Raw genomic sequence first — 57671 nt, forward strand, 5'->3', positions numbered from 1 at the left:
AAGGATCCCTTCGGGGAAAATCGTAACGCGCGGATTCAATCCCAGCCGCACCCCCGCCAATTTCGGTGCGAACAAGTTTTTCGAACATCATCATATGGAATTTTTGCACCGAAATTGGAACCCTTCGATTGAATCCTTCCCTCTGCTCGCACCCGACGATTTCGAAACGCAATCAAAAAGCTGGTGAAATTTCAAGCGAGGAATCGGCGGGTATGTGCGTTGGGCGCGATGCGCGCGTTAAGAAAACGGCAAGCTGTGAGTTGACATGAGGGGCCGTTTTCTTGGGCATGTGCGAAGGAAAGCATCGCGAGGGTTCCGATTCCGAGAGGCTCTTCCCGCTTTCCAAAACTATGAAAGGCGGGATCCCGTAAAGCGGGACTTTGCTTCTTTCTCTGGCTACAGAGAAAGAAGACGGGTCTGGCAAAATTCAAACTGAGACACTACACAGAATCCTGCAGTGTTGCAGTTTGAGCAATTCCCTTCTCGCTCCGGCAACTCGTTTTTCGGCTGAAGCGTTCACTCCGTTCCCAATCCGAGATTGGGAACGAGAGAACTCTTGCCAAAACGCTTCGAACGAGGAACTGTAACATGCCAGAGTCCCGGGGAGCTCTGACATTCGCCATGGGGCGCTTGTCATTCGTCATTTGACGAGCAGCATTTTTTTCACTTCAACAAATCTGTTTCCCGGATCGTCGACGCTCTCGGCATTGATGCGGTAGAAATAGATGCCGGACGCAACGTTCGCGCGCCACTCAACCTGGTGATCCCCCGGATCTTCTTCGTCATTATCGAGCACGGCAATCTGCTGGCCGATCGCATTTGTGATGTCGATCCTCACCTTGCTTTTGCCGGGAATGCTGTAGCGAATTGTCGTCGATGGGTTGAACGGATTGGGGTAATTCTGATACAGTGCAAACGTTGACGGGGCCGAGGCAATCGTTGCGTCCACCGCCTCAGAATATTGAAATGTACCGTCCCGGTTTATTTGTTTGAGGCGGTACGAATATTTTCCGGCGGGAACGTTGGCATCGGTAAACGAATACTCAATCGGGGCGGAACTTGTCCCTGCTCCCTGAACAAATCCGAGGCGCGTCCACTGACCGGGGCTCGGGCTCGCCGTCTGGCTTTGAAGAGTGGAAACGGAAGAACGCTCGACGTCGAAGCCGTAATTATTGAACTCGGTTTCCGTCCTCCATTTTAAGACGGCAGAGGATTGCTGCGGCGATACGTTAAAGGCAGAGAGTTCCACCGGAAGCTCTCCCCCGGAACCGATCCAGGCACTGCGTCCGTGGGTGAAGGCAAACAGGGTGTTCGTGCTCTTCTGCAACACCAGCTCGTCCGTGGGAACGTACGACGCCATCCCGGAATTGAACGACGACCAGGTACTCCCCCCGTTCGTCGTCGAATAGACTCCGGTTTCGGTCCCTACATAAAGCGTCGTCGAAGAGACAGGGTTGATAACGAGAGAATGGACCGGAACGTTCGGCAGGTTTCCGGAAATGTCGGTCCAGGTCGAGCCCTGATTGGTCGAGGACCAGACATGCCGCGATGCCAGTGTTCCGCTCGTATTGTAGCCGCCGTACGTAACATAGAGTTGGTTCGTATTGTTTGTATCAACAACAATGCGTCGTACGAAACCGCCGTTATTTCCGGAAGGAGTAATTTCCGTCCACGTATCGATCCCGGACGACGGGTCGAGGCTTGTGCACTTAAAGACCCGTCCGTCCGTCGTTCCGGCGAACCCGAGATAATTCGCCGACGAGCCGGCAATCGTCACAGCGCTTACTTCATAGCCGGACGAAAGAACGTTGCTCGATTGGGTCCAGCTCCCCGCTGAATTCGATGTTACCCACACGCAATTTGATCCGGCGATCAGAACGGCGGAGTTCTGCCCGTCCAATGCGAACGGAGCGATGAAGAGGCACTTCGAACTGCTGTTAGCGTCCGATAGCCCGCTCACGCAGCTGTTCCATGTCCCCCCTCCGTCCGTGGTTTTGCTGATCGAAAGATAAACGTACTCCTCGTACGCGACGGAGCTGTTCGTTTGATCCTGCGCGGCATAGCCGCCGTCGCCGCCGTAAACTTCTGTCCATGATGTTCCCGATCCGCCATACTTCATGTGGCCGTTGTCCTGGGCACCGCCGTAGTAGGTCGAGCCCGATCTGTAAGTTGCACCGCCGTAAAACTGCGTGATCTCCAGACCGTTGTTGATGTCGGTCCACGCTCCCCCGCTGTTGGTGGTTTTGTAGATGCCGCCGTCGTCTCCGTCATAAATGGTCCCCGAATGGCTTTTGTCGAACACGATCGCATGATGGTCCGCGTGAACGACCGGCGTTCCATAATAGGAATTCCAAAAGGTCAGCTGCGACCAGGTCGCCCCTCCGTTCGTCGATTTCATCATGTCGACTCCGGCGACATAGATATTGCTGGTGTTGTTCGGGTCGACGGCAATAACGTTGTCGTACCATCCCTGGGTGCTGAGATACGACCTGCCGCTGGTCGAGTTGATTTTCGGAGGCGTTCCGAGCTGATTCCAAGTTGCTCCAGCGTCGGTGGATTTATAGATCCCTTTCAACCCTCCGTCGCCGGAGGACGATTCATCGAGAGATTCAAAAACCGCGAACACGATGTTTGCGGTATCGGGGTTCTGAGCGAGAGCGATCCTTCCGTAGTTCGACGTCGGCAGGTTCGAGGCAACAAGGCTCCAGTTTGTGCCGCCGTTGGTGGTGCGGTAAATCCCGCCCAATGTGGAACCGTTCGCGTTGACCGCATACAAAATGATTGACGACGAAATCGGAAGGACGTCGGTCGGATTGAAATAATTCGTTGAAAAAGTGGCCGAGCTGATCTCCGTCCACGACGTGCCGCCATTGGTGGTCTTATACAGTCCGCCGTTCGCAGTATATGTCGTTGGACCGTAACCGTAGCGGTAGTTCTTCGTTGCGGCATAAATATTTCCGGACGAATCGGCGGCCAGCTTCATCACGTCGCCGAAGCTTGCAGACGAACTCGTGCTTGAAAGCAGCGTCCATGTCTCCCCGAAATCGGTCGACTTGAAGATCCCTCCGCCGTAAACAGCGTCCACGTTGGACCATCCCTCACCGGTGCCAGCGTAGACCACGCTGTCGTTTGTCGGGTCGACGACCATCGAGCTTATTGCAAGATTATCCTGTCCGTCGGTCTTTGGCGACCATGATGCGCCCCCGTCGGTCGTTTTCCAGATCCCGCCCGAAACCGACCCTGCAAGAATGATGCTGCTGTTGAGCGGATCGATGACGATCGACCTGACTCTGCCGCCGATATTCCCGGGACCGAGAGCCGACCAAAATGGCGTCGTTACTTTCATCAGGTTCTTCGCCGGAACTGAATGCTGCTTTGAGTAGACCACGGCATCCTTGCGAAATCCCCGCAGATCGATATCCCGTTCTTTGCCGGCCAGGATCGCGTAACGAAACTGGTAGGCCGCATCCGGATTGTCCCCGACGCCGACAACCGATTCCAGTAGTTCCTCATCCTCCCGCGGGTTCTTTTTTCCCTGAGAAGAATTGAGGATGAAGATAAATGCGCATACGGCGGCAATGACTGAGAGGACGGGTGTAAAGCGTTTCATGGTCTCCTCATAGAGTAGTGAACGATGGCGCAAGCATTCTTAACGTCCACGGCGCCGAACTGCAAACGGCGGAATGTCGGCGCAGAAACTTTTGGTCTCTTGAGAAAAGAAGGGAAACAAAGGCGGTTCCTACAAACCGGCGGCCGTCATCGGCGCGCTCCGGTCTCCCGCCCAAAGAGCGATCGAATGCTCTTATGGAGAAATGTAGCGGGATTCGGTGTGAGAGTCAAGGAAAGGGGGGAGTGGCACGGTTAGGCATTCGAAGCGTGGGGGCAAGGGCTCTCTCATTCCCGATCTCCTCAGCCTAAAGGCAAGTTGACGAAGCTGCTCCAATTCTGAGTTTGGGAGCCAGAGTGGAAATTCTCAGACCGCAACATTACCCGGCGGAGTATCCGTCGATCTTCAGAATTTTCGCAACGGTGCCAAGAAACTGGCTCGGTTTATAGGGCTTTTGCACAAATGCGCGGGGACGAACGCCGTCAAACGTCGACCGTATCTCTTCTTCGGTGTAACCGGAACAAAGTATCACTACGACGTCCTTGTTGATTCTTACCAGCTCCTCAAATGCAGCTTTTCCGTCCATGCCTGGCATTGAATAGTCGAGCACGACCAGATCGACGGCGTGCTCATTGCGACGGTAAAGATCGATACCTTCAACGGGATTCGATGCTTCCATCACTTTAAAACTGGCATCGCTGAAGACATCGTTCAACAACTCCAGCACCGAGGGTTCATCGTCGATGATGAGAACGGTTTTTCCCGTTCCATTGACAACGGCAGCGGCTTTCATAGGCTTTTGCCCAATCGACGGTGTGGCTTGAATCAGGGGAAAGACCACTTCAAACTCCGTTCCTTTTCCCTCCTTACTTTCGATGCGCAGCCCTCCATTATGTCCCCGCACAATTCCCAGAACAGCGGCAAGGCCGAGGCCTCTCCCCGTAAACTTCGTCGTAAAGAATGGGTCGAAAATGCGCGCCAACACCTCCGGCTTCATGCCTTGCCCAGTATCGATGACTTGAAGAGAAGCGTATGTGCCGGCGACTAACGGGGTGTTCGTATACTTCCAATAGGCGATATCATTTTCGGAAAGTCCGATGCATCTTGAACGGACGGTGATGATACCGGGGTTGGGGGTTATCGCCTCTCCGGCGTTGATGATAAGGTTCATAATGACCTGCTGGATCTGCGCTACATCGCCCTTAATGTGCGGGGAAGGAACGCAAAGGTCATACCGCAGCCGAACGCTTTTAGGGACCGAGATTTCAAGAATCTGAACGTTCTCATTGACGAGCCGATTGACATCGATCTCTTCCGTGATGAACTTCCCTTTGCCCGAGTATGCAAGAAGATGCCGCGTAAGGTCGGCCGCCCGCTCCGCCGCCTTGATCGTTTTTTCAATGTGACTCTTTGCCGGGTTTTCCTTCGGCAGCTTGTTGATGGCGAGAGTCGATTGCCCAAGAATTGCGTTGAGGAGGTTGTTGAAGTCGTGCGCAATCCCCCCGGCGAGCGTTCCAATGCTCTCAAGTTTTTGCGCATTGCGCAGCGCCTCATCCACTTGTTTCCGTTCGGTAATGTCTTCTTTGACGGCTACAAAATTGATGATCAGGTTGTCCTGGTCCTTGACGGGCGAGATCGACGCCATTTCCCAGAAAAGCTCCCCGTTCTTTTTCCTGTTGTGGAACTCCCCCCTCCACGCTTTGCCCGCAGAGATCGTTTCCCACATTTTCCTGTATTGTTCGTCCGACGTTTCACCCGACTTGAGAATCCGCGGATTCTTCCCCAAGACATCTTCCAGCGTGTAGCCGGTGACCTGAGTAAACTTGGGATTCACGTACTCGATGGTTCCCCGGATATCGGTGATGATGACAGAAGCCTGACTCTGTTCTATGGCAAGCGAGAGCTTTCGAAGCTGGTCCTCGGCACGCCGATGTTCGGTATTGTCATGTCCTATTCCGGCCAGTCCGATGATCCGCCCTTCCACGTCCTTCAGCGGCAGCTTGGAGGTCAACAGCCATCGCTTCTCCCCCTTTTCATCCAGAATAAATTCTTCCCTGTTCAACACCGCCTGCCCCGTGAGGAGCACCCGTTGATCATCGGCAGTAAATCCGTCGGCGAGTTCTTTCGGGTAAAAGTCGTAGTCGGTCTTCCCAATGATGTCCGCTTCCGAATTCATCCGAAGGTTCCGCACCTCGGCATCATTGGCCAGTGTCTTTCGGCCGAGAATATCTTTGGAATAAATCGAGTCGGGAATATTATCGATGAGCGTGCGGAGAAGCATGCGTTCGAATCGCAGTTTCTCTTCCGTTTTCGTTCGTTCGCTGATGTCGACGACGAAGGCAATGTACACTTCTCCATCCCGGAGTTGGTGTTTCGCAACGGACACCTGGACGGGAAACTGCGTACCGTCGGTTCTGAGGCCGATGGACTCGAACTCCGAGGAAACGGGATGACCAATCAGACGCTGGCGTGTCCGCTCTTCTCGTTCCTTTCTCCGCTGCGGCGCGTAATATTCGATGATAGGGCGACCGACGGCCTCCTCAACGCTTTTCAATCCCATCATCTCCGCGAATTTTTTGTTGACATACACACCTTTTCCCCCTCTCGAAACGATAATCGCAACCGGTGCTTGTTCGATGAAGCCCTGGAATCGCGATTCGCTTTCTTTCCATGCCTCTTCAGCTTTCGTGCGGCGGCTGACTTCTTCTTTTGCTTCGCTGAGAGTTTTGTTGAGATTTCCCACGATGAGGTATTGAAGCAGAACAAGAAGAGCAACTTGCAGGACCGAATTCACCAGAACGCTTGTCGAAGTCGGTACAACCGCAGCGGGGGGTAAATACCCGGCGCGCTCAGCGAGCACCAGACCTGCGCTCGCCGCAGCAGCCGCGGCAGCGTAGTAGGCCCCTTTCTTCCAGCCAAGCATGAGACCGGCGCCGAGAACGATGACCGGTACCTCCTGAATCGCCGGAGCTCTGATGCCGCCTGCAGACCATGCCAGAACAAAGATCATCGTTAGGATGAACCCCGCGAACAGGTGGGATGCCAATACGATGAATCCTTTTCTATTTAAGGCGATCAGCACGATGGCTACAAGGTCTACGGCAACGGCAATATAGACCCACCTCATGAAATTCTCCGGCAGAACGAAAAGCTCAACGGCAAGGATCAAAGTCACGATCAGCGCAGTTCCGCTGACCAGCTTAAAAAATATTTGCGCCTTCGCCGTCGATTCTTTGTCGCCAAGTTCGGGAAGTGAAAAGAAATTTCTCATCCATTTCTCAATGATGTTTCTTTGGTGTACCGTTCGATTCCGCACGAACAACACCCGTCCAGGACAAAAAAGCCTCCGTCATCAGTTTCGAATCTGGAGGTCTTCACGTGTGCTTTTCCCCCGCCCGCTTCACTTCATCGACCGCACAATTCGGAGGAAACTATATATAGAGAGAACAAATTACAAAAATCGTGCCTTTTGAATCGGTTCATTTTGTTGAAATTTACGCTCAGGCTTACCAAAAATAGGAAGATTTGGCCTGCAATTCGCCCTCATGATAAGATAAATTAGCCAGGTGGCTCGGAGTACGCAGCCCGCTTTCCCCACTTCCGCGAATTCCTGATGATGAAATCCATCTATCGGAGCCACCACTCCATCGACTTTGCGGCGGATGTCAGCTCCTTGTCAAGGCGCCGGGATCCCGTGCAATGTCTCTCCACAAGCTCCCAAAATTTTTTGGAATGATTCATTTCCACCGTGTGGCACAATTCGTGGATCATCAGGTAGCCCACAAGCTCGGGGGAGAGGAAAAGAAGGGCGCTGTTCAGGCTGATATTCTTTTTCGCGGAACAACTCCCCCATCGCGTTCGCTGGGATCGAATAGCGCAACTATTATAGGGCAACCCGTGGTCTCTGCTCACCCGCTCCAGCCATGGAATAAGGATCTCCTTAGATTTCTTTCGCACCCATTTCCTCAAAAGGGCAAAGGGAAATCTTTTATTGTGCGGGTTGACAAACAGCTTCAGGACATCGTTTTCTTCGACGAGCAAGCTCCTTCCGCGAGGGCTCGCGTGAACTTCCAGAGCAAAGCTGCGTCCGATGCTCCGAAGGTCCACGCGCGCAGGAATCTGTCGCGCCGGCGCAGACGACCTGATCTTTTCGATCGACCTCTTGATCCATTCTTCCTTGCGGAGAATGATCCCGGGGACTTCGGACGTATCGAACCCCGAAGGGACGGTGACAACGACGCCGGAATAATGAGAAACCGAAAGCCGAACGGAGCGCGACCGGCGGCTGACGCGAATTCTGTACTCAATCATGCAAACCTATGACCAGTTCATTCTGAAATTAGAGAAATTTATTCTGCGGAGCAAAAGAATTTGTCGACGAAATCCCCCCTTGCAACTGTTCAAAATATTTCTTAAGGTGCATGCGCCGCCCCAGCAATGTTGCCGACAGCCATCGACGAGCCGCCCAAGAATTGAGATGCCGACATCGAACATCATCGACAAACAAGTTGTGATTGTCCGAACCACCGCGGCCGGCGCGTTGACCGAAAAAGATCAGCTCGAGCATAAGCGGAAAGTGATGAACCACCATCCGTTCGAAGCCGGCATGTGCGGGCTGTCCGACGTCCGCGGAGTCAAGGACATCCAGGTCTCTCCGAAGGGAGCTTGTCCGATGATTCAGATAGATGAAAAACATGCGTTAAAGCTCGTGTCGTTCAAGCTCGCAATTCTTGTTTCCAGGCATCTCGTGTTCGGCAAGGCGCGCATGTACCGATCGCTGACGGAAAAGAACGTGCCGTCTGTCGGCGTCTTCAGGGACCACCCCGAAGCCCTGCAATGGCTCGGCATTCACTTGTGTGACTAAAACGAACCATGAAAACATTTCTTGCAGCCCTCCTCCTCTTTTCTTTTTCCTATGGTCTGGGGCAGACCGTTGAGAACACGTCATACGTTACCCAGACCGGCGAACGGGTGCTTCAGCTTGAAATCGTCGCTCCCATTTCACGGCCGGAAGCGTGGAAGCTGTTCAGCACAGAAGAGGGGTTACGGAAGTGGATCGCGCCGGTCGTTGTTCTTGACCTGAGAACCGGCGGCGTGATCCTCACAAATTACGATTCATCTAAAACGGTCAAAGACTCGGGAACAATTCATCTCCCCGTCATCAATTACCTCGAGGGTGAAATGATCACGCTGAAGGTCATCCTCAACAATAATTTTGCCGAGAGCGTTCGGCGGGAAGATGGTAACTTGCAGGAGATCATCCGGCTGAAAAGCGAGGGGAACGGAAGGACCCGCATCATTTCCACGATGGTCGGTTGGGGAAAGGGCCCCGACTGGGACAAGACGTACGAGTTCTTTCGACGCGGGAACACGTGGACCTATCAACAGATGATAAAGGCAATTCTCGCGATGAATCATCAATAATGGCGACGACCCTTATCCTCCCGGGAATTTCAAATTCCGGCCCTGAACACTGGCAAACTCGTTGGGAAAAACTCGATCCTTCTTTTATAAGAGTTCAGCAGGATGAGTGGGAAGCCCCCCGGTGCGCCGATTGGGTCAAACGGCTGGACGAGACAATCTCTTCGACGCCGGGGCCGATCGTTTTGGTGGGACACAGCTCCGCCTGCGCTCTCGTTGCTCACTGGGTTCAGCGCGCGGCGCCGGCGAACCTCCGCCGTATACAAGGAGCGCTCCTTGTCGGGCCGAGCGACCCGGACGGACCTAACTACCCCGCGGGACCCACGGGTTTTAGTCCGATGCCGCTGGTCCCCCTCCCTTTTCGATCGATCGTTGCCGCCAGTACCGATGATAGATTCGTCGCACTCGAGCGGGCGCGGGAATATGCTCATGCATGGAACAGCCGTCTGGTGATCATCCAAAATGCCGGACACATCAATTCCGCCAGCGGGCTCGGCGATTGGCCGGAAGGATTCGCCTTGCTCAAAGAGCTGCAAAAACTGTAACGATCCTCCATCGCTTGAATCAATGCGCCGAGAACGATGACGACTCAGCAGATTAAACCGCCGGAAGGGACAAAGATCGTTGAAGGGGAAATAGCCGATTATTGGATGGATGAAGCGGGGATTCTCTACTCTCTCTCAAAAAGTCCGAGGCGTACGATAAGGAACATCACGGAGAATGTCGCGCTGGTCAAACGGATCACCGGCGGAAAGAAGGCGCCGCTGTTGATCTATCTGAGCAATTCTCCGGTCCCCGACAAAGAGACGCAGCGATTTTCTACCGAGCAGCTGCCGAACGTTTATACCGCCATGGCCATGGTATCCAAACCGGGGCTGGCACAATTCATCATGAAACTCCTTTTCAAGCTCAAGCCGCCGCCGATACCGATGAGATCGTTTTCAAACGATATCGAAGCGAGAGCGTGGCTGCTGCAATTTTGTCGACCGCCTGCCCGCTAATCGAAAAGAGCGAACCGGATGAAACGTTCGAGGTTTTTCCTGATCATTGAGACGGCGCGAGCATCCTTCCCTTCAGCAACGTCATCCCGTGGTTTATCGCTCATCTCTTCGTCGGAGAAGATCAATACTCCCCCGAAATAATTTTCAGGAAGCCGGTTCTACGCTCCTCCCTGTTTCACGTTCTGCTCCCCGCCCGGAAAAAATCGGATATCAAGCGACCATGCGCCGGCACCGACGATAAGGAGATAGGTCACGCTCAGCAGCATTGCATAGTCGGTTTTGGCATCGCTGACCATGAACCAGAAGCCCTGCTCCGGCCGAAACAACTCGGGAATTTTTGTCGTCGCAATGGCCATCAGCATGATAATGAGGAGCGGAATGCTTGCAAGCCGGGTGAAGAGGCCGAGTATCACCGCCGCTCCGCAGATGATCTCGAAGGTTCCGACAAAGTGGGCCATGAATTCGGGAGAAGGAAATCCTATTTTCGTAAACCGAAGGACGCCGAGTTTGGGGTCGATGAATTTCAAGATGCCCTGCGTGAAAAAAATCAGTCCTACGGCAAAGCGGATCAATATTGCCGCGCTGGAAGCCCGGGTCGAAGCGGCGCGTTGAAACAGGTTCATGACTTATCCTTTCACGAGATTGATTGATAGCCTGACTATCTGCAAAGCTGCGACAACCAGAATAACAACAACCGAAAAACAAAAGTTCGGATGTGAATGGCCGTCAATTCAGAACATCTGCAAACTGCTGAGAGGATCCCTGACAAGAAAAATCGCCGACATTCAACATGATAGTCTCCGTGTCTGCAGAAAGCTTTTTGATGTAATCCCAAAATTCCCTATCTTAGGGCGAGTCCCCTATCGAAGGGGAAGAATCATTGTACGGCCGGAGTGGAGGAGTGCCAATGCGGACCTCCTGCGATCGATTTGCGGGTCTGAGAAAATGCAGCTGGATATTCGCGGCGGCCATTTTCATCTTTACGGGGAGTTCAACCCTTTTTGCGCAAGTCCTTCCTTCGGAACACTGGGACCTCACCGGCGAATTCAAATCGTACATCCACGAATCGTGGACAACAGAGCACGGGCTCCCGCAGAATATCATCACTGCCATCGCTCAGACGCCGGACGGTTATCTCTGGCTTGGAACACAACTGGGCCTTGTTCGTTTCGACGGGGTCTCCTTCAAGACATTCGACCGCTACAACACTCCGCAAATGGTGAACGAATTCGTCCGGCGGCTTGCCGTTGCCGGCGACAGCTCGCTGTGGGTCGGAACCGACCACGGCGGCTTGATCTCTTATCGCGACGGAATCATCGCTGCAAGCAAACTCACGGACAGTCTGAGCGTCGGGGGGGTGCGCGTCCTTTGCGCGGGAACCGGCCGCACCCTTTGGGCCGCCATCCCAGGCCTCGGCGTCTGGAAGAACGACGGGAACCAATGGAGCCCGGTCGTTTCCTCGAGGCCGCTGACTTCGTCGCGCGCGGCATTTGCGGACCTGGACGGAACGCTCTGGCTCGGTGAACAAGGCGCCCTGGTCCACATCATAGGCGATTCAACGGTATGGTACGATTCACGGCAGGGAATGCCCGGATCCCAGGTCCTCTCGATCGACCGGGCGCCGAACGGCGCTCTTCTTATCGGGACGCTCCAGGACGGACTTTATCGTCTCTTGAAAAACAAGTTCGTTCCGCTCCCCGAGGGGGCTGAATTACAGCATGCCGATGTCACCGCGATGTGCAATGACCCGCACGGGGGCGTCTGGGTCGGCTGTTTCGACAAGGGGCTGTACTTTTATGACGGCGCTTCAGTGAAGCAATGCATTGCGAATGTTTCCAGTCCTCCCCTTCGCATCCTCTCGATCGCATACGACAACGAAGGGAGTCTCTGGTTCGGAACCTCGGGGGACGGGCTGCATCGCTTCCGGCGCAGCGCGGTCCGGTATCTGCAGCCGATCAGCAATGAGATTTCCTCGCAGGTCTGGGCTGTCTTGCTGCGCGGCGGCGAAATGTGGCTGGGAACAAGGGAACACGGGCTGCGCTGCATCGTCGGGGGAAAAATTGTCGTTCCCCCGATGCCGAAAAAACTGGCATCGGCAACCATCAGTTCCCTGTTGGACACCCATGACGGGAGCTTATGGGTCGGCTGCGAGGATGGATTGTTCAGGAGATCAGCCGGCACAACAACCGAAATAATGATGCCTGACGGCCGGCCGTTCTCGAACGTGTACGCGCTTTTGCAGGATCACACCGGGACGATCTGGATCGGAGGAGAAGGCCTCTTCACGCTGAAGAACAATTCCCCCAAAAAGATCGAAGGAATGCCGTCAAGCTTTTCCGTCAATTATCTGCTCGAGGACAGAGACCACAACCTCTGGATCGGCTCGGACGCTAACGGCGTCGGCCTTCTCTCGAACAACAAGATCTCCTTTTTCACAAAAGACAGCGGCGTCACGAGCAATACGATCCTCTGTTTGTACGAGGGGACGGGGGGAGAGATTTGGGCGGGAACTGAAGGAGGGGGGCTTAGCATCTACAAGAACGGGCGCTGGGGATCGTTCACCACCGACAACGGATTGATCGACAATTACGTCAACACGATCATTCCGGCGGATGACACCACGATCTGGATGTCGACCAACCGTGGATTGTTCGGCGCTCCGGCGCATTCGATCATCGATGTTGCCGAAGGGCGTGCGGCACGGTGCGAGGGGACGTCGATCGAGTCGCACGACGGGCTGCAAACGATCGAATTCGGCGGAGGGCTGCAGACGTGTTCCGCCAAAACTGCCGATGGAACTCTCTGGTTCGTCAGCTTAAAAGGACTGGTCGGATACAATCCGCGGGAACGAAAACAGAAGTTGCCTGCGCCCCAGGTGCACATCGAATCCATCGTTGTGAACGGTCAGCGTCAGCAGGCATCCAACGGCGCCGAATTTGACCCCGGTGTCGCATCCATCCAGTTCGAATACGCGGGCCTCAGTTATATTAATCCCCCCGCCATGCGGTACCGGTATTCTTTGGAAGGGTTCGATAAAAAATGGATCGACGGGGGAAGCCGGCACGAGGTCATGTACACGAACCTCGCCCCCGGAACGTATATCTTCCGTGTCCTCGCTGCGAACAGCGACGGGGTCTGGAGCACGCGCGACGCATCGCTCCGGTTCACGATCCTTCCTCACTTCTGGCAAACGGGGCTGTTCAATTTTTTCGCCTTCGTTGTTCTGATCTCGGTCATCCTCGGGATCTTTCGGATTCGTGTCAGGCAGATCTTAAAGAGAGAAGAAGATCTGAAGCGGCGGATCGATGAAGCGCTGGTGAACATCAAAATGCTTCACGGCCTGATCCCAATTTGTGCGAACTGCAAAAAGATCCGCGACGACAAGGGATTCTGGAACGACGTCGCGCAATACATCAGTGAACACTCCGAGGCCGTCATGACCCACGGGTTGTGCCCCGAGTGTTCCGAAAAATTATATGGAGAGGAATTGAGAAGGATACGGGCAAAGAAAGAAAGCGGAGGGTCCGCGGCATCCTCGTAACGCCGGGACGAACAAGAACAAAACAGCCCTCGCAACTTCCCGAGGGCTGTTTTGTTTTGAGGATCGCCTGCGTCTATTTCATCAACAGCAACTTCTTCGTTTCCGAATAACTTCCTGCCTGGAGCCTGTAGAGGTACACACCGCTCGGCAAACTCGATGCATCGAAACGGACAGAGTATGTTCCCGCATCTTTGGTCTCGTTGACGAGCGTGGCAACTTTCCTGCCCAGCACATCATACACCTGCAACGAAACAAACTGGTGCGAGGGGACGGTGTACGAAATGTTCGTCGAAGGGTTGAACGGGTTCGGGTAATTTTGCGCAAGCGAGAACGTGCTGACAACGCCCGCCGGCTTTTCCGCTACGAACACGGCCGTGTTCACGACCTCGGTAAAATTGATGTTTTTCACCGGTATCGACCCCGAGGTCTGGTTGTTGAATTTTGCGCTGACGTTCGCTTGATGTCCCTCTCCCGTGTACCAGGTGAACGATATCAACGTATCGTTGGGGATGGATCCTCCGGACCCGACAAACTGGATGACGAGCACGTTCGTCTCTCGCAGGCATGAGAAGGTTCCGCCGGGAATCGTAATGCTGCCGTAGGCATCGAAGGTAGAAGTTGTCGTCTGGATCTCGGAGGAACTTGCTCCGGTCGATATCGTGTCCGCCGATTTCGTGACTGTTCCCAGAACGATAGGAAGGAGCGCAATCAGCGTGTTGGTCTTCTTCACAAACGTGGTATCGAATGCCCCTTCATGCACAGATTCCGTCCCGCCGAGGGTGAGGAAGGAATCGGGAACAATGCGGAAGTAGGAGGTAACGCTTATCGTGCCGCTGGAATCGGAGACGCTCGACACCGTCGCGTTCGTGGCCGACGGAAAGTCTCCGCCAAACGGCGTCGAGGAAGGCGCCTGGTTCACCGAGACCGAGGTGTCGACGAACGTTACAGACGGCAATGTCCAGGATTGGGCGGACGAAGTCTCGGCGGTCCCGACGTTCATCGTTCCGGAAGTGGTGTCCCCCGCGCTGATACTTTTCTGCGACTTTCCTGCACCGAAGAGATTGAGCAGGGTAGACGAGGTGAGGGTGATGGGCGTTTGTGCCCACGACGGCGCAATGCTGAAAGCGAGGAGGGCCAAAAAAAGAAAAAATGTTTTCATCGAACAAACTTCCTTTCGATACATTAAAAAATACGTTTGGTTAGCCAAACATTATGCAACAAGAAATTCCGCGAACATCGGCAAAGGCGATCAAGGAATGGCCCCGAAGATACAACACGGCGCTGGAGCCCCGGAAATAATTGTAAACGTTGAGATGGATGGCAAACGGCTTACGTTATATTGTACTTTCTTTGACGCATAATGTCAAGAAAATGAATCGTTATGAAAACATTTTCGTGTTCCGGGTCACGAACAGTGTTGAAAAGTTTTACACTTCTTCAAAAAAAGGAATAAATGCTCCGCTGCAGTTGTCTAATTCATCTAGCAGCCATAAAAAAAATATAAAATTGGAGCCAGCGGAGGGAGATCGGGTGATTTCATTGAAGGCACGGCTTGCCGAATCTATCACCTCGGATTTGATCGGCACGCAGCGATGGACGAAGCCAGTCCCGAAACAACATCCTCGGCCAAGGCATTCGAGCGCGTTTTCATCCGCTTTAACGCTGAAAAACGTTTCACCGCTGGTGCTTCATTCGGCGGGGTGAATTCACTATATTCCTAACAACCACGGAGGCCTCATCGATCTCTAGCGACGATTTTCTCACAACTCTTGTGTTCACCCGTGAACGGTTTTTCCCACAGGATCTTTGTCTTCTTTCTTTTTATCTCAGCCATCAGCGCAGCGATTGCGATCTGGCTCCGCAATAACGACTACTACCTTTCTTCGCTCGACCAGCGCCCGTTTCATCCGCGTTACGAGCTCTTGAAGCCCAGTGGCAGGGAAAGCCACGGCTACGGGGTCGTAGGAACGGCGATGATCATCGTCGGCGTGGCGACCTATTCATCGCGCAAACGGATGAGGACGTTAGTCAACCTCGGAAAGATCAAATACTTCCTCGAGTTCCATATTTTTCTCTGCCTGCTTGGGCCGGTGCTTGTCGTTTACCACACCACATTCAAATTCGGCGGCCTGGTGGCGGTCGCGTTCTGGAGCATGACCGCTGTCGTATTCAGCGGGTTCATCGGAAGGTACCTCTATCAGCACATCCCGAAAAACATCGAGGGACATGAGCTATCGATGAAAGAGCTCGATGCAGAACGCGTCCGGCTGACGGAATCACTCCGGACGCAATTCCACGTGCCGGAGGAATTCCTTCATTCGATTGACACCATCGGCATTCATGATTCCGAAGTGGAGAAGGCCGGTTTGATGAAGTTTCTCTGGATGATGCTTCGGTCGGATTTTTCGCGTTTCGGGCGAATGCAACGGATTCGCGGCATCGTTCATCATTACTCGATCGACATGCATTCGTCCAGGGATCTCCTCCATGTCGTCAACGAGCGCATTCTCCTCCGCCAGCGCATCCTTCTGCTGGAAAAGGTCCAGCGTCTATTTCATTATTGGCACGTCGTCCATCTCCCCTTTTCGCTCGTGATGTTTGCCATCCTCGTCATTCATATCGGCGTTGCTGTCGCATTCGGTTATACCTGGGTCTGGCAATGAACAACATCAATCTCGCAGAAAATTATCGTTGCGTTTGTTTGTCGATGCGTCATCAGGCAGCGCCGGGAAGACCGGAATGAACCGGGCTCTCTTTTTTCTTTTCCTGAGCACAAGCATTCCGTTGAGTTTAGCCGCCGCGCAAATTTCCCCCGGCGAGTTGATCGCGGGCCACGCACGCTGGGAAGGGGTGGAAAACTGCACCGCCTGCCATACGGTTGGAAAATCGCTCTCCAATGACAGATGTTTGAGCTGTCACGCGGAGATCGATTCGAGGGTGAAAGCAAAGGAGGGTTTTCACGCAACGGTCAGCGCGAAGCTGTGCGAGGAATGTCACAAAGAGCATCATGGAAGGAAATTCCAGATCATCCGGTTCGATACCACGGCGTTCGATCACGCGACGGTGGGATTCACTCTCGACGGGAAACATCGGACCATCGGATGCCGGCAGTGCCATACGAAAAAAACGCTTGCAGCCGAGGATATCCTCACGCTATCGGACGGGCGAAAGAACCGTACTTATTTGGGATTGTCGCCGCGCTGCAGTACGTGCCATGAGGACAAGCACCGCGGTCAGTTTGAAGGAAAAGAATGCTCGGCGTGCCACGATACCGAAAAGTGGAAGCCCGCGCCGAAGTTCTCGCACGATCAGTCCAGCTATCCGCTGACGGGAAAACACAAATCCGTCGATTGCCAGCGCTGCCACAAACCCGGGACCGACGAGTTCAAAACCGTCCGGTATGTTCATATGGAATTCGCTTCCTGCCGGTCGTGTCATGCCGACCCGCACAAAGGAAAGTTCAAACAGGAATGCGCCTCATGCCACTCAACCGAAGACTTTCACACGGTAACGAAAAAAGTGTTCGACCACGACACGACGAGGTTTCCGTTGAAAGGAAAACACGCTCTCATGAAATGCGAAGGGTGCCATGAGAAGAACAACAACAAGAAGAATGCCAGCGGCGAGCTCGGGTTCCATATCACCAAATTTCAGCGCTGTGCCGACTGCCATGCCGATGCGCACGCCGGGCAGTTCGCGAACCGCATAGACGGCGGCCGATGCGAATCGTGCCATACGGAAGATGATTTTCTCCGGGTGACCTACTCGGTCGCCGACCACCGGAAAGCCCGGTTCTTATTGACCGGGGCACACGTTGCCGTTCCCTGTGCTGCATGTCATGCCGCTCAAAAAGTTAATGCGAAAAGTACCAGGCAATTCATTTGGGAAAAGTCGCCTCAGTGCACCACGTGCCATGAGGATATTCACAAGGGACAATTCGAGAAGAAAATGCCCAAGGGGTGCGAGACGTGTCACAGCGTTGAATCGTGGAATTCGCTTCTCTTTTCTCATGAGCAAACTCGTTTTCCTCTAAAAGGAAAACATGCGGCGGTAGCGTGCGAAAAATGCCACACACGGCCGAACAACTCGGCGACGCTCCCCGTGCAGTACACGGGGGTGGGGCTCGAGTGCATCGCGTGCCACAAGGACGAGCATGAAGGGCAGTTTGCAAAACGGGGAACGACCGACTGCAGCCCGTGTCACAATGCGGAAGCATGGAAGTCACTGGTCTTCAACCATAACCGGCAATCGCGGTATGAGCTCACGGGAAAGCATCTTGCAGTCGCGTGTGAAAAATGCCATCCGAAAGTCGAAATGAATGAGCGGAAGGTTGTGAGATACAAGCCGCTGGGAATGGAGTGTGCGGACTGTCATGCGGGGAAAATGTAGGAAGCAGGAATACAGAAGACAGAATACAGAATAAAGAGAATGATCGTCCTTGGTCCACCAGATGAAATGAGGAAGACTGTGAGATCTTTGATCGTTATACTGCTGCTTTTCTGTGCGCCAGCGCTTGCGCAGGACTCCCCGCACGGCAAATTGACGCACGAGTGTACCGACTGCCACACAACGAACGGCTGGACAACGATGGCCGATCCGATGAGATTCAATCACTCGGAAACCGGGTATCTCCTGGTGGGCCAGCACCGGACAACCGCGTGCAAAAGCTGTCACATCGATCTGCATTTTTCCGGCACGCCGAGAACATGCTATGCCTGTCATGCACGTGACTATGACGATGCAGTCGCGGTCAATCACCGCGCCGCAGGGTTTACGACAGATTGCTCTCTTTGCCACTCGACTGCGTCGGCATCGTGGCAGGCGAGCTTTGATCACGACAGGACACAATTCCCGACGCGCGGGGCACATTATGCCGTCCCGTGCCTCCAGTGCCATATGAACAACCGTTTCCGCGGCACGCCGATCCAATGCGACGCATGTCATCATAACGTCTATCTGACGGCGACGAATCCGCCGCACACCAACCTCAGCACCGACTGTGCAACGTGCCATCCGGCCCTGAGCTGGCAGCTTCCCTCGTTCATCCCGCACTCATATTTTCCGATCGGGTCGGGAGCGCGGCACTCTCCCCTTTCGACATGGAGAAGCTGCACGGATTGCCATCAGAACTCCCAGAATTATCCCTCATCGTATTCGTCGTACGTCTGCTACAACTGCCACACGCATGCGCTGGCGACGATGAAAACAAGGCACGAAGGCGTCCCGGCGTACGACCCGAACAAATGCTACAACTGTCATCCTTCGCCGTAACGCATGAAAAAAATCTCTTTCACGCTAATTGTTTTCGCCGCGTCCGGACTTTTCTCACAGGAGAAAAAAGAATACCGTTTTGAAGTTTCCTACGTTGCGGCTTCAACCGTCTATATCGCGGCCGGCTCCGACCAGGAGATCGGCGTCGGCGATACGCTGGCGATCGTCCATGATTCGGCAAGCATCGGGAGGGTTGCTGTCACCGCTGTGGCGAGAAGGACGAGCATCGCACAAATTCTTGTCCAGCAGCGTCCGTTCGCCGTCGGGGATAACGCTGTGATCGACAAAGCGGTTATTCAACCATCGAACGGCACCGCGGCGGCGATAAAGAAGGACACGGCCCGCAGCCAGGAGCCGGCGGCTTCGGCATCCATCCAAAAAATATTTCCCGCCGAGAATATCGTTTCGGGACGAATCGCCTTGCAGCTGAACGAGCTCGTTGCCGCCGACAGCAAATACAATCTTACCCAGCCTGCGGTCCTTTTCCGTTTTGGCATCCACAATCTTTTCGGCGCGGGGCTGCAGTTCTCCGTCGACGACCGAAGCTATTACGATCCGACCAACAGCTACACCCAATACGGTAACTCGGCGGGAAGCGAGCACAGGCTGACCGAATTCGCGTTGCAGCAGGACCGGCCGGATGCGCCGGTCGGCTTCGGCATCGGACGCATGTCCTCCCGCTTTGTCGGAGGTATGGGAACGTTCGACGGTTTCCAGTTTTTCTACCGGCAGAGCGGCTTCACCGCCGGCGCGCTCGGCGGCGCACAGATCAACGATCCGGTGTCGGTCCTGAGCAACACCGGGACAAAAGGAGCGCTGTTCGTCAACTACCGAACAAGCGATGACCTGTTCCACTACTATGACGGGACGTTGGCGTACGGCCGGCAAATGGTGAACAATAAATTGGACAGAGAATTCGTGTACCTTCAGAACTCTTTCGCCGCGAGCTCCGACCTTTCGTTCTATCAAAATTCCGACATCGAGCTTGACAAATTGACAACCGGCCGGATCGCTCCGGCAGTGAATCTCTCGAACATGAATGTTTCGGCGACTTATTTTCCCGTGGAATGGTTCTCGGGCGAAGTTGGATACGATGCAGCACGCCCCGTCTATTTATTCCAGACGATGAAGTCGATCCCCGATTCTCTTTTTCAGATGGACCTTTCGGAGGGATACCGTGCGATGGCGACATTCCATCTCCCACTTTCGGTCACGTTGTCGGAGTATGCGACGTACCGGCCCAAACTGAGCGCGGTCCGGGACGCCCACACCCTGACGACGTCGCTCCGCGTCGTCGACATTTTCGGTTCAGGCATCGAGCCGGGTGTCCGTTACAGCAGCCTGATCGGAGAATTCTCTTCCGGCGACGACATCGCCGTCGACGTGTACAGCAACTTCTTCTCGAACCTCGAGGGGACGCTCCGGTATGAGTATGCACGCGCCAGCATCGGACTTCTTCAGCAGACGTACATCACAAAAACGATATCGGCGTCGATGTATTGGGTCATTTCGCAAACATGGTATGCGTCGGCGACCCTCGACGACGTTATCGACACGACCCTGGGAGATTATCAGGGATTGCTGGAACTCGGCATCCGGTTCTAGCGCAACGGCAGCATTTTCAGCGTCAGGCAAAGGCATTCGTTCATGCAAGACATCGTATTGACAACGATCATCAGCGTTCTCCTCTTTTCAGCTGCGCTCATCCCGTACATCCGGCGGATGAGAACGAAAGAGAAGAAAGCCAAGAAAAAGTTCGATGAGATGAGGATCACCGGCCTTCACGAGTCGAGGACGATGCATCCCCACATCGACGTCACCAATTGCATCGGCTGCGGCGGCTGCGCGAAGGTCTGTCCCGAAGGGGACGTGATCGGCGTGATCGAGGGGAAGGCCACGCTCATCCACGGCGCAAAATGCGTCGGACACGGCCTCTGCGTCGAGGCCTGTCCGGTCGGTGCGATCGAACTGCTGTTGGCGAAGCCGGGGCGCAGCGCCGATGTTCCCATGGTGGACGGGCATTATGAGACGAACGTGAAGGGCATTTTCATCATCGGCGAACTCGGCGGCATCGGGCTGATCAAGAACGCCGTCCGTCAGGGGAAGGCGGCGCTGGAATATATTGCCGCAGCTCAAGCGCCCCACAGCGCCGAATATGACGTTGCGATCATCGGCGCCGGCCCGTCCGGGCTCGCCGCCGGACTGACGGCTGCCAGCAAAAATTTGAAATACATCGTCCTCGAGCAGAGCGACGTCGGCGGGGCGATCCTCCATTACCCGCGGGCAAAAGTCGTGATGACTGCGCCGGTGGAACTCCCCCTCTGGGGAAAACTGAAATTGACCGAGGTCACCAAAGAGACGATGCTCGACACATGGCAAAAGATCATCGCGAAGACGTCGCTGAACGTTTCGGTCAATGAAAAGGTGGTCGAGGTACAGAACAACAGGGGGCATTTTTCGGTCACCACGTCGAAGCGAACGCTGACCGCGGCCCGGATCGTGCTGGCGCTCGGCAGGCGCGGAACGCCGCGGAAGCTCGGCGTTGAAGGAGAAGAGCTCTCGAAGGTGATGTACCGACTGATCGACGCGTCGACCTTCAACGGCAGTCATGCGCTCATTGTCGGAGGGGGGGACTCAGCAGTCGAAGCGGCAATCGGGCTGGCAATTCAAAACGGAAATGATGTGATCCTCTCATACCGCGGAAAAGAATTCACACGCATCAAAGAGCGGAACCGAACCCATCTTATGGAACAGGTCGCGAGGAAAAAGATCACGGTCATCTTTGATTCCCATCTGAGGCAAATTCTGGAGGACGAGGTTGTCCTCTCGACCCCCGGCGGAGAAATTCGACGCAAAAACGATTTCGTTTTCATTTTCGCCGGAGGAGAATTGCCGTTTGAATTCCTGAAAAAGCTCGGCATCTCGATGCACCAGCAGTCGATCGATTGACAATACGCAGCACGGTTCACGCCGCTAAACCTTCCTCTGCACACAGGCCATACTTCACCGGAAGAGAAAACGAAGAGAAGACAACCAACCATTTTCAGGCAGTTGAATGCCACTGGTACGGCGTTGAACTGTCAGGATGAGTGCGGACAATGAAGAGGCGGTCAGAGTTGAACGAAGTATGTTGTCAGCAGCGATTCCAGGCCGGGGTTGGTGTTTGAAAGGCTGCCGTTTGAAACGTGGTAGATGGAAATTCCGATGCACGAGTTTCGGGTGCACTGCCAGGCAATTTCGAGGTAGGACCTGAACTCGACAAAATAGCCGAGCTCGATCCCCTTTCCGTGTTTGTACAGCCCTGCATTGAAACTCGGCATAAGAAAAACCCGGCTGGACAAATCGATCGGCAGCGCAACCCCCCCTCCCGCAAAAATGTCGTCCGTTCTCGTTGCCGAAATGCTCGCCTTCGTACGGAAAATTCCCAGCGTGTACGCCGGATAAATTTCCGCCTGGTATTCGACGGTGGCACTTTGGCGCCGGACATCGTACATCCCCGCGCTGAACTGAACAAGCTGTGCGCTGTCATCGCGAGCGATCGTCTGGGCGTCACTCATCGACATGGCGCCGGGAAGCAGCCCTGCAATGAGCAAAAGAGCCGCACGAAAATAACTTCTCACGGATGCTCTCGCTGAGACTTACCTGGAAGGTTTGGCAAGTGGTTCTGTTGAAGATAAGAAATTTTTATATGAAGGCAAATTGCGGCGGGGGCTGAAAAAACACCCTTTTTCGCCACACGGTCAAATAGAGACTCTCGTTCTCGGCCGCACTTGTTCGGGGGGAAACTTCGCCTCCCGGACGACGAAAGAGAGAGTTCTTCACCGTTGAAGCCGTACCCGTTAACCGGAAAGAGATGAAGGAACAACTTTGCCGCGGCGGGGAGAGCAAGGACGAGGAACTCCGGCTGAAATATTCGCAAGACATGGTGAGCGATAGGAGGCGTTTGATCGTGAGTCCTGTTCATCGCGGGTGTCGAGAGGTTTTAGGCGATAAGCGATCGTTTCACAGACTGAGCAGGACGCGGTCTCCTACAGCATACGCGTCAATAAACAAAGAGTCGGAGTACGACGACCGCCAGGAAACCCCCGGTTGCTTTGGCTTCCCTTTTTTTCCGGACCGGTTACAGAGGGCGCCTGAGCGGGGATATTTCTATTTCATAAGGACAACTTTTTTTACGTCCGAGAACTTCCCTGCCTGCAGCCGATAGAAGTAGACTCCGCTTGCCAGACGCGTGCCGTCGAAAAGTACTTCATGCGGCCCGGCCGCTTGTTGTCCGGTGACGAGCGTCGCCACCTCCCTGCCGACAATATCGTACATCTTCAGCGTCACCTGACTGTTCACCGGCAATTGATAGCTGATCACTGTCGAAGGATTGAACGGGTTCGGATAATTCTGGTTCAGGACGAATGACCCGGGGGATGTGAGATTCTTGTCCGGCACGGCCGTGCTGCCGGTCTTCGAGAGAAGGAACATCCCGCTATTGTAGGTCACCGCGACTATTGAATCGCCGTAAGAAAAGAGCCCCCGCACGGCTAATCCATCGAGGCCGATTTTTGTCCATGAGCCGCCCCCGTCGGTGGTGCAATAGACTCCCTGCCACGCATAGTTGAAGCCGTTCTGGTATGCAAACCCTGCGAAGAGCGCGCCGGAATTGTCGACCGCGGTGACGAACGCATCGTTTCCGGAAAGCCCGGCTGGGGATGAAAGCGAAGCCCACGTACTTCCGGTTCTTTTATACACCCCGTTGCCGAACGTACCTGCATAGAGATTGCCGCTCTGGTCCGCGCTAATACTGTAGACAATCGCCCCCTGAAGTCCGGCAGTATCGTACGTCCATGCCCCTCCGCCGATCGGACGTTTCAGCAGCAGTCCGGTGAACGAATCGGTTGCCGTAAGGGCAAGATAGATGTTCCCGTGCTGGTCGCTGGCGATGATGTTAGGATAATTTGCCGGGAGCTTCGACAGTCCGGCCGTGTCGGGTGTCCAGGACGAACCCGAACTCTTTTTGTAACACTCCGCCGGTACGCCGGCAGCGGAATAATGCTGGACTCCTGATTCATCGGCAAAATATTTTGCGATAGATCCTCCCGCCATTGCCCCAAGTCCGGCTGTATCGGGATTCCACGTCGCACCGTTGTCGGTGCTCTTCCAGTTTGCATTCGGGCTCTGCGAATTGTTAACGTTGACGATCGGTCCGAGCGTGTACACGATGCCGCCATCGTCAACGTAGATGGAATTTCCGGCGGCGTATCCGTTCGCCGGAAATGCTTTGGTCCAGGTCGTGTCGCCGGAATTATTATAGAAGAGGCCCAGCCCAGTGGCAGCAAATTGGCGGGACGGCGTCCTTGCAAAACCGTAGATCGTCCCGGCCTGAATGCCGCGGTTGGATTCTGCCCAGGTTGCCCCGCGGTCTGAACTTGCGAAAAGGCCGTAATTCGTCCCGAGATACAAAACGGAATCGCCGCTGATGTATTTGTACGGAGAATTGTAGGAAGTCACCGGGTCCAGAAACAAGCGGGTAATGGAAGTGTCGATCTCTTTCCAGGATGCCGTGCCGCTGTCCGACCTGAACACCTGAGCTCCCGCGATGCAGTAGACGTTGGAATAGACGTCATCGCCGAACGTTGTCACCTGGTTGCTGTTGAGCCCTGTGCTCATCGGGCTCCATGTCTGTCCCCGGTCGATGCTGATATACACGGCGCCGAACAGCGTGGAAACATAAATCCTGTTTTTCCGGTCGATAAAGACGCTCGTCATATATGTGTTGGTCAACGAGGTCACGGGGTGCCATATATTTGAATCCGGATTTTGCATGAAGAGGCCGGTGCTTGTCGCCGCAAAGACATACTGCGAAGAATCGACGGCAATGTCCCAAACGTGTGTCGTTCCCAGCCCGGCGCTGTCCACCTGCCATGTATTCAATGTGTCGCGGCTGACATAGACCTGAAGTGTTGTCAATGCATAAATGGCATCCCCCACTGCTCTGCTCCATTCCTCTGTACTTGTCATTTGAAGCTTCTTGGTTATCGGGGGGAAGGAGCTCGGGAGAACGATGGTTCCATCATCAAGAAGAATGATCGGCTGCCACGACGCGCGATCATTTCGAATGCTTTGTCTCTTCGTACCGGCTTTGACGATCGTGCGCCCCGGAGGCGGAGTGTAAGATTTTGAGTAGTAATCGGGGTTGCGTCCCGACAACCCTCCTTCGGCGGTGTAGACGCCGCTCGACGTAACGGCGTAAACGGTGTTGACCGCCTCCGTTTCCCCATAGGAGGTCGTGCCAATAATGGGATCCCCGTACAGTTGACCGTTGATCGGGACGCTGCTCCCTTGTGCCGCAAGACGCAGAGGAAATGCCGCCATGAACAAGAGCAAAAAAATATCCCGCATTGGCCCGGCGATTGAATGATGTCCGTTCATGCGTACCGACTCCTTCTATTAATAATGTCGAATTCGTGTTCAGCCGTCATTGGGATCGGATGCGTGCTCAAAACAGAAATTTCCGGACTGCGCTCAAAAAGTCCATTAGCCTCTGCGCGGTTCTTAAGACCGGAGCGGCTCCGTACGTCGATGAAAATAGTATATTTGATTTGAGTTTTTATGGAGGACGAAGGGAACTCCTCCAAGGCTAAGTCAATCTACATCTTCGAATGTTGAAACGCAAACCGACCCTCTTTTTGGTAGCGGGTTACTTTGCAAAGTCCCGCTTTCTCCCGAAGGCGTGGCTTTGCCAGACTTGCCCCACTTTGGAGGATTTGCTTCCCCAAGCGATTTTCTGGGGACAGGGTGAACAGTTTGTGTTTTGTTAACATAAACAAAAATATGTTCATCCTGAGCGAGTGCCAAAAAGCGGCACGAGACGAAGGACATCTTCTCTCGTTCCCAATCCCTTCAGTCGAAAATCAACTCACCAAAAACGCTCCCAAACTGAGTTTGGGAGCGAGAAGGGAAAAGAGTTTCCCCTGGGATGCGGCTGGCGCGGCTGTATCGCGTCATGAGAAAAGATCAATTATTTATCCGGCAAAAATCAACGCAACCCCTTCTTTTTCAGCCCCACGCCCTGACACGCCCCATTTCCCGTACGCGGCTTGCATAATTTGTCCTTTTCCGTTATCCTAGCGCCATAGTCTTGTGCGCAAATCCCGGACCTTTAATCCCCGGGTTCTTCCCCCCGAACCGGGCTTCTTTTAGGAATCGTGCGCATGCCCCAACGTAAAATTCTCAATAAGGAATAATTCAATGGATACCCACTCGCCGGGTTTGACCGATGAGCGCTATCGCCTCGCTTTCGAAAGCGCCAATGATGGAGTCTGTCTGGTAAGCATCGACGGAAAGTTTTTAGAGGTCAACAGGGCGATGTGCGAGATGCTCGGCTATACCCGGGAAGAACTTCTCTTGAAGACCTTCAATGAGGTCACGTATCCTCCCGATATGCACATCGGCGATACCTTTCTGGGAAATATCTCTGCGGGGAGAATAGAGAGGGAAAAGTTTGAAAAGCGGTACGTCCGCAAATCCGGCCTCGTCGTGTGGGCGCAGGTGGCATCATCGCTCGTGCGCGACGCATCGGGCAATGCGCTCTATCTCATTTCCCATATTGAGGACATTACCGGGCGGAAGGAAGCGGAACGGCTGCTGCGGGAAAGCGAACATCGGTACAGGACGCTTTTCGATTCAGCCGGCGATGCCATTTTCCTGATGCGCGAAGGGATCTTCATCGATTGCAATGCCAAAACGTTGGACATGTACAGGGTCTCCGCCGCTCAGATTCTCGGGCATCGTCCTGCAGAATTTTCCCCTTCCCGCCAGCCGGACGGCAAAGACTCCCTGGAGTCCTCGGTGGAAAAAATCAATGCGGCGCTTGCCGGCAATTCCCAGTTCTTCGAATGGAAACACCTGCGCGGAGACGGTACGCTTTTCGACGCCGAGGTGAGCCTCACCCGCCTTACGCCGTATGAGAACTCGCCGGACCTCCTGGCTATCGTCAGAGACATCACAGACCGAAAACGGGAGGAGCGGGCGCTGAGAGAATCCGAAGAAAGATTTCAGAAGATCTTTCACGCGAGCCCCGTGCCGATGAGCATCAGCCGCCTCAGGGATGGAAAATATCTGGACGTGAACGAAAGCTTCACGGCTGCCATGGAATACGACCGGTCCGAGATCATCGGCGACAACGCCGTTGAACTGAACACCTGGGCCGATCCCGAAGAGCGGAAACAGGTAGCGGCGATCCTCCGCGAGCGGGGCACGATAAGAAATTTTGAAGGACGCTACCGGACCAAAACCGGGAGGGTGGGACATTCGATCGTGTCGGCGGAGCTGATCGAGCTTGAAGGGGAACCGTTCATCCTCGGCGTCACGCTCGACATCACCGAACGGAAGCAGATGGAAGAAGCGCTGAAAATTTCCGAAGAGAAATTTTCGAAGGCCTTCCTGAACGCACCGGTGGGGATCTCGCTCAGCACCATGGCAGACGGACAGCTCATCGAGGTGAACCGCGAATTTGAACGGATCTTCGGCTACACGCGGAGCGAAGCGGTCGGTCGGCGTTCGTCGGACCTGGGGTTATGGGTCGATGCGCAGGACCGCGAAGACCATATTCGCAGCGTCGCTGCGAACGGGACCGTCAGCGATTCAGAGCTGCGGCTCCGTTCGAGGGACGGCTCGCTGCACATCCTCCGGACGAATGCGCAGGCCATCGAGCTGAACGGAGCGCTCCTTCTTCTTTCCACCTTCATCGACGTCACTGAACGGAAACGCATGGAAGAAGCGCTGCGAAAAAGCGAGGAACGGTACCGCGCGCTCGTTGAAAATACGCCGGATGTCATCGCACGGTTCGATAAGAACCGCCGCTATACGTTCGTCAACTCGGCCGTCAAAAAAGTCTCGTCGTTCAAGCCCGAGGAATTCCCCGGAAAGACGGTGTGGGATGTTGACTTCACCCATCAACAGGCAAAAGAACGGGATGAACTTATCGCCAAGGTGCTTGAAACGGGGAACCCCGTCGACGCCGAGCTGACGTTCACCGGGCCGACGGGGCCGCGGACGTACGAGTGGCGCGGGTTCCCGGAGCTTGACGAGAACGGTTCGGTACAGTCCCTCGTAACGATCAACAGGGACATCACGCAGCGGAAACTGGCGGAAGAGAACCTCAAAGCATCGATGGAGCAGCTTCATGAACTGGCACGGCGCCTCGAGCAGGTCCGCGAGGAGGAGCGGAGAGCAATTTCGCACGAGGTCCACGACGAGCTCGGACAGATCCTGACCGCCGTCAAGATGGATCTCTCTTCCCTCAAAAAAATCGGCCGCAGCCCTGCTTCCGAGTTCGAAGAAAAAACGAAATCGCTTCTCGACCTGACGGACCTTGCCATTGAAAGCGTCCAGGATATTGCGGCGAGGCTCCGTCCGGGCATGCTGGATTACCTCGGGCTTCTGGCCGCGGTCGAGTGGCAGGTCGAGGATTTTCAGAAACGGAGCGGCGTGAAATGCCTGCTCCATGCGCCGGACCAGGAGCCGGTTCTGGACGGCGAGCGGGCGACGGCGCTGTTCAGAATTCTTCAGGAAGCGCTGACGAACGTTGCACGGCACGCCCGGGCGACCTCCGTGGACGTAACGCTGTTCGATGCGGGGAACGAGTTCGTTATGACGGTTGCCGACAACGGCGTCGGGATATCGCATGAGCAGATCAACGGCACACGGTCGTTCGGCCTTCTGGGCATGCGCGAACGATTGCATCCGTTCAAAGGAATCTGTACAATAGAGAGTCCTAAGGAAGGGGGAACGACCGTGACGGTCCGCTTTCCGAGAAACTGACGGGAACGTGAAAGCATGAAGACGAGAATCCTGATAGTCGATGACCACCCGTTCGTCCGTCAGGGGCTGAAAGCCGCCCTTGCCGGCTCAGTGGAGTTCGAAGTTGCGGACGAAGCGTCGGACGGCGAGGAAGCAGTATTGAAGGCACGCTCGGCAAAACCCGATATCGTCCTCCTCGATATCTCCCTTCCCAAGAAGAACGGCTTCGAGGTGCTCAAACAGCTCCAGGCCGAGATGCCGCACGTAAGAATTCTCATCCTCAGCACATTTCCCGAGAAACAGTACGCCGTCCGGTGTTTCGCGAACGGCGCGCGGGGATACCTGACCAAGCAAAGCGCCTCCGACGAGCTGTTGACCGCCCTCCGGAAGATCATGCTCGGCGGGAAATACGTCAGCGCTTCCATGGCCGACCTGCTCGCCAGCGTCATCGACGCCGACGCGGCCCGGCCGCTGCATGAACGATTATCGGACCGGGAATTCCAGGTCCTCTGTCTCCTCGGCCAGGGGCAGACCGTTTCCCAAGCGGCAAAAACGCTCTCGCTCAGCCTGTCGACCGTCAACACCTACCGGGCGCACATCCTGAAAAAAATGAATATGGAGACGACCGCCCAGCTCATCCGGTATGTGCTTGACAACAACCTCGTCGAGTCGCCGCAATAAAACAACCGCATTCCGCCGCTCCCCCGTTTCCCCATCGCATTTTCTGCTATAGAAGGTTCATACTCCTGCCGATACCGTGCCAAAAATAAATTCCCGATCATGATGAGGACCGGCGGCAGGCCTTTGTCAGCCGTCGTATTTTTTGCTATTTCTTTTTCACATGTACGTCGATTTCGCGATCGATCTTAATGTCCGAAATTGCGATATCAATTCTTGAGGGTTCATGAAAGCTCCATTAACGGTCCTGGTGGCCTGCGGATCATGGCACATCGGGGCGAGAGTGATTCAAAGGCTCAGCGAGGTGAAGGGCGTTGATATTATGGGGCATGTCACCGACGCGGGAGAAGCGCTCGGCCTCATCGAATCGATGAAGCCGAAACTCGTCATTCTGGATGCGCACTTGTCGCATGGGACGGGCATCGGAGTTCTCCGCGCGGTGAAAGAGTCGGTCGCCGGCACTATCGTGATCATGCTCTCGGCGTCTTCGTATCCGCAATACCGGAAGGAATGTCTCAAGGAAGGGGCCGATTTCTACTTCCATCTTCCCGACGAAATGGAAGAACTGAAAAATTCAGTGCGCGATCTTGCGAGGGCCGGCACGGCCCGCTCAATCGTGCAAGAATAGTCCGGAGCTCGAATCCGGTCGTCATGATGAACCGGTCGATCATAAAGGGCCTGTTCAGCGTTCACTCAATTCACTATTAGGAAAGCGGTGCTGTACAATTGAAGATCATTGACATCCTGAAACAGAATTTTTCCGAAGCATACGATGCAGCGGAGGACAAAAGGCGCATTTCAAAAATTGTCGTCATCATCTCCTACGCAATTCTCCTTGGATTGGCCGTGGTGCTTTTGTACAGGGTCCCCTCCGGGGTCGGAAGACAAACCGTTGCGATGGTTATTGCCGGCGTAATGGTGACGGCCTCTCTCGTTCTTCTCCGGCGCGGACTTGTCGAATTGGCGACGGTCATTCTCACGTGGACGCTCCTCGGCTTCATCGAGTTCATGATATGGGAAAGCGACGGGCTTCACGATACCGGAATCCTTGCCCTTCCGGGCATCCTTGTCATTGCCAGCCTAACGCTAAACCGGCGTCATTTTATTGCCATCGTTGCCATCGTGCTCGCCCTCGTCGGTCTCCTTGGGTATTTCGAAATCCGCGGAGTTATCGTGAATCGGTTTGCTTCCGGAACAGACGCATACGACGTCCTCGACCTCACGGTCATTCTTGCCATTACTGCCGTGACCGTCCGGCTTCTCACCGACATGTATACCAAAAGTTTCGAAGCCGTCCGAAAAAGCGAAACTGAAATTCGTACGTTTGCCGACCGGCTCAAGCTTTCGGAAGACCGGCACCGGATGCTCTTTGAATCCGCGAACGATTCCATCCTGATCCTTGCGGGAGAACGGTTCATCGACTGCAATTTTACCAGCGTCACGATGTTCGGCTGCGGGAGCCGGGAGGACCTTGTCGGACGCTCTCCGTGGGATTTCAGCCCGCGTGTCCAGCCGGACGGAGAGAATTCGAGGCAAAAAGCTTCGAAAATCATGCTATCGGCGTTGAACGGAGAGTCCCAGCGTTTCGTCTGGCAGCACGTGAGAAGGGACGGGACTCTCTTCGACGCCGAGATCTCGCTGAACCGGCTTGAAGCGGGAAACGAGCTTCTTCTTCAGGCGATCGTCCGCGATGTCACCGAGCGCAACCGGATGGAAGAACGCATCCGGCGGTCCGAAGTTTACTACCGGACGCTCGTCGAAGCCTCCCCCGAAGCGATCATCATCATCGACACGCACGGCAGGGTCGAATACGCTTCCACCCGGGCGTATGAACTTTTTGGCGCCCCGAAAGAGATGCCGCTCAGCAAGAATTCCGTCTTCGACTGGGTCGTCCCCGATGACCGCGCTATGGTTTTTACGAAGATCGGCGATGCGGTCGCCGGAAAAAGCAGGCCCCATTCTCAGGAATACCGGCTCGTCAGGGATGACGGCACGATGTTCTGGGCCGAAGTTGCAGCGGCCCCTTTCTTCGACGACAACGGAGAAGTATCGCGCCTCCTCCTGTTGTGCCATGACATCTCTGAACGGCGGGAGGCGCTCCAGGCCTTGCGTGAAAGCGAAGAGAGATTTTCCCGGCTTTCTGAAGCCACGTTCGAGGGGATCGTCGTGAGCAAAGGCGGAATAATCATCGATTCAAACATGCAATTTGAGCGGATGCTGGGTTACGGGCAAGGTGATACTATCGGAAAGGAAGTTTCTGCGTTCGTCGCCCCTGAATCGCGCACCCAGGTCGCGGAGAATATCCGGTCGCAGAGCGAGGTGCCGTATGAACACCTGGCCCTGCGAAAAGACGGTTCCGTCTTTCCGGTCGAGATCAGAGCAAAGACCGTCGCCGCGAACGGCCACAGCCTGCGATTGACCGCGGTCCGCGACATGACGGAGCGGAAAAAAATGGAAGAAGACCTGCGCATCGTGTGGCGCGCGGCCGAACAAAGCCCGGCGTCGATCGTCATCACCGATACCTCCGGCGCGATTCAATATGTCAACCCGGCGTTCACGGAGGTCTCCGGGTACAGCTTGGATGAAGTGCTGGGAAAAAATCCCCGCATCCTGAAATCGGGGATCACTTCTCCGGAAGAGTACGCGCGGCTGTGGGAAACGATCAGCTACGGCGGGGTGTGGCACGGGAAATTCGCCAACAAGAAAAAGAACGGAGAGATCTATTGGGAATCGGCCTCGATCTCCGGCGTGACGAACGAACAGGGCATCATCACCCATTACGTCGCCGTCAAGATGGACATCACCGACCAGAAAAAAATGGAAGACGCCCTCCGGACGAGCGAACAGCGGTACCGCAATCTGATGGAGCACTCGCCGGACGGGGTGTACAAAACGACGCACGACGGAAAATTTGTCGAGCTGAACCAGGCGATGGTGAACATGCTCGGGTACGACAGCAAAGAAGAATTGATGGCGGTCGATATTGCATCCGATCTATACTTCAACCGCGGAGACCGCGAAAAAGCAGTTGCCAATGAACAGCGTGGCCAAATGGCGATCTTCCGATTGAAGAAAAAAGACGGCACAGAGGTGTGGGTTGAGGATCATGGCCGATACGTCGCCGGGGAAAACAATACGATCGCGTACCATGAAGGGATCCTCCGCGATATCACGCAGCGCTTAAAGGGAGAAGAAGAGCGCAAAAAACTGGAACACCAGCTCTATCAGTCCCAAAAATTCGAGTCCATCGGGACGCTGGCTTCCGGCATCGCGCACGACTTCAACAATATGCTGAACATCATCCGCGGCAACACCGACCTCCTCCGGCAGTCGGCCGGCATGAATGACAAAAACGAACATCGTCTCGAGAAGATCTCCAAAGCAGCCGATCATGGAACGCAGCTTGTGAAACAGCTGCTCACCTTCGCCCGGAAGACGGAATTTGTCAAACGGAGTGTGATGATCAATGACCTGATCCGGGAAATTGCCGGCCTCCTCGAAGAGACGTTCCCGAAGAATATTTCTCTCATACTCGCGCTGACCCCCCAGCCGGTCAAAACGGTCGCAGACAGCGGTCAGATTCATCAGGTCCTTGTGAACCTGTGCGTGAACGCCAGAGATGCAATGCCTGACGGCGGCTCGATCACCATCACCACCGCCAGGGTCTCATCGGACACTGTGCGGGAAAGATTTCTTTCTGCGTCAGACGGCCGGTACGTTTCCATCAGCGTCAAGGATACAGGAATGGGAATGGATGAAGAAACGCGAAAGAAAATATTCGACCCCTTCTTTACCACGAAAACCCCGGAGAAAGGGACCGGATTAGGGCTCTCCGTCGTCATGAGAATAGTTTCCAAACACAACGGCTTCATCGACGTCCATAGCGCACCGGGAAACGGGAGCGAGTTCATGATCTATTTGCCTGAGGATCCGGACGCCGCGTGATTTGCCGGGCCGCCGCGGTGAGAATTCCGTTCCGGTATCCAGATGCCCCGATAGTTATCAAACGAGGTGGGGGCCTGGAAGCGTTTCTCTATCGAACGCCTAATTTATAGAGCTTTCCTTCGCCGGGCTGAAGAGTGTCGGTAAAACTGCCGTTGGGGGAAACGATCCAAGAATTCTTTGAATTCACGTCCGAGACTGTCCACGTTGCTCCGTTCGTGTTAAGTATCGTTTTTATCGCTCTGATTTCGGTCGGCAGCGTCCTCCTGTTGACAAGATAAAGGTAGTTCGCCCCGGTTCCGTCCTTGAGATGGCCCGTCTCGACATAGAAGATCTCCCCCTCAATGTTCGTTGCGACCGCAGTAACAAGACCCGCCCATGCTCCATATACCTGCCCTCGCGAATTCCAGCTTTTTGTCCCCTGCCATGCCAGGGATAGCAGTGCCGGACCGATCGATGCGAGGGTATGGTTGAGAACTTTTATCGTCTCCCATTTGGGTTGACCATACGGATCGGTGTACTCCGGCGTCGCACTCGAATTGTCCGCGAGCAATCCCGTCCTATAGATCTTCTTCGCGGGATCGCTGTTGTTTGTATACATAAAATAGATAATTCCCTTTGCGCCAAAAGAGACTGCAAGATTCGTCATGGCACGCACTTCATACGCAGAAGGTTCCCTCGTATATAACTCGGGCGGATCGACGGTAGGGTTGGACCATTCATGCGCCTGTACTGTGAGCCAGAACGGCTTGGAGAATTTCTGCGCGACGGCTGCTAAATCGGACAACCTGCCGGCGAACGATTCGAAGCACCGCTGGACCTGAGATGTGTACCCGTTTTCGTTCGGGGTCGCCGTCCCGTACACGATCGGGTAAGTATCGCACACCAGGACCGGCAGTCCTGTTTCTTTCAGAAATTTCTTTGTCGAATCGTCGGCTCGTCCGGTGAATGCCCGGTAAGAAAACGAACTCTTGTTCGTCAATCCTGCCACGAGATTCCTGTAATATTGTACGGGGAGAAAGTTTTCGGGATATGGTTCGTCCCACACAACGAAGCTTTTCGCCGCATTTTTATAGTTATTGACAAAACTTTTCACCCTCGCATCGAATTCCCCGTTATACAATCTGTGGGCGACCGTATCATCGATCGCAACGTAATCAAGGTCGACAGTGTATTTGTAGGGCGAGGTATCGAACCATTCTATTTGCACGTCATTGCGCGGAGGCTCAACTCTTTCATTGCGTCCGCTATTTTTCTGAAAATAGGAAGCGACGAGTATTTCTTTCCAGCGATGGTTCGTAAATTCGCTCGCATAGACTATGCGGCCGACCGAGGAATTCTCGAGGCCCACTCGGAGAACGGGGACGCTGTCAAAGCTGGCTGCAAACGGCAGCCGCATTTTGATTTTCAGAAAATAGTATTGGTTGTCGTACTGGAGGTTCGGCAATCTCAAGTGATTTGCCACAATGCCATACGGAGGATTTCCCGGCGTCAAGCGAAGGAAATTTGCTGCCTGCTTGCCGGAGTCGGGGACAACATTCCAGTGAGTCGAAGCTTCCTGATCATAAAGGATCGTTCCGCCGCTGACGTTCGTAAAATCGTTGAGTTTATTTGCAACCGGGTTTTCAATTTGGTACACCCACCGCTCGGGAAAATATACGCTGCCAGAGGCGTCATAACGGTCGAAACCGTTGGTTAAAAATACCTCGATGCCAACAGCATTGGCTTCTGCAATGTCTTCTCTGATCTGGGCGACGGTTGCGTTGCCGTAATTGGAATACCTCTCGAAATACTTCAAACCGGCAAAATTGATCCCCAGAGATTTTGCTGTATCCCAATACGCTCGAGTATGTACGACCTTGCTTGAATCCCAAAAATCGGCAAACGAGCTGACATGCTCCGCCCCTATGATAAATTTTTCCTGTTGGGCCCGCACTGAAGCCGCGAGGATGACGGCAAGAAAGAGAATAGCATGTTTCATGGGAATACTTTTTTTACCGGTCGAGCAATCTTCACTTGTTATTCCGCGGTCGAAGATGTACCTTGTGCCGTTCCCGAATCTATAAATTATCGACGACATTGTCTATGCAGCCCTTGAAATTGTATGAGAAGATCGGCTACGGCTTCGGCGATGCAGCCTCTTCAATGTTCTGGAAGCTTTTCGGAATGTACCTCCTCTTTTTTTACACCGACATCTTCGGCATCACCGCCGCAGCGGTCGGAACGATGCTCTTTATCACCCGGCTCGGCAACGCCGCATTCGACCCGTTTGTCGGCATCCTCGGCGACCGGACCAACACCCGGTGGGGAAAATTCAGGCCGTATATGCTCTGGATGGCCCTGCCGGTCGGCCTCATCGCGGTCTTGACCTTTACAACTCCCGACATCGGAGAAAACGGAAAACTCGTCTATGCGTACGTCACCTTCTCATTGATGATGATCCTCTATTCGATGATCAACGTTCCGTATGCCTCGCTGATGGGAGTGATGACCGACGACGGCAAGCAGAGGACTACTCTCGCGACGTACCGTTTCATCTTCGCGTTCGGGGGAAGTTTTCTCGTGCTCGGCCTGTTCCAGCCCCTGTTCGACGGATTCGGGACGAGAACATTCTATGAATTTTCCTCGCCGAAGATCGTTGAAACGGCCGACACTCCCGCAAGGACCACGAACAAGCTCATCGTGTGGGAAGGAACTTCTGCAGGCTCGGCTGCCGGGCAGCGCGTCGATTCCCTTCTTTTCATCACTGCGAAAATAAATACGAGCGCAAATGATGCGTTCAGCCTCGGCGTGGTCAATGCAAGAACAAATCAATTTTACGGCTGCAGTTTTCCTGAAGGGAAGGACACTCTTGGATTGCTCCGCACCGGAGCGACGAGCGACGTCAAGCTGAGGCTGGACCGGTTTGTTCCGAGCGAAGATCTGGCAAATCTTGCCGATTTGAAGTTTGCGTGCAAAGGGCTGGGCCAGGAATCCATCACGGTCCGAAATATTGCGTTGAAAGAGATCAACTACCGCGCCGGCACGGAGCGCGCCGTTGTCGTGATCTCCTCGCTCGCCGTCGTCTTCTTCATCCTCACATTCCTTCTCACAAAGGAAAAGGTGCCGCCGACCACGGTCGAGACCTCTCTGAAAAACGACCTGAAAGATCTGAGCAGGAACGGCCCGTGGTTCATTCTCGTCGGCGCCAGCATCTCCACGATCTTTCTCAACACGATCCGGGACGGAGCCACAGTCTATTACTTCACCTACTATTTCAAGGGGATGAGCAATATCGAATTTAGTTCTTCCGTCATTCTCGCCATCAGTACCGTGTACCTGCTCGTGGGGCAGGCGGCCAACATTATCGGCGTCGTCCTGGCAAAGCCGGTCTCCGACAGGATCGGCAAGAAGAAAACGTTCCTTATCGCGATGGTCAATGCGGCCGTGCTCAGCTTCATCTTCTTCATGCTGGATAAATCCGCCATCGTGCTGATTGTCGTTCTTCAGTTTTTGATCAGCATCAATGCCGGCATCATTTTCCCTCTCATCTGGTCCATGTTTGCCGATACCGCGGATTACTCCGAGTGGAAGAACGGGCGGCGCGCTACCGGTCTTGTCTTCTCCGCCGCATCCATGTCGCAAAAATTCGGGGCCTCGATCGGGATCGCCATGGTCGGCTGGATCCTGTCGTTCTACGGCTATCAGGCGAACGTCGAGCAGACCGAGGCGACGCAGAACGGCATCCGCATGATGCTGAGCGTCTACCCCGGCATAGGAGCGCTGCTCGCCGCAGGATTTATCTTCATCTATCCGCTCAAAGAATCCGTACTCGACAAGATCAGCGCGGAGTTGGCAACGTTCCGTTCGACGGGAGCAAAACCGTCATAATGATGATGTTATAGCACCGTCCAGTACTTCACAAAGACTAACACGAGGAAGAGCAATGGAGAATTTTCAAAGCGCTGCACCGAAAATGATCGCTGCAATGGAACAGCATGCGAAAAAACTTGGCGTGAGAGGAGCCATTGTCATCGCAAGCATGGATAAGCATGGGGAGTCGTGGATATCACAGATGAAAGTGGTGGGGGCGATGGCATCCGTTCCGGAAACCCCCAAACCCGGGGAATATCCCGGTTACAATTTCATCGGCATCGCATATTCAAAGGCGGCAGAAATGGCGGATACAAAGATCAACAGCGGCAGCAAGCTGCGTCCTCCATACCAGGGAGAATTCGGCTACCAGGGAGGGATGATAAAAAAATTTGAGTCTGGCTTTATTCTCGCCGTCTTCAGCGGCGCCACAGGCGAGCAGGATTTTGAAATAGCCGGCGTTGGAATGAAAGCGTACGAAACCGGCAAATAAGCCGTACGCTGCTGCTCTACGGGCTCGCTGTCCTCAGAAAATTCTCAATTTCCCCCCGCGTCGGCGCCGACGGCTGGGCGCCGAGGCGGGTCACGGAGATCGCCGCACCGGCTGTCGCAAATCTCACGGCCTCCGAAATGTCCTTGCCTTCCACTAACGCAACGGCCAGACATCCGCAATAGATATCCCCCGCACCTGTCGTGTCGAGAGCGTTTACTTTGAATGCGTCCACCCACCTCTCCCCATTCGCCGAATAAATGAACGAACCGCGCGCGCCAATCGTGATGATCACCGTTTCACACCCTAAGCGGGCAATTTCCGTTGCCGCTTTCGACACCGAGGCGTCGTCCGCAACGGCAATTCCCGAAATATATTCCGCTTCGGATTCATTGACGACCAGGATCTCCACTTTTTTGAGATAACTTCTGTCGAATTCGCGGGCAGGGGCAAAATTCCAGAGAACTCTTTTCTTGCGCTGATGGCAAACATCCAGAACATATTTCAGCGTCTCGGGGAGGATCTCATATTGAAGGACAATGATTTCCGCCTCTTTAATAAGATCGAGAACTTTATCGATATGCCGGGGGGTCAGCCTATAGTTGGCTCCCGGCGCAACGGAGAGATAGTTGGTCCCCAGGTCGCCGATCATCACGAGCGCCGTACCGCTTGAAATATTCTTTTCCTGAAAGACAAAATCGGTGTTGATGCCAGCTTTGTTGAACTGGTCGACCATCCTCGGCGTAATGTCGTCGTCCCCGACGCAATTGACGAAGGAGACATTGCCGCCGGCGCGGGCGGCGCCGACCGCCTGATTCGCCCCTTTGCCCCCGAACGTCTGGAAGAAGACGCCGTCCGTGATCGTCTCCCCCACTTTCGGAAGGCGGGGCATCTTCATGATGAAATCAATATTCGAGCTGCCGATGACGGCTATTTTCTTCTTCATAAGAGGGGATGCGCAACATGCGAGGATTTATTGCCGCAAAGTGACTAAAGGAGCAGGAAAAATAATCTACTCATTAATGAACCTGGCAGATCGGCGCTTTAATTGAAAGTTCTTCTGTGTCTCACCATTTTTGCGGCATGGCCTTTGAACTCTGCGTACATCGGTCCATCTTCATTTGAAGGGGTAAAATGTCACAGCCGGGCGATGACGATCAATCCGAGGCCGATCACGAAACAGATGAACATCGTTGCAATGTAGGAAGCAGGAGCGCCTTTGAATTCCTTGAAAACGAATACCCCCCAGGCCGCCCCGATCATCGTCGAACCCTGCCCGAGGCCGTAGGAGATCGCCGGCCCCGCTTTGTCCGAGGCGATCAGGTTGAAGAGGAATCCCGTATTCCAAATGAGCCCGCCGAGAATGCCGATCAGGTGCAGACGCACAGTGCCGTTCTTCCAATAATCGGCGTAGGCCGATTTGTTCCCGACGACCGGTTTGACCATAAAGAACGTGTTCCACAAAAAATTGGAGAGGAAGACGCCGATGGAAAAAATGAATACCCCGGAATATGGGGTAACTCTGCCGGCATCGGGATGAACGAAATCGAGCGTCATGCTGGCGGCAACGAACCGGTAAAAGAATCCCATAATGACGCCCCCCGCTACCGAGAGGGCTAATCCCTTCGCCGGTGTCGAGCCTTTTGATTTCGAGACTTTGGCGGCCGCAAAGGCATTCACGGTCATTGCAACAACTACGAGCAGCACGCCCCCGAACAGAAAGAGAGGATTCCCCTGCGGCTGCTTGACGTAATTGACGATCACGCCGATCACCAATGCCAATCCAACGCCGATGGGAAAGGCCACCGACAAACCGGCGACGGCGATCGCGGCAACGATCAGCAAATTCGAAAGATTGAAAACAACGCCGCCGAGGAATGCAGAGACGACCGAGTCGGTATCGGCTTGCAAGAGGTCGGGAATGAATCCTCTGCCCCCATCACCGCTGCTGCCCATCGTGAGGCCATAGATCAGCGAGACGATGATGAGGCCGAGCGAGTAGTCCCAGTAAAAAAGCGGGAATGGCCATCGCTCCGTCGAGATCTTTGACGTGTTGGCCCATGAGCCCCAGCAGAGCATCGTGACGACGCAAAAACAGACGGCGAGAAAATAATCGTTGATGATGAACATGATCTTCTATTTGTCTGTTGAGAGATATTGTGACAGATACGTGACCGCTCCGATGGCATGGTAGAACGGCACCCCCCACACTTCCTGCGTGTTCCACTCCACCGCGTTCGAAGTCTCCATGTACGGGGTATCATCCACTCGTCCGATGAAACCGTCGAGAGTGGCATCGGGGATCCGGTAGTTCACGAATGAGGCGATGACCGGATGTCTGAATCCGACGCCGGTGAACAAGCACAATCCGGTAGTGTTATGGCCGGTCGCCCACTGCAGAAGTTTTTCGCACTCGCTGATATATTCCGGCTTGTGCCATAACTTTCCGGCGCGGGCGAGCAGATAGGCGTGATGCATCAGCACGGCGTCGGTTCCGTGTACCATCTCCTGCGAGTTCAGCGGGTTGATGAATGTGCGGACAAAATTTCCCCCTCCTGCGTCCCGGAAGGTTACTTCATCGGCGTACAACGGCTTGACGAATATTCCGTAAGGCGTGACTCCAAACGGATTGCTCAAGGCATCCTTGAGCAGATACTTTTCGACGTAACGCTCGACCGATTCCCTGCATCTTTTGGTCATCGCGTCCGCGCCGGGCAATTGAAGTTCGCAGAGGCGAAGCAGCGCCATAGCCGGCTCAGCATTCCACACAATGCTCCGGTAGCCGTCTGTTTTATCTTTCTCATAAAAATACCCGCTCAGGTGCTGCTCTCCCGTTTCCTGACGCTGCAGCAATTGATCGGCGAGCATTTCCAGATGATGGACAGTCACGGATCTGCTTCCCGATGCATACAGTTCGGCCGCCGCGAGGAGTTCTTCCGCAACGAAGAGCGTCCGTCCATCGTGGCCGGCCTGCTGGCTGTAGTTCCATGCACGTTCTGCGAGCTGTCTGCACACTCCCGCATCGGCCGAGTCGAGCGCTTGAGCGGCGAACTCTTGATTCCGAACAAAGAGGAACTGGCAGACCGGATTGTATGTCGTCCGGATCTTCCGTTCGTCGCCGTTATTGATGATGTTATCGCTCTTTCCCTCGCCGGCAGCAAGACATCCGGCATGGTTTTCGCACCACCAGTCCGCGGCGTAATTTCCTCCTGTCCGCAGAGGTCCGCTACCGATATCTTCGTAAACGCGCCCCTCCGCCGTGATCATAGAATGGAAGAACTTATTTCCCCATCGTATTTCTTCCTGAGCGGCGGTTTTGTAAACCGGGTCGCCGTACTTCACAATCATGCCCAGCGCCTCGAGGTGAGAACTTGTCTGGGAGATCCACTTGCGGAAATCGCCGGCGTCGTTCCATCCTCCGGCGGCCGGAATATAGACTCCGCCCGAATCGGTGACCCCGTCGTCGAAATTCTCAAGCGGACGAATGCCCGGAATCTCCGTCCCCGACCTCTGACAGTAAAGATAATTCAGATAGCTTCGGATAAAGCGGTCGTATGGATTATGTTCGATGACGAACGGTGTCGTGAAGCCGTATTCGGTTTCGATCTGATAGAGACCCGGCTCGCGAAAGTTTGAAAAATCCCCCTGCCAGAAGATTCCCCATCGCGTCTGAATTTTCCGCAACGTACCGCGAAATGCCGGCGTCTCGCCTTCGGACTGCCCAGGCTGAAGATAGCTCCCCTTGTCGAGGTCGAACGGCCAGCGGAACGTGGCCCCTTTCCAGCTTTTCGGATGCCACTGATCGCGTTTCAGGCGCGAGCCGAGCCGGTCGATGAAGAAGGGAATTTCATCGGGAAGTTTTGATTCATGAAGCGATGGGAGCAACGTGACCGTCTTGGGACTGTTCCCGCTGAATCCGACTTGAGACGTCACGAGCGTTGCTTTGTCGACATACACCATTCCTGCCTCCTGCGCAGCGGCGAACGTGATCAGTGTGAGAAGGGAGACGAAAAGAAAATGCTGTCTCGTGCTCATAATAATCGCATGGGGATTGAATACTGAAGTTTCATGGAAAAGGGACGGATGACCGGTCTTTCAACGCGATCGAACCCTCTCGGTAAACCGTCGTTTCTCTTGCGCCAATCTATCTTTTCTTTGCTCCAAAGGCAACCAATGTTCCCGCAGAGGCAAGCATTGCTGCGCAGCGGCAGAACTAATTTCTTCCATTCAGCCATCCGAGCCACAGCTTCAGATCGTTGGCCCATGCGCCGACATGCGGATTGTGTACGGCCAGCCCGAAGCCGTGTTCTCCTTCCGAAACGAGGTGCAACTCCACCGCGATCTTTTTCGCTCGCAAAGCTTTCACCATCAACAATGAGTTCTCGGCCGGAACGGCCGGATCGTCGTTGGCATGTACGATAAATGCCGGCGGCGTATCGTCGCGCACCTGCAGTTCGTTTGAGAAATACGTCAACAAGCTTGGCTCGGGATTTTTTCCGAGCAATGCTTCCTCCGAGCCCCGGTGAACGGAGGAGTCGACAAATGAAATTACCGGATACATGAGGACCATGAAATCGGGACGGCAGCTTTCCTGCTCGATCGAGTCGCCCGCCGACGAATTTCCATAATCGAAATGCGTCCCGAGTGTTGAGGCCAGGTGTCCGCCGGCGGAGAAGCCCATGATGCCGATCTTCTTCGCGTCGATGTTCCATTGCGCAGCATGATGACGGACCAGGCGCATCGCACGCTGGGCGTCCTGCAGGGGTACTTTATACTGTTCACTCCAATTGCCGGAGGTCGGCAGGCGGTACTTGAGCACGATGCCGGCAACGCCGATTGAATTCAGGTACCGCGCAATGTCGGTCCCCTCAAGATCGTAGGCCAGGATCCAATATCCGCCGCCGGGACAGATAACAACCGCCTGTCCTGTCGCAAAACGTTTGCTCGGCAAATAGACCGCGATGTTAGGGGACTGGACATTTCGGATCCGGGTGATATCCGCCTTTTCCGCTATCTCTTCCCCTCCACTGCTTTTCATGTTCGGAATTGTTCCCTCGTAAAGGGGCAGGACGCAGTCTTGACTGTACGAAGTGCAGCGGAGAGCGAAGAGCATCAGGATCAGAAACCCGCGGTATGTTTTCATTGGACCCTCTCTCTATGTGTGTGCCACGAGGGCACTAAGACTTCAATAGGTTTTTTGCGTTTTTGCGGCATGGTTGCAGAATTATCTGACGAGCAATCCCTCGACGAACTTCCCGGCATGAATTACCTTAGAGCCGAGCTCGCCGAGCGGCTTTCCCGCAACGGTGCAATGATCGAAAATCACCGATTGAATTTTGTGCTGTTCGTCGAATCCTCTCAGCATGATCGGTCCTTCATGTGCCCAGGAAACATTTCTAAGCGTGACGTTCTGAATATGCCCGGGGGGACCGGTGCCATATTTCTTCCCGTCGGTGATGTTCAATTCGAATAATTTGACCTCGGACCGCTCGACACGGATGCTGTCGTAAAGAATATTGCGGACAACGGACGGTCCGTCGCATACAATGCTGAACCCGCTGTGCCCGTCCACGCGGCTCCCGCCGCGGGCTAAGATCACATCGCAATTTCGGACGGTAACGTTGCTGATTGAATCGGCATCGGTCTCGAAACCGATCGTGACGCCGTCGCTGAAGGCGTACCCGAGCATCGTATTTCCGCTTACTAGAACGTCATCGACGTTCTGACCACGGTTGGGAGCTTTGATCCCGATGCAGTCATCGGTGCAACGGAGAAAGGAGTTCGTGATCCTCACTTTTCTTGAGCCGAGCGGGTCTATTCCGTCGCATGCGGGACCGAAACCGAGCACTTTAACATTATTGTATGTTATCCCGTCACAATTAACAAGAGTATTCGTCCAGCCCTCTCCGTTGCGGATCATGATGCCGTCAACGAGAACGTCCCGGCAATTTTCGATGAGCACCATCTGATTGAACTTCGCTTCCCCGTCCAGAATGCCCCTGCCGAGAATGCGGATCTTGCTAACATCCTTTGCGCGGATGCCGCCGTAGACAATTCCCCCCGCCGCTATGTAAACGGTCTCGCTGTCCTTCAGTGTAATATATCCCGGCCGATGGACACCGGGCCCAAAATAGTGAACGCCGGGAGCTGAAGAAGAGATTTCCTCGAGCCCTGCCGGATTTGCAAAAAGAAATAACGGCGGCAGCGAGTCTATCTGAACAACGATATGACGGGGTTCAGGAAGGGTAAATGTCAGGCCGTTTCCGCCGACAACCGGCTTGATCCCAAGGCTCATCGGATGGATCGAGACATGTGTCACAGGGGCGTGAACGCGAATGGCGATGCTCACTTTTCCGCTGCACGAGAAGCTTGCCTGATGAATTTCCTGCTGTACTTTCGTGTAGGGTTCAATAAACCAGTCAGGAAACTTGCTGACATCGAAATCTGTCCGGAATTTCTCCGTCCAGATTTCCCGGCCGTTGGCCGTGACCGAATAGCGATCGCTGGTCGCAAGACCGGATATTGAAGGATAAACAACTATTGTCGAATTATCCTTGTCGGAATCCTGTGCATTCGACATCACAATCGCGGAAATAAGGAGCATTGGAAGAATAAAATATCTCTGCATGTTGTCAGCGTCCTAATTTGAATTAATTTTAAGAATCCCTCAGCAATATCCGGAATGAGAAAAGCTTAGCCACCGCAGCAGCGGGAGAGGCGAGTGCTCCGTTGAACCATCCATTGGGAGAATGTTGATGACTCACTTTCCTTCCATCTCCTTCGTATCTTTGGAAGAATCGGGACACTCCACTGCGGCATCGAAGGGACTACGGCGAGAGATCGCCGCGATTTAGTCGCGGCAATAGTAGGAATTCTCCGTTAAAGAAGCAACGGCCTCAGGCTACCGGAAAAATACATTCCTTCATGCAAAAAGCCGGCGGCGATAGATGCCGGCTATTGTTTTCAAACTAAAAATATTCTTTCATCAGTTCGTCCACCCATGGCGGCGCCTTCGCCGCCGGTACGCAGTCGAATTGCAGGTAGTACGGTTTGATGTCGACGATGGGCGTACCGTCGATCGCATCCAACCCCCGGACATCGACATAGTCAGCTCCGACCGCTTCAATCTTCACAGTCGTAATGCCTATCGGATTCGGCCGGTCTTTAGCGCGCTGAGAAAATATCCCGACCTCCGGCATCGAGTGCAGGTTCCGGGGGCGGCGAAGAAGGTGCCTGGCCGGGTCGAACTGCGAGCGGTGCAGGAATGTAACAACGATGGCGTGGGAAAATTGGCCGATGTGAAGAATCCCTTTCGCAAATTTCGGCTCAATATTCAGGCGCGAGACGACGCTCCCCCAGTTGTCATCGACCGCTTCCTTGACGGAATTCGCGACAAAACCGACCGGCACCAGTTCGATCTTTTTCATAGCACGGGGTAAAGTTATGTTCTTTTCATCAGCGGCTTATACTTACGCCAGGCCGTTCCGCACGATGGACACGCCGCATGGTGAACGCAAAGAGTCTCGCCGCATTGTTGACATTTCCATTTTCTGTTCTCATTTCTTACAAAATGTCGTATTCCGTATCTTTTGATGTTCAACAGGTTCTCTATCATGCTCATGCCGTAGTTCGCGCGGTATCGTTCATCGAGCTTCATCAACCGCGCACATGGAAAATCGCCGCAATCAAAGCAAAATGTGATTTCTTGCTCAGCCAGTTTATCGCACGTCTTAATATAGCAATGGGCGCGGGTTTTCGGCTTCGGGACATCGTCGATCCGGCAGCCGGGACAAGGCTCATGCTCTCTTTGATGCGCCCGGCATACGCCGCAATTCATTCCGCACGGAGCAATATGAACGGCTCTGGTAGGCGCTGTCATCGTCAACTTCGGCATGTTGTATCGAATAAGAGTTTTGGAATCCTGCGGTACTGATTTCATGTAGAAGCTGTCTCAAAGATATGTTACTCCATTTTTACTCCCCGCCTTGCGAAACTTTCACCAGCACGACACCATGCGGCGCGACCGAAGCTTTGAACTGAGCATCAAATTTTCCGAGATCCTTCTGGCGCCACAGGTCGCGGATGACGCACGTTCCCGTCAATCCAAGCTGCCGAAGATCGAGAACAATCTCTTCCCTCTTCTCTCCGCGGTTGAAGAGACCGACCGCTCTCGATCCGTCTTCAAGTTCCTTGGACCATATCTCCAGACGACCGGCCGCCGATATTCTTGATGCCTGTTTTCCGAGGGGATCCTGGTCCACATCGATGACATCATCGTTTGTGAGAAGGCTCAGCGTAAAGCCGTCAAGCTGTGTCATGTCGCAGCCGATCAAGAGAGGCGCCGACAGGAGGCACCAGAGACTGATATGAGTGTATTGTTCATTGGGCATCAACCGGGTGGGATGCAGACTCGGTCCCCAGCCGACCATGCCGACCACGAGCATGTCGGGGTCGTTCCAGTTTCCCGGTTTCGCATACTTCTCGTGCCCCGCCTGATTGAAACCGATGCCCGACATGCTCTCCCACGTGTCTTCGATATCGCCGGTCGTGCGCCAGCAATTTCCGCCGACTTTTCCCCCCCATTCCCAAACATTTCCCATCCCGTATTGGCAGAGGCTAAAAAGGATATCTCTGTGGATAGAATTGAGCGCATTCCGCATGACGGTGTACGGTTTCATAAGATCGCTGAGGACGGAAGTATTTCCGTTGTATGAGCACCAGTCGTATTTCAGGTAATCGACCCCCCATTCGCCGTATTTCTGCGCGTCCTTTTCTTCGTAGCCGAAACTTGCCGTGCAGCCGCCGCAGGTCAACGGACCGGGGGAAGAATACACTCCCATTTTCAAACCCTTGCCATGAATGTATGCGCTGAGCGCTTTCATATCGGGAAATCTTTTGTTCGGAATGATAAATCCGGCGCTGTCTCTTGGAGCCCCCAGAAGCGTCGTATCGTCCGCACCGGGTTTGGTCTCCCAATAGTCGTCGATATTGATGTAGGTCCACCCGTGATCAATGAGCCCGCTCTGAACCATTGCGTCGGCGGCAGCTTTGACTTTCGCCGCACTCACGGAACCGGCAAAACAATTCCAGCTGTTCCATCCCATCGGCGGCGTCAGAGCGATCTGACTGCCGCACTTGATCAAAAGCTTCCGTTGCGCGGAGCCGGCGCTGTTCTTTGCGCTTATCGTAACAGGATATTCGCCTTCATCCATAAGTGAACCGGTAATGATCCCGGTGTTTCTGTCCAACTCCAGCCCTTTCGGCAGGTTTTCTGCGGAGTATTGGAGGGGTCGATCCCCCGTGCAGGCGATCGTAAATTGGAACGGCGCCCCGGGCCGCACGCCGAAAACTTTGGCGCCGTTTATTTTCGGGGCGGCCGCAGGTTTGGGAGTGAGGGGAACAAATTCGCTCTTTCTCGCTTCAATATACTTATTGTGGATCGATCTGATCCGAGCCAGGCCGACCGCGCCGGATGCTTCCTGGAGAATCTCATCCCCCATTCTTTCAGAGATCTGGCTTACGACGAAGGCATACTTCTTTGCCACCGGCGACAGGTCTCCCTGGTTCCAGTCTTCATCCCAGATCTTATCTTTTTGGGTCCACAGAATTTCAACGGATTCAGGATCCTTCGTAAAATCTTTTTCTATGAGAGACCAGATCACATCCTGAGGATTCATTCCGGTTATGGAAAAATAGAAGCCGTAATCTCCCGCGTTATTATTGATCTTGAGGAGGAGTTTGTTCTCTCCTTTCTTCAGAGTCAATTCGGCTACATCCTGGTTTGGGTGTACCGGGCGGTCGATGTCCCTGCTGAGAATCAGCGCGCCGTTCAGCCATGCTTTGATCCCGTCGTCGCTCCCGAAAAATCCGCTGATCGTCGTGTCGCGGTCCGATGTGATCGTCCGGACCAGATACGTAGAGGCATTGCCCGTAGCGGGGAGGTTGATGACAACGCCGTCCTGCCAATAGGGCCTAGCCTCCCATTTTTTATCACCGTAGGCCGCTGAAATATCGGTATTGTCTTCGGGGGGAAACTTTTCACCGAACGATTTTCCCGATCCGCTCAGCCACGGTCCGATGGCATACCACGTCCCCATGACGGGTTTGAATTTCACGGTATTGACTCTCTGTTCCTCGGCAAGCTCTTGCCTCGATCCGATGAGGGTTTCGAGCCAGGTCCCTTTTTTAATATAGTATTTGGGAGCCTGTGCCATGCCAATTGAAATGGTGAAGACAGAGAGAAAGAAAATTACGGCCGGTTTTTTCATAGGTCACCGCTCAATGTTTATGAACGAAAGATGTGCGCCTTCAACGTGATCGCTATGAAGGTAGTAAAAAGTATGTCGGGGGGCAACGGGGGATGAATGTGCGGAGCTAAAGCGCGGTGAAAAGACCTCGAAGGGGCATGGCTAACGATGCCGGATCAGCGTGGATTCATCTTCCCGCTTCAGCAGGTTGACGAATGACATTAGAAATTATCTCAAGCTGAATTTTGGCTGACCATTCTTCCGGACGGATGGCTTGTAAAAGGCGCCCCCTTTTAGGGGAGTTGTTGCCCAACGGGATCCCGTTGGGACAGGGTGCCCTTCGTCCCATGGCGTGAAAGAGCCGCGTCACTCGCGCTGGATGTCCTTCGTCTCATGGCGCGATAAAGCTGCGCCACTCGCTGAGGATGCCCTTCGTCTCGTGGCGCGATAAAGCTGCGCCACTCGCTCAGGATGAATAGATTGGTTAAGTCGTAATAACAGCATGTTCACCCTGTCCCAAAAGGACCCTTTCCTGAAGGATGAAGTGACATGTTTTTGAGATAGCTTCTACTCTGAGGCCCTGAAATGACCGATGGGATCAGGATACGGCCGAGACAAGGCTTCGTAAGCGAAGCCACAAAATCTTTTCTTTATCATCCAGGACGGGAATTGCAGAAAGTCTTTCCAGATAAATTCTTCTGTCGTTCGGATTGACGTATGTCAGGACCACAATGCGTTTCTTTTCCAGAGACTTTAATTTCTTCTCCAATTGCGAGGCATCCCAATCCGGCAGTTTCTCCAGCAGCAAAGTCTGCTGTGCTGAAATCGAAGAAGGAAGTTCAAGACGTCGAGCCATGGTGACCAGAATATTCTTTCCCGCGGGGTCGATTTTTTACCCCCCATTTTTTATCTGATACTTACATTTCAGGTCTCCCGCTGAAAAATTCACAAAAAAAGCCGCCGGACACCATCGGGGTGCCTCGGCGGCTTATTGCGAACCGCACATTATTCCGGAGTTACTTCGCCGGCAGCGGCGCCACAACTTTCTTCACATCCTTCGTCCATTCCTCGCCATCCCAGTACCGGATCGCGTGCTTGATCTTTTCCAGATACGCAGAATTAAGAACGATCGACGTCTTCCCTTCTTTTTTCAGCCTTGCAATTTCACGAACGGTCTGGTCTTCATTCTTCACCTCGACTGCGTTCAGGCGTTTATCAAAGATAAATTCGAAATTGGGAAATGTGAGCCCGTGATCGGGCGAGGATGCATTGGTCGAGAACCGCAGGACGTTTTCCGAAGTTGATAGAAGCTTCTCCATGATCGGGTAACTCTGAAAGGCATGACATATCTCATTCAGGTCCAGGCGGATGTAATACAATTCCGCATTGGACTCGGGAAATCCAAATCCTCTCGTCGATGAGCATTCAGTTGTCCCGGATATTTTTGAAGGGTCGAGCACCACGATGACGGGAAAATGATCTACTTCGGCTGATCCGGCGTCGTTGCTCCCGATCAGAACCACTTCGTCCTTACCGTCATTGTTCAAATCGACAGCATATCCCCCTCTGAAATCACCGAAGTGCCAGTATTCTCCGACCACATTTCCCGATGGATCATATCTTGTTACGACACACGGCGATCGCCCGTTATTCGAAATGATAAGAATGCTCTTCTCCTTCCCCGTTCCGGCAATGATCGGTGAAAATGGATTGAATTGCGCCTCGTATTTGGTTCCGCGGAATTGAACCTGTCGTGCCCCGTAGCCGACCTTGGCAAGAACCGACATCGTACCGTCGATAATTCTTAAGGAATTCACATTCACATCATCCGCCAGTCGGACGGTTGTCACGACCAGGTTCTTTCCGTTTCCATTCAAATCGGAGACAATCGTACTTCTCATATTGCATTTCTCGTCCCCCTCTTTCGCCCCGGCGAGAAAATCCGAAGGCATCTCCCATAGTCTCTCATTTTCATTGTTGTAAACTTCCATCATTCCGGCGCTGGTGTCATAATGCACGTACGATGGGTTTTTATCCTTAAAGAGGCCCGTCGCCGAGTACAGAACCGCAAGCGTTAACGCGCCGATCAGTGAAAACGCTGCAAATCCTGAGACAACAGGATGCAGGCGGGCGACACCCCGAACCTGCTGCCACCAGGTGAGAAGCATCGCCGGTCTCTTCACGGGAAGCGGGCCGATCGAATTCCAGATGTCGACGTTCTGATCCTGGCGGACGAGCGAGCGCTGCGGAGCCGCCGGTTCCCGGATGGGATGCCTCAGCTCGTGCTCAACATCGGCATAAAATGACCGCATCTGCTGTTCAAGCTCTCTGCATCCGGCGCAGCGGCGAAGGTGCCTTTCGATGACAAGCCTCTCTTTGGCCTTGCCGTCGCCGAGCACGTACCGTTCAATCGTATATTCGCTGGGGTGTTTCATCTATACGTAATATAATTTCATCCTGCGCCGCATTCTGAAAAAGAGGCGCCCGCTATTTTTCCTTCTTCAATTCCTCGACCGCCTTCTTCCTGCACAGCCGCGCAAGGTATTCAACAGTGCTCCGGTGATGCTTCCGGTAGTCCGAAGGAGTGAGGCCGGGGATCGCCCTCCGCAGCGATTCGAACAACGCCGTATCCCGTCCGTCCGTCCCCATGATGAACTCCGAAACGTGGCTTTCAATCGCCCGGAAATATGCGTCGAACACATCCCGCTCAATTTTTTTTGTTATCAGATATTTCCGGCTTGTTCCCCGCTTTATCCCTTCACATACCGCCTGCACGGTCCGCCGCGCATCTTCTGCCAGAAGCGTTCCGTCGATCGATGGCTCGGCGCCGGACTGCGTTTCCATTCCCCGCGAGTATAATGCGCGGAAGGCGAGCGCGACCGAGACCAGCGGAACGCTCCGCCGGTACCGGTTCTGACCTCTCAAAAACAGCGCAAGCTTTGCGAGCATACCGGGAATATTTTCCGTGCCTGAAATGACCGGCCCAAGTTCTCTGATCAGGCTTTCTGCGTCGATCGTTGGGCAATGGTCGAGAGGGTCGCATTGAACCGGAGTGAGTTCGGCATCGTGGAACCGCTCCGTCTCCTGAAAGTTTCGCACGACCTGGATCGCGATCTTGATGTTGCGGAGGATCTTGCCGAGGGACGGATCATTCTCCTGATAGATCCTGAACAATCCCTGGTGAGTTTTCGATTGGACGATCCGCCGTACATGAGCAAGCAGCTCTGCATCGCTCAGCTGGGTCGGCGGCAAACTCTTAAAATATGTCTGGAATTGTACCAGGTTCCCCGCGTCGTCTTTGCGGAAAAGGTCGGCGATGCAGTCGTAGGCGGCATCCGAGCGGCGCAAGCCGAGATATTCCTGTTTGGTGCTCCCGTCGACGAGGGCGTGTTTCAACGACGCCGAGGCGATCGCGTGGCAAAGAGCGACGACGGCATTCAGCTGCGCCTCAGAATACGAGTTGTGGAGAAGCGCAAAAAGATTTTTCCGAAGATTTTTGAGAACCAGAGGCTGGTCACCCATCCCCGAAACACCCCTTCTGAAGCGATTGGACTCTGAAGTGAGAAAACAATTACGGTGTCTGCCGCATGGGGAAGAGTTTACTGAATCTTTTGAAGGGAATCAAGAGCAGGAACAAACTGGCGGTGCTAAAGTTCGTCATTCCCTCGAGAGTCCCCCGACGGGATCCCCTTCTGAGCGTTCGCTCCGCTCACTTGGTCCCCAAAGGGGTCCCTTAGGAGACAGGGGGAACATGCTTTTTTACGGCTCATACAATCTGCTCATCCTCCGTCGAACGCTGCTTACTTAAACAGCATCAGGTCAACGGCATCCCCCATCATCTTGTGCCCCACTTCATTCGGATGAAGGTGGTCTCCTGTGTCGCCTGAAGGGAGAAGATGCGACGGGTCTGCAGGATCGTGCAGTGCCGCGTCGAAGTCTATGACCGCATCGAAACATCCCCCCTTCCGGATCCAATCGTTCACTTTTTTCCAAGCCGCTCGATGGCCGGGGGAATCATAGAACGAACCGCCGAACGGAAGCAAGGTCGCACCGTAAACACGGATGCCCATTGCGTGCGCACGGTCGATCATTCTCTTATACTCTGCGATGAGGCCGTCGGCGACTGAGGCCGATCCTTCTTCGCCCCGCGCCTGTCCGATGTCGTTGATTCCCTCGAGGATGATAAGCCACCGGACACCGTGCTGCGAGATCACGTCCCTTTCAAACCGGCTCCCCGCCGCCGGGCCCAGACAATTCCGAAGCACGCAGTTCCCACCGATTCCCATGTTGAGAACGGCAACACGCCGCATCCCTGGACTCGCCTGAAGGCGAAGCGCCAGCTCATCCGGCCAACGGTCCTGTTTGTTCGTACCGGAGCCGCGCCCGTCGGTGATGGAGTTGCCGAGCACGACGACGGCGGCGGCAGAATCCGGCGCAACGACATCGATGGCGTTGATGATGTACCAATGATCCGTCCCGACCGCGCCGGGGAGATCCGCCGAAGATGCCCCATTTCCGGGAAGGATATACGATGTGGTCCGTGAGCCCGGATGGCCCGTCACGTCCGGCGAGGTCGAATCAAAGAAAATTGTGATCGCTACATTCATCCGCGGCTTCAGGTCGAAATCGATCGGGTCCGAGGTCATCGCACTCTGCGGCGCGAGAACGGCTTCCGGTCTTCCCCCGAACGACAGCTCCCGGTCGGTCGTCGTATCGATGACGCTCCCGCCGAGCGATGCGGCGACGCGTACCGTTTTCATCGTCACCGGGCTTCCGCTGAATTCGTTCGAAAATCGGAAGCGCAGCCGATTTCCGCCGATCGAAACGCAGACGATCTGTCGGAGCGTACTGTTGTTCAATCCGGGCTTCGGCGGCATGTTGCCCGGCTCGACCAGCTGCGGCGCCGTCCCCCATGTGCCGACCCACACTTCGCCGGAATCGGGTTTATCCCCCGCGATCCCCTTACAGCTGACCCCGATCAAAAGGAACAGAACGAAGGCGAGGGAGGACGGAATGAGGGAATGGGGGAATAATGGAATGACGGAAAGATGAAATGGTGGAAAAGACTTGGTTGCGGGAGTGTTGTTCATGTTTGGCGGCCAAAGATTGTTCCACATCTTGTTTTTTTCCCGTGAGATCAACTGCATTATCCAAATACGATCAGCTGAAATCGAAGGGAGCCGAGAATACTTCTATCGATAACCTTAAACCAACGAAGCGCGTTCGATCGGGTAAATGTTGTCGTTGCGCAACTGATGCTATTTCATGAGCAAAAGCTTCTTCGTCTCGCTGTATGTCCCAGCTTGTCCCGAAGGGGCGGCTTTGGCCACAAGCCGATAAAAGTAAACCCCGCTTGCCATATTTGCCGCGTTCCATTGCTGAGTGTAGCTTCCGGCCTGGAGTTCTCCGGAGACGATCGTCGACACTTCCCTTCCCAGGATATCAAAGATCTTCAACGATACGATCGAACGGGAAGGAAGGGTGAATGAAATTGTTGTCGTCGGATTGAACGGATTAGGATAATTTTGTGAAAGGGAGAACTGCACGGGCATTTGAACGTCATGCGATCTTACAGAAGCCATCTCGGACAGCGGCCGCCGCCAGACTCCGCTTCCTACCGTTCCGGCAAAGAGATTCGGTCCGCTGACGGCAAGAGAATAGACGACGGTGCTGGACAAGCCCGAATCGACCTGAGACCAGCTGGTTCCGTTGTTCGTAGTAACGAAGACCCCGCCGGCCGTTCCTGCATAGACGTCCGAGCCATTGGCGGCAAGAGAATAGACGATCGGTAAGGTTAGGCCCGAGTCGATGGGTGTCCAAACGGTTCCGGTGTCGTTAGTGACAGAGACGCCGTCATCGGTCCCCGCAAAGAGGTTCATTCCACTCACGGCAAAAGTGTGAACACTCACGTTGGTGAGGCCCGAGTCGACCGGGGTCCAGCTGGTTCCGTTGTTCGTGGAAAGAAAGACACCCCCCGCAGTCCCAGCAAAGAGATTTGTTCCGTTGACAGCGAGAGAAAAGACGTCCGTATTGGTGAGGCCTGAATCGACCGGAGCCCATCGTGTGCCGTTGTTCGTGGAAAGAAAAACGCCGGCGCCATAGAACGTCCCGGCAAAAAGATCCGTTCCGTTGACGGCAAAAGAGAGGACAAAGGCGTTCGTAAGGCCCGAGTCGGCCGGAGTCCAGCTGGTTCCATTATCCGTAGAGCGATAAATGCCGGCTCCGGAAAGAGTACCGGCAAGAAGATCTGTTCCGTTGACGGCAAGAGAGAGGACGAATGCCTTCGTGAGGTTTGCGCCGACGGGGGCCCAGTTTGATCCGCCGTTGGTGGTAAGAAACACTTCGCCGTATTCGGTCACGGCAAAAAGATCTGCACCGCTCACGGCAAAACAGCTGATAACATCGCTGTCAGGATCGGAGAGACTCGTTTGTATCCATTGGGCCTGCAATGGAAGCATATATGCTTGCATTGTTGCCAGCCACAAGAACAAAAAGAAAATGCGCTTCATAGCTTTTTATCTCCCGCCCCATAAACACAAGAACCTCTTTCATTCTGCGCAGCGGAAGTCCAGAGGTGTCTTGATACTCTCAGCCCAACCGTCTCATCACTCCCCAATGAGCCCGGCTGTTCGCGTTCTATTCAGGGTTAAAGTACTCCATTTTCAGATGGAATGTCAAGGCAATAAAGAAGCCCCAGATGGTGAATGTCTGTGGCGAGATGTTGCAGAGAAACGGTGATATGAATTACGCTTATCTCCCATTTTAGTTTATTGAAATGGTAGTAGACTTATTGTAAATTGTTTTACAAGATTTACATTTAATTGACGTTACGCATTCTGAGGAAATCATGAAAGAGGTGCCACCAAACAAAAGACACACCTCTAAATCCCCTCTGTGTGTGAGCATGCGGCTAGGGTTGGAGGCGTCAAAAAGGATTTGTGCGTAATGTAAATTCTTATTTTGAATAAGGTTAAAGTTGATGGATTTGTTGATCTCTACGATGATCTAAAAATGAAACATGGAGGAGAAAATTGAAAACCCTTTTCGTGTTTATTCAATGCGCAAAGAGACATTGGGTAAAATTGAGCTTCATAGTTCTGGGTATTAGTTCTACGCTTTGGTTTCTCATACGTGTCATACCCAAACCCTCGCGTGCGGCCTACCCTTGCATGCAAGCGGCATATCCAATAATGTCGGGTTTTGTAATTTGGATCCTGACTTTAGCCGGATCGGCGTTTGCTTTCAGAAAAGCAAAACGTAGTTTCTTCGAGGCCAAATACATTGGTGCGGCTCTCTTTGCGGTACTTGGGATCGTTGCCGTTAATTTTCATACGCCGGAATCGGATGCAAAACCAAGCGCTAACAAATTGGAAATCTGGTACAAGCCGAACGTGCCTCTTGGTATCGCCAAGGGCATGCACCCAGGCCGGGTTGCCTGGGGCCATAATCCAAAAATTGCATCGTGGGACGGAACAACAGGTTTTTGGTGGGACGATCAGTTTAACAATCAGGCGGAAACCGATAAACTGCTAACGCAAACACTCTGCGGTTTGACCGGAATTCAAAACGAAAAGGATTCGTGGAGCGCCTTGTTTCGTTTCTTCAACAAATCAAAACATAATATTGACGCCGGCTATAAACCGGGCGAAAGGGTAACGATCAAAATAAACCTGAACAACACCTATTCACGCAAAAGCAACAATGAGATCAATGCAAACCCGCAGTTGGTTCTCTCTCTCTTAAAAAGTCTGGTGAATGAAGCCGGAATTCCCCAAGAAGACATTACCGTGACCGACCCCAGCAGATTTATTACGAATAATATCTACGACAAATGCCACACGGCTTATCCGAACGTGCACTACACCGATCATAACGGAGGCGATGGCCGTGAAAAGGCGACGTTCGTGGACCACGCCATTCCCTATTCCGTCGATAACGGAAAGGTGGCAACCGGACTGGCCGCGTGTGTCGTCAACGCTGATTATATCATCAATATGGCGATCATGAAGGGACATGTCACTCAGGGCGTAAGTCTTTGTGCAAAGAATTTCTTTGGCTGCACGAGCATCGAAGACGACTGGCATAAGAACGCGCACTCCAGCGGTTTTAGCCAGAACCGCGAAGGTGTGCATACTTATTCTGTTTATCCCGATTATTTGGGACACAAAGATCTGGGCGGGAAAACGATGTTATTTTTAATTGACGGCATTTACAGCAATAAATTTGTCGACGGTGTCCCCGGCTACAAATGGGCGCTTGCTCCTTTTAACAACAACTGGCCATGCAGTTTATTTGCTTCGCAGGATGGCGTGGCAATTGATGCTGTCGTGCTGGACTTCGCGCTTGCGGAATGGCCTGACGCGCCCGATATGATGTACAGCGATTACTCTGTCAATGAAAGCGCCCTTGCCGACAATCCGCCGTCTGGTACGTTTTATGATCCAGAGAGAACAGGCACAAGATTGACCAGTCTCGGCACTTCGGAACATTGGAACAATGCTGCCGAGAAAAAATACAGCCGCAATCTTAGCGAAGAGGGGAAAGGTATCGAACTGGTTTATTCTTTGGTTAAGAGTAAATAAGGTTGGTATTGAAAAACCAAAATCTTGACGATTAATTCGGGACCTCTGAAAAATCGTCTTTTGCCAATCCGCCAAGACGCAAGGAATCTATTTTTAAATCGTTTTGCGTCTTTGTGTGAGCCCTGCTTTTGGAAATATTCAGAAGTCTCAATTTATAAATAACACCGTAATGATAAAACATCTCTTGTTGGTTATCGGTGCGGCTCTGCTGGCAAGTTCCGCCTTTTCGCAAAATCAGGTTCTGGAAAACAACCAGGCACAGGAGGCTGGACATCAACTGCGACAAGGAATGAATGTGCTTGTTTTTACAAAGACAACGGGTTTTTATCATGATTCCAAATCGAATGCGATAAAGGCATTTTATGAGATGGCACATGAAAAAAATTGGCGGATCACCTTTACCGAGGATTCCACCATGTTTTCGGAGAAGGAACTAAGCAAATACAACGTTGTCGTATTTTTATTAACGACCGGCAACGACCTTCTGGATGACGAAGAGAAACTCGCTCTTCAAAATTATGTTGAAGGCGGCGGTGGATTTGTGGGCGTTCATTCAGCTACTGATACAGAATACAAATGGGCATGGTACGGGAAATTATTGGGAGCTCATTTTCTTGGTCATCCACCGGTGCATGAGGGAACACTCACCATTGAGGACAGAAATCACCCTGCGACCCTGTGTTTCAGCGCTGATACCGTGAGATGGAAGGACGAGTTCTATAGTTTTGACCGGAATCCAAGGGACAATGCGAGTGTGAAGGTGTTGGCCTCAATTGATGAGAAATCTTATAACATCGATGAAAACTTGTGGTTTAAGAATGTCAATATCGTCATGGGCGATCATCCGTTGATTTGGTGCCAAAAGATCGGACGCGGACGAAGCTTTTATACGGCTCTCGGTCACAGTGCGGAATTGTACGATAATGAAATTTTCAGAAAACATTTAACCGGTGCCGTACTCTGGGCTGCGGGGAGAGCTGAAGAGGAGTAATTTTTTTAGCGAACTCAGATCTTGCGGATTTAATATTTACTTCCATTATTCGAAAACTCCACAATGAACAATACATCGTCAATGAAAAATATTTCATCCTTTATTTATGGAACGACGCGATTGGGCGATGAACACATCCCCTTCAAAGAACGAGTGACGGTAGCGTGTGCAGCGATAAATGCGGGGGTTTGGTTTCATACAAGCCGCCAGTATGGGAATGCGCTGGAACTGCTGTCGGCTGCTTTTGATAAAGACA

At 53.7% G+C, this 57671-nt stretch carries 42 protein-coding genes and 1 pseudogene (1 of these 43 running past the window's edge); 22 read left to right on the forward strand and 21 right to left on the reverse strand.

Going from position 1 to position 57671, the window contains the following annotated elements:
• Positions 1-187: hypothetical protein (locus VMF88_02910; GenBank protein HTY10002.1), on the forward strand; the 187-nt coding region annotated here is incomplete at its 5' end.
• A gap of 453 nt (positions 188-640) precedes the next feature.
• Here the strand turns inward: VMF88_02910 and VMF88_02915 are convergent.
• The 3 genes from VMF88_02915 to VMF88_02925 form a co-directional block, all read right to left on the reverse strand.
• Complete coding sequence (locus VMF88_02915) at positions 641-3610, reverse strand: T9SS type A sorting domain-containing protein (protein ID HTY10003.1); 2970 nt, start codon at positions 3608-3610, stop codon at positions 641-643.
• Positions 3611-3986: 376 nt separating this feature from the next.
• Positions 3987-6878 (reverse strand): PAS domain S-box protein, encoded by a 2892-nt coding sequence (locus VMF88_02920; protein ID HTY10004.1) that lies wholly within the window; start codon positions 6876-6878, stop codon positions 3987-3989.
• 356 nt (positions 6879-7234) lie between these two features.
• Entirely contained in the window at positions 7235-7918 is a 684-nt protein-coding gene (locus VMF88_02925) for a SprT family zinc-dependent metalloprotease (protein HTY10005.1), read from the reverse strand.
• Between the two features lie 166 nt (positions 7919-8084).
• Here VMF88_02925 and VMF88_02930 point away from each other — a divergent pair, with 166 nt between their 5' ends.
• Genes VMF88_02930 through VMF88_02945 form a run of 4 tightly spaced genes read left to right on the forward strand, consistent with a single transcriptional unit; the run spans position 8085 to position 10029 of the window.
• Positions 8085-8471 (forward strand): hypothetical protein, encoded by a 387-nt coding sequence (locus VMF88_02930; protein HTY10006.1) that lies wholly within the window; start codon positions 8085-8087, stop codon positions 8469-8471.
• 8 nt (positions 8472-8479) lie between these two features.
• Positions 8480-9031 (forward strand): hypothetical protein, encoded by a 552-nt coding sequence (locus tag VMF88_02935; protein ID HTY10007.1) that lies wholly within the window; start codon positions 8480-8482, stop codon positions 9029-9031.
• Complete coding sequence (locus VMF88_02940) at positions 9031-9573, forward strand: alpha/beta fold hydrolase (protein HTY10008.1); 543 nt, start codon at positions 9031-9033, stop codon at positions 9571-9573. The genes VMF88_02935 and VMF88_02940 overlap by 1 nt, the downstream gene beginning before the upstream one ends.
• A gap of 36 nt (positions 9574-9609) precedes the next feature.
• The gene (locus tag VMF88_02945; GenBank protein ID HTY10009.1) at positions 9610-10029 is read left to right on the forward strand and encodes an STAS/SEC14 domain-containing protein; all 420 of its coding nucleotides are present in this window, start codon (positions 9610-9612) and stop codon (positions 10027-10029) included.
• Positions 10030-10187: 158 nt separating this feature from the next.
• Here VMF88_02945 and VMF88_02950 read toward each other — a convergent pair whose 3' ends face one another.
• Positions 10188-10652, reverse strand: a complete 465-nt coding sequence (locus VMF88_02950) for a DoxX family protein (GenBank protein HTY10010.1) — start codon at positions 10650-10652, stop codon at positions 10188-10190.
• 284 nt (positions 10653-10936) lie between these two features.
• Here VMF88_02950 and VMF88_02955 point away from each other — a divergent pair, with 284 nt between their 5' ends.
• The gene (locus VMF88_02955; protein HTY10011.1) at positions 10937-13570 is read left to right on the forward strand and encodes a two-component regulator propeller domain-containing protein; all 2634 of its coding nucleotides are present in this window, start codon (positions 10937-10939) and stop codon (positions 13568-13570) included.
• A 73-nt stretch (positions 13571-13643) separates the two neighbouring features.
• On the opposite strand, the gene VMF88_02960 is transcribed toward VMF88_02955, so the two are convergent.
• Positions 13644-14729: a T9SS type A sorting domain-containing protein gene (locus VMF88_02960; GenBank protein HTY10012.1), complete on the reverse strand. Its 1086-nt coding sequence runs from the start codon at positions 14727-14729 to the stop codon at positions 13644-13646.
• 158 nt (positions 14730-14887) lie between these two features.
• Between VMF88_02960 and VMF88_02965 the strand changes: the two genes are divergently transcribed.
• From VMF88_02965 to VMF88_02990, 6 genes are all read left to right on the forward strand, one after another.
• Positions 14888-15274: a hypothetical protein gene (locus VMF88_02965; GenBank protein HTY10013.1), complete on the forward strand. Its 387-nt coding sequence runs from the start codon at positions 14888-14890 to the stop codon at positions 15272-15274.
• Positions 15275-15351: 77 nt separating this feature from the next.
• Positions 15352-16233, forward strand: a complete 882-nt coding sequence (locus VMF88_02970; protein HTY10014.1) for a hypothetical protein — start codon at positions 15352-15354, stop codon at positions 16231-16233.
• Between the two features lie 76 nt (positions 16234-16309).
• Positions 16310-17959, forward strand: a complete 1650-nt coding sequence (locus VMF88_02975; protein HTY10015.1) for a cytochrome C — start codon at positions 16310-16312, stop codon at positions 17957-17959.
• A 78-nt stretch (positions 17960-18037) separates the two neighbouring features.
• The gene (locus VMF88_02980; GenBank protein HTY10016.1) at positions 18038-18841 is read left to right on the forward strand and encodes a hypothetical protein; all 804 of its coding nucleotides are present in this window, start codon (positions 18038-18040) and stop codon (positions 18839-18841) included.
• Between the two features lie 3 nt (positions 18842-18844).
• Positions 18845-20446 (forward strand): hypothetical protein, encoded by a 1602-nt coding sequence (locus VMF88_02985; protein HTY10017.1) that lies wholly within the window; start codon positions 18845-18847, stop codon positions 20444-20446.
• Between the two features lie 42 nt (positions 20447-20488).
• A complete protein-coding gene (locus VMF88_02990) occupies positions 20489-21790 on the forward strand; it encodes an NAD(P)-binding domain-containing protein (GenBank protein ID HTY10018.1) in 1302 nt (433 codons plus the stop codon).
• Between the two features lie 161 nt (positions 21791-21951).
• On the opposite strand, the gene VMF88_02995 is transcribed toward VMF88_02990, so the two are convergent.
• Both VMF88_02995 and VMF88_03000 read right to left on the reverse strand, forming a co-directional pair.
• Positions 21952-22461, reverse strand: coding sequence for an acyloxyacyl hydrolase (locus tag VMF88_02995; GenBank protein ID HTY10019.1), 510 nt, complete (start codon positions 22459-22461; stop codon positions 21952-21954).
• A gap of 529 nt (positions 22462-22990) precedes the next feature.
• Positions 22991-25261, reverse strand: a complete 2271-nt coding sequence (locus VMF88_03000) for a T9SS type A sorting domain-containing protein (protein HTY10020.1) — start codon at positions 25259-25261, stop codon at positions 22991-22993.
• Positions 25262-26080: 819 nt separating this feature from the next.
• Between VMF88_03000 and VMF88_03005 the strand changes: the two genes are divergently transcribed.
• The 4 genes from VMF88_03005 to VMF88_03020 all read left to right on the forward strand — a co-directional run bounded on the left by VMF88_03005 (position 26081) and on the right by VMF88_03020 (position 33256).
• Positions 26081-28654, forward strand: a complete 2574-nt coding sequence (locus tag VMF88_03005) for a PAS domain S-box protein (GenBank protein ID HTY10021.1) — start codon at positions 26081-26083, stop codon at positions 28652-28654.
• A 15-nt stretch (positions 28655-28669) separates the two neighbouring features.
• Positions 28670-29314 (forward strand): response regulator transcription factor, encoded by a 645-nt coding sequence (locus VMF88_03010; GenBank protein ID HTY10022.1) that lies wholly within the window; start codon positions 28670-28672, stop codon positions 29312-29314.
• 223 nt (positions 29315-29537) lie between these two features.
• Entirely contained in the window at positions 29538-29939 is a 402-nt protein-coding gene (locus tag VMF88_03015; protein HTY10023.1) for a response regulator, read from the forward strand.
• 98 nt (positions 29940-30037) lie between these two features.
• Positions 30038-33256: a PAS domain S-box protein gene (locus VMF88_03020; GenBank protein HTY10024.1), complete on the forward strand. Its 3219-nt coding sequence runs from the start codon at positions 30038-30040 to the stop codon at positions 33254-33256.
• Between the two features lie 88 nt (positions 33257-33344).
• On the opposite strand, the gene VMF88_03025 is transcribed toward VMF88_03020, so the two are convergent.
• Entirely contained in the window at positions 33345-35234 is a 1890-nt protein-coding gene (locus VMF88_03025; protein ID HTY10025.1) for a hypothetical protein, read from the reverse strand.
• Between the two features lie 104 nt (positions 35235-35338).
• On the opposite strand from VMF88_03025, the pseudogene VMF88_03030 reads away from it, so the two are divergent.
• The 3 genes and pseudogenes from VMF88_03030 to VMF88_03040 all read left to right on the forward strand — a co-directional run bounded on the left by VMF88_03030 (position 35339) and on the right by VMF88_03040 (position 37598).
• Positions 35339-35845, forward strand: a pseudogene (locus tag VMF88_03030) (MFS transporter).
• A gap of 198 nt (positions 35846-36043) precedes the next feature.
• Entirely contained in the window at positions 36044-37123 is a 1080-nt protein-coding gene (locus tag VMF88_03035; protein HTY10026.1) for an MFS transporter, read from the forward strand.
• A gap of 55 nt (positions 37124-37178) precedes the next feature.
• Positions 37179-37598: a hypothetical protein gene (locus tag VMF88_03040; protein HTY10027.1), complete on the forward strand. Its 420-nt coding sequence runs from the start codon at positions 37179-37181 to the stop codon at positions 37596-37598.
• 16 nt (positions 37599-37614) lie between these two features.
• On the opposite strand, the gene rbsK is transcribed toward VMF88_03040, so the two are convergent.
• From rbsK to VMF88_03105, 13 genes are all read right to left on the reverse strand, one after another.
• Positions 37615-38541 (reverse strand): ribokinase, encoded by a 927-nt coding sequence (gene rbsK, locus VMF88_03045; protein HTY10028.1) that lies wholly within the window; start codon positions 38539-38541, stop codon positions 37615-37617.
• 191 nt (positions 38542-38732) lie between these two features.
• The gene (locus VMF88_03050) at positions 38733-39725 is read right to left on the reverse strand and encodes a GRP family sugar transporter (protein HTY10029.1); all 993 of its coding nucleotides are present in this window, start codon (positions 39723-39725) and stop codon (positions 38733-38735) included.
• A gap of 6 nt (positions 39726-39731) precedes the next feature.
• A complete protein-coding gene (locus VMF88_03055; protein ID HTY10030.1) occupies positions 39732-41630 on the reverse strand; it encodes a glycoside hydrolase family 9 protein in 1899 nt (632 codons plus the stop codon).
• A 178-nt stretch (positions 41631-41808) separates the two neighbouring features.
• Entirely contained in the window at positions 41809-42738 is a 930-nt protein-coding gene (locus VMF88_03060; protein ID HTY10031.1) for an alpha/beta hydrolase, read from the reverse strand.
• 81 nt (positions 42739-42819) lie between these two features.
• Positions 42820-44223: a glycosyl hydrolase family 28 protein gene (locus VMF88_03065; GenBank protein ID HTY10032.1), complete on the reverse strand. Its 1404-nt coding sequence runs from the start codon at positions 44221-44223 to the stop codon at positions 42820-42822.
• 340 nt (positions 44224-44563) lie between these two features.
• On the reverse strand, positions 44564-45022 hold the full coding sequence (gene tsaA, locus VMF88_03070) for a tRNA (N6-threonylcarbamoyladenosine(37)-N6)-methyltransferase TrmO (GenBank protein HTY10033.1): 459 nt from the start codon (positions 45020-45022) through the stop codon (positions 44564-44566).
• A 14-nt stretch (positions 45023-45036) separates the two neighbouring features.
• Entirely contained in the window at positions 45037-45534 is a 498-nt protein-coding gene (locus VMF88_03075) for a DUF3795 domain-containing protein (GenBank protein ID HTY10034.1), read from the reverse strand.
• Positions 45535-45568: 34 nt separating this feature from the next.
• Positions 45569-47863 (reverse strand): putative Ig domain-containing protein, encoded by a 2295-nt coding sequence (locus VMF88_03080; protein HTY10035.1) that lies wholly within the window; start codon positions 47861-47863, stop codon positions 45569-45571.
• Between the two features lie 577 nt (positions 47864-48440).
• Positions 48441-48698, reverse strand: a complete 258-nt coding sequence (locus VMF88_03085) for a hypothetical protein (protein ID HTY10036.1) — start codon at positions 48696-48698, stop codon at positions 48441-48443.
• A 160-nt stretch (positions 48699-48858) separates the two neighbouring features.
• On the reverse strand, positions 48859-50277 hold the full coding sequence (locus tag VMF88_03090; GenBank protein HTY10037.1) for a hypothetical protein: 1419 nt from the start codon (positions 50275-50277) through the stop codon (positions 48859-48861).
• 52 nt (positions 50278-50329) lie between these two features.
• The gene (locus VMF88_03095; protein HTY10038.1) at positions 50330-51364 is read right to left on the reverse strand and encodes a hypothetical protein; all 1035 of its coding nucleotides are present in this window, start codon (positions 51362-51364) and stop codon (positions 50330-50332) included.
• Between the two features lie 278 nt (positions 51365-51642).
• Positions 51643-52932, reverse strand: a complete 1290-nt coding sequence (locus tag VMF88_03100) for an SGNH/GDSL hydrolase family protein (protein HTY10039.1) — start codon at positions 52930-52932, stop codon at positions 51643-51645.
• A gap of 168 nt (positions 52933-53100) precedes the next feature.
• Positions 53101-54351, reverse strand: coding sequence for a T9SS type A sorting domain-containing protein (locus tag VMF88_03105; GenBank protein HTY10040.1), 1251 nt, complete (start codon positions 54349-54351; stop codon positions 53101-53103).
• 522 nt (positions 54352-54873) lie between these two features.
• On the opposite strand from VMF88_03105, the gene VMF88_03110 reads away from it, so the two are divergent.
• The 3 genes from VMF88_03110 to VMF88_03120 form a co-directional block, all read left to right on the forward strand.
• On the forward strand, positions 54874-56424 hold the full coding sequence (locus tag VMF88_03110; GenBank protein ID HTY10041.1) for a DUF362 domain-containing protein: 1551 nt from the start codon (positions 54874-54876) through the stop codon (positions 56422-56424).
• Positions 56425-56593: 169 nt separating this feature from the next.
• Positions 56594-57415, forward strand: a complete 822-nt coding sequence (locus VMF88_03115; protein ID HTY10042.1) for a ThuA domain-containing protein — start codon at positions 56594-56596, stop codon at positions 57413-57415.
• A 63-nt stretch (positions 57416-57478) separates the two neighbouring features.
• On the forward strand, positions 57479-57671 hold the 5' portion of the coding sequence (locus VMF88_03120) for an aldo/keto reductase (GenBank protein HTY10043.1). It continues 719 nt past the right edge of the window; the window shows 193 of its 912 coding nt (coding positions 1-193); the start codon lies at positions 57479-57481; its stop codon lies beyond the right edge, outside the window.

The sequence above is a fragment of the Bacteroidota bacterium genome (assembly GCA_035506275.1).
In the GTDB taxonomy this organism is placed as follows: Bacteria; Bacteroidota; Ignavibacteria; order UBA10030; family UBA8401; genus JAGVPT01.

Bases quoted from the DNA above. Each gene is read 5' to 3' on its own strand.
- VMF88_03040 (HTY10027.1), top strand. From the start codon at position 37,179: ATGGAGAATTTTCAAAGCGCTGCACCGAAAATGATCGCTGCAATGGAA.
- VMF88_03105 (HTY10040.1), bottom strand. From the start codon at position 54,351: ATGAAGCGCATTTTCTTTTTGTTCTTGTGGCTGGCAACAATGCAAGCA.
- VMF88_03065 (HTY10032.1), bottom strand. From the start codon at position 44,223: ATGCAGAGATATTTTATTCTTCCAATGCTCCTTATTTCCGCGATTGTG.
- VMF88_02945 (HTY10009.1), top strand. From the start codon at position 9,610: ATGACGACTCAGCAGATTAAACCGCCGGAAGGGACAAAGATCGTTGAA.
- VMF88_02930 (HTY10006.1), top strand. From the start codon at position 8,085: ATGCCGACATCGAACATCATCGACAAACAAGTTGTGATTGTCCGAACC.
- VMF88_03025 (HTY10025.1), bottom strand. From the start codon at position 35,234: ATGAAACATGCTATTCTCTTTCTTGCCGTCATCCTCGCGGCTTCAGTG.
- VMF88_02915 (HTY10003.1), bottom strand. From the start codon at position 3,610: ATGAAACGCTTTACACCCGTCCTCTCAGTCATTGCCGCCGTATGCGCA.
- VMF88_03095 (HTY10038.1), bottom strand. From the start codon at position 51,364: ATGGGTGACCAGCCTCTGGTTCTCAAAAATCTTCGGAAAAATCTTTTT.
- VMF88_02955 (HTY10011.1), top strand. From the start codon at position 10,937: ATGCGGACCTCCTGCGATCGATTTGCGGGTCTGAGAAAATGCAGCTGG.
- VMF88_03090 (HTY10037.1), bottom strand. From the start codon at position 50,277: ATGAAACACCCCAGCGAATATACGATTGAACGGTACGTGCTCGGCGAC.
- rbsK (HTY10028.1), bottom strand. From the start codon at position 38,541: ATGAAGAAGAAAATAGCCGTCATCGGCAGCTCGAATATTGATTTCATC.
- VMF88_02925 (HTY10005.1), bottom strand. From the start codon at position 7,918: ATGATTGAGTACAGAATTCGCGTCAGCCGCCGGTCGCGCTCCGTTCGG.
- VMF88_03000 (HTY10020.1), bottom strand. From the start codon at position 25,261: ATGAACGGACATCATTCAATCGCCGGGCCAATGCGGGATATTTTTTTG.
- VMF88_02950 (HTY10010.1), bottom strand. From the start codon at position 10,652: ATGAACCTGTTTCAACGCGCCGCTTCGACCCGGGCTTCCAGCGCGGCA.
- VMF88_03100 (HTY10039.1), bottom strand. From the start codon at position 52,932: ATGAACAACACTCCCGCAACCAAGTCTTTTCCACCATTTCATCTTTCC.
- VMF88_02960 (HTY10012.1), bottom strand. From the start codon at position 14,729: ATGAAAACATTTTTTCTTTTTTTGGCCCTCCTCGCTTTCAGCATTGCG.
- VMF88_02985 (HTY10017.1), top strand. From the start codon at position 18,845: ATGAAAAAAATCTCTTTCACGCTAATTGTTTTCGCCGCGTCCGGACTT.
- VMF88_03015 (HTY10023.1), top strand. From the start codon at position 29,538: ATGAAAGCTCCATTAACGGTCCTGGTGGCCTGCGGATCATGGCACATC.
- VMF88_03010 (HTY10022.1), top strand. From the start codon at position 28,670: ATGAAGACGAGAATCCTGATAGTCGATGACCACCCGTTCGTCCGTCAG.
- VMF88_03115 (HTY10042.1), top strand. From the start codon at position 56,594: ATGATAAAACATCTCTTGTTGGTTATCGGTGCGGCTCTGCTGGCAAGT.
- VMF88_02990 (HTY10018.1), top strand. From the start codon at position 20,489: ATGCAAGACATCGTATTGACAACGATCATCAGCGTTCTCCTCTTTTCA.
- VMF88_02920 (HTY10004.1), bottom strand. From the start codon at position 6,878: ATGAGAAATTTCTTTTCACTTCCCGAACTTGGCGACAAAGAATCGACG.
- VMF88_03050 (HTY10029.1), bottom strand. From the start codon at position 39,725: ATGTTCATCATCAACGATTATTTTCTCGCCGTCTGTTTTTGCGTCGTC.
- VMF88_03085 (HTY10036.1), bottom strand. From the start codon at position 48,698: ATGGCTCGACGTCTTGAACTTCCTTCTTCGATTTCAGCACAGCAGACT.
- VMF88_02935 (HTY10007.1), top strand. From the start codon at position 8,480: ATGAAAACATTTCTTGCAGCCCTCCTCCTCTTTTCTTTTTCCTATGGT.
- VMF88_03080 (HTY10035.1), bottom strand. From the start codon at position 47,863: ATGAAAAAACCGGCCGTAATTTTCTTTCTCTCTGTCTTCACCATTTCA.
- tsaA (HTY10033.1), bottom strand. From the start codon at position 45,022: ATGAAAAAGATCGAACTGGTGCCGGTCGGTTTTGTCGCGAATTCCGTC.
- VMF88_03055 (HTY10030.1), bottom strand. From the start codon at position 41,630: ATGAGCACGAGACAGCATTTTCTTTTCGTCTCCCTTCTCACACTGATC.
- VMF88_03005 (HTY10021.1), top strand. From the start codon at position 26,081: ATGGATACCCACTCGCCGGGTTTGACCGATGAGCGCTATCGCCTCGCT.
- VMF88_02965 (HTY10013.1), top strand. From the start codon at position 14,888: ATGGCAAACGGCTTACGTTATATTGTACTTTCTTTGACGCATAATGTC.
- VMF88_02940 (HTY10008.1), top strand. From the start codon at position 9,031: ATGGCGACGACCCTTATCCTCCCGGGAATTTCAAATTCCGGCCCTGAA.
- VMF88_02975 (HTY10015.1), top strand. From the start codon at position 16,310: ATGAACCGGGCTCTCTTTTTTCTTTTCCTGAGCACAAGCATTCCGTTG.
- VMF88_03060 (HTY10031.1), bottom strand. From the start codon at position 42,738: ATGAAAACATACCGCGGGTTTCTGATCCTGATGCTCTTCGCTCTCCGC.
- VMF88_03075 (HTY10034.1), bottom strand. From the start codon at position 45,534: ATGAAATCAGTACCGCAGGATTCCAAAACTCTTATTCGATACAACATG.